The sequence below is a fragment of the Saccharothrix sp. NPDC042600 genome (assembly GCF_040647305.1).
In the GTDB taxonomy this organism is placed as follows: Bacteria; Actinomycetota; Actinomycetes; order Mycobacteriales; family Pseudonocardiaceae; genus Actinosynnema; species Actinosynnema mutabilis.
Window position 1 is genome coordinate 1 of sequence record NZ_JBEZBW010000005.1, and the last position, 56,506, is coordinate 56,506.

The window sequence follows — 56,506 nt, forward strand, 5'->3', positions numbered from 1 at the left end:
GGCTCCAGCCGCAACGCGGCGTCCAGCGGATTGCTCACGCCGGCCCAGAACAGGTCGTCGGACTCCTCAACAACAGGATTGTTGCCCAGCCGGCCCACCGCGCCCAGCCGGCCCACCGCGCCCAGCCTGCCCACCGCGCCCAGCCTGCCCACCGCGCACCGCGCACCGCGCCCGCGTGTTGCCGCTCCTCCGGCCCGGCCCGGCCCGTCCCGGCCCGATCCCGACGATTTCCGCTCCCCGTGCAACGGTTCGCCCCGCTGCCACGTTGAGGGGCGTGATCACGAGTCGGGAGTGTGCCGATGGAGTTCGCTGAGTACGTCGCCCGGCGGCGACCGGCCCTGATGCGGTTCGCCACCGTGCTCACCTGCCAGGCGTGGTTGGCCGAGGACATCGTCAGTGACGTCCTCGGGCGCGCGTTCGAGCGGTGGGAGCGGATTTCGCGGTTGGACGAGCCGCACGCCTACGTCCGGCGGATGGTCGTCAACGAGTACATGTCCTGGCGGCGGCGTCTCGCCCGGACCTCGCCGCGTGCCGAAGTGGCCGACACCGGGCTCGGGGACGGCGCCGACGAGCGCGCCGAGCGGGACGCCATGATCCGGCGGCTCGCCGCCCTGCCGCGCCGGCAGCGGGCCGCCGTCGTCCTGCGCTACTACGCCGGGCTGCCCGACGCCGCGATCGCCGCCGAACTGGGCTGCCGCGTCACCACCGTGCGCAGCCAGATCTCCCGGGCCCTCGCCGGCCTGCGGGTCGAGCTGACCACCAACCCCCACGCCTACCAGGAGACGAGATGAGCGACCTGCGTGCCCTGCACGACGCGTTCGGCGAGTTGGAGCGCCGCGCCGACGCCGTGACCGCCGGCCTGTCCCCGGACGTGCCGCCGCGGGCCAAGTCCCGCCTGGTCCCCGCCGCCGTCGCCGCCGTCGTGGTCGCCGGCCTGGCCACCGCGACCGCACTGCTCGTGCCGGACGACGACCCCGTCGGGCAGCAAGCCGCCGGGTCCACCACGACCGTCCAGACCACGCCCACGTCCACGACCGCCGCCCCCGAGAAAGCCCCCGAGACCCCCGAGGAGCTGATCACGCGCTTCAAGGCGGTCCTCGGCGGCACCGCCACCTTCACCGTCACCGAGAGCGGCCCCGGCGTCTACCGGATGACCATGCCCCCGCTCCCGCCGAACGTGCCCAGGCCGACCGACGTCTCCCAGGGCACGGGCGAACCGGCCGGCGCGGCGCTGGTCGGCCAGTTGACCGCGGACGGCGTCACCGGCGGCTACGACCTCGTCGTCTACCCCGACAACGACCCCGTGCGACAGCCCGCCCAGTGCGACCTGGCCGACACGCCCGACTGCACCACCCGCACCCTGCCCGACGGCTCGACACTGGCCACCGACCGGACCCCGCTCGTGGGTGGGGGCGTCACGCACCTGGCCCGGCTGCACCGCGCCGACGGGCTCTCGATCACCATCCACGTCAGCAACCGGCAGAACCCCAAGGGCATGGGCGGGCTGACCGGCGACCGGCCCCCGCTGACCGTCGACCGGCTGGTCGAGATCGTGACGTCCGACCTGTGGTGACTACGCCGAGGTGAGCGGCAGCTCGTGCAGGCCGCGGATCACGAACTCCGCCCGCCGCCGGGGCACGGCCGCCGCCTCGGCCTTGGGCAGCTTGCGGGTCAGCGCCGACAGGGCCGCCTGCACCTCGATGCGCGCCAGCGGCGCCCCGAGGCAGTAGTGGATGCCCATGCCGAAGCCCAGGTGCGGGTTGCGCTCCCGGCCCACGTCCAGCACGTCCGGGTCCGGGAACACCAGCGGGTCGCGGGCGGCGGCCCCGAGCAGGGCGGCGATCTTCGCGCCGGGTTCCACCGCGAACCCGGCGATCTCGACCGGCTCGGTGGCCGTCCGCTCGAACAACTGGAGCGGGGAGTCGTAGCGGATCAGTTCCTCGACCGCCGTGGAGAGGAGGGACTGATCCGCTACGAGGCGTTCCCACTGCCCCCGGTGGGTCATCAGGGCGTGCACGCCGTTGCCGATGACGTTGACCGTGGCCTCGTGGCCCGCCATCAGCAGCAGGACGGCGGTCGCCACCAGCTCGTCCTCGGTGAGCTTCGCGCCGTCGGTGTCGGTGACGGCGACCAGGTCGGACACCAGGTCGTCGCCGGGCGACCGCCGGCGCAGCGCGACCAGGTCCCGCAGGTAGGCGACGAACTCGCCGGCCGCCCGCTCGGCCGCCGCCCGCTTGTCCTCGGGCAGGGCGTACTCGTACATCTTCACGATCGCGTTCGACCACGGCTGCAACAGCGGCCGGTCCGCGGTCGGCACGCCCAGCAGTTCGGCGATCACCTCGACCGGCAGCGGCGCGGCGACGTGCGCGAGCAGGTCCGCCCGGCCCTCGTCGGCGATCCGCGCGCACAGCTCGTCCACCAGCCGGTCGGCCAGCTCCGCGATCCACGGCCGCAGCCGCTCGACGTGCCCGCGCCCGAACGCCGCCGCGACCAGGCGGCGCAGCCGGCCGTGCGTCGGCGGCTCGTTCTCCAGCAGCGAGTTGCGGTGCAGCAGGTTGAAGTTGGCGAAGCTCTCGACGGGCTTGGCGTCCGACCAGATCCGGCCCAGCGAGCGGTGCTTGAGGACCGCCGAGGACGCCGCGTGCGACACCGCCAGGGCGATGCCCATCTCCTCGTGCCAGTGCACCTCGCCCCGCGCCCGCAGCGCGGCGAAGACGGGGTACGGATCGGCGATGAAAGCCGGATCGTGCTGGTCGAAGGGTGCCACGGTCACGGACGGTAGGTCTTGAGGTCGGCTCGCGTCCATTGGTGTGTGGTTGTTCTTTCAAACATTCAGCGAGCTGTGACATCACGTAGTCGAGTTGACCCGTTCGGTGCTCCACCAGGAGCATTCCCCGTTGTGTCGCCCGAAGTCGTCGCCCACCGCGGGGCCTCCGCCGCCCGTCCCGAGCACACCCTCGCCGCCTACGAGCTGGCGCTCGCGCAGGGCGCGGACGGGGTCGAGTGCGACGTCCGCCTGACCCGGGACGGCCACCTCGTGTGCGTGCACGACCGCACGATCAACCGCACCAGCGGCGGGTCCGGCGTGGTCAGCACGATGACGCTGGAGGAGCTGCGCCGCCACGACTTCGGCACCCGGCTCGGCGGCGAGCCGGCCGAGGTGCTCACCCTGGAGGACCTGCTGGGCCTGGTCGCCGACTCCGGGGTTCGCCTGTTCGTGGAGACGAAACACCCGGTCCGGTACGGCAGCGAGGTGGAACGGCGACTGGTCGAGGTGTTGTCGAGGCACCGGGTGGACGCGGTGATGATGTCGTTCTCGCCGTGGGCGGTGCGGCGGTTCAAGGCCCAGGCCCCGGACGTGCCGACCGTGCTGCTGTTCAACCGGATCTGGCCCCGGCGGCTGCCCGCGTTCGCCGACTACGCGGGACCCGGGGTGCACCTCCTCCGGCGGTACCCCGACCGGGGCGCCGGCAGCTACTGCTGGACGGTGGACGCGCCGGAGGACGTCGCGCTGTGCGTCGAACGCGGTGTGCGGTTCCTCGCGACCAACAACCCGGCGCGGACCCGCGGGATCGTGGGGGATAACTTGACGCCCGACCAGCCCTGAGGAGCTTTGAGGAGGCGGCGGTGGCGAAGCGGACGGCCGTGAAGACCAAGCCGGCGGACGGCGTCAACCCGCGTCAGCCCTGCCCGTGCGGGTCGGGCAAGCGCTACAAGGCGTGCCACGGCGCGGCGGGCGGCGCGGCGGACGTCATCGTGGCCCGGCCGTTCCAGGGGCTCGCGGCCGAGACCGAGCTGATCGCGCTGCGCGAGTTCGTGCCGTCGGCGACGGTGGAGCTGCCGCTCAAGGACGCCGGGCGCGAGGTCGTGCTCGCGTCGGTGCTGCCGATGGCCGCCGCCGCCCTGGTGCGCGCCGACGGCACCGCGTTCGTCGGCCTGCAGGTGCAGACCCGGTCCGGCGACCTCAGCCGCGACCTGGCCCGCGCCGTCCAGTGGGCGCTGACCGCCGAGACCGGCGAGGCGCTGCCCGTGGTCGGCGTGGACGACGGGTCGAACCCCGGCCGGCTGCAGGACCTGCTCGACGTGGACGCCACCATCACGCCCGAGCTGCACAAGGACTTCGCCTGGTGGATGCCGCCGGACCACGAGCCGACCGGTGACGTCGCCCTGTCCCTGGAGCGGGCCAACGCGGCGATCCTGCCCACCGAACGGGTCGACGCGCCCGGCGTGCACGCCGCCTACTGGGTGGACGCGGGCGACAAGGCGCACCTGCGCTGGGTCCGCCCGGAGCCGGAGGAGCAGCTGCTCGCGGCGCTCGCGCGGCTGTCGGTGAAGGGCGAGCTGGACCTGGGCGAGGGCTCGCGGTACGCCGGGTCGTTCCGGGCGCACGGCCTGCTGGTGCCGGTGTGGGACCTCGACCGCGAGCTGCACTCCAGCGAGTGGGCCGGTCCCGCCGAGGCCCTGGGCAAGCGCCTGCTCGACGCCCTGGCGAGCCTGGACGACGAGCCGCTGACCGAGGCCGAGCGCCGGGCGCGGGACGGCCTGCGGGGCCGTCAGATCACGCTGCGCTAAGACGACCCCGGGGAGTTGTCCCCGGAGAGTTGTCCACAGTCGTCCCCACGGTTGTCCACAGGAGGTTGTGGATAGATGCTGTTGCGGATCGCGTCGCGCGAGGAGTGGGCGCGCGCCCGTGAGGACGGCGCCATCCCGCTCGACCCGGACGGATTCGTGCACTGCTCCGACCCCGGGACGGTGCACCTGCCCGCCAACCGGCTCTTCCGCGGGCGCGACGACCTCGTGCTGCTGATGATCGACCCCGAGGGCCTGCCGGTGCTGTGGGAACCGGGCGACGGCGACGAGGACGGGCCGTGGTTCCCGCACGTCTACGGCCCGGTCCCGGCCGACGCCGTGGTCGCGGTGCACGAGTTCAGCCCCGACTCGGACGGCCTGTTCCGCCCGTTGCCCGTTCTGTGACCTTCCGGCGGGCAACCGGCGGGCGCACGACGGCGTGAACCCACCGACGGCGCTCGGGGAGGTCGTCGGGAAGGGGAACGAGGTGACGGCGGTACTGCCTGCCGGGGCCGGCGTCCGGGTCGACTTCGGGGAGTTCGTCCGGGCCGCGCTGCCGGGCCTGCTGCGCTACGGGCACGCGCTGACCGGCAACCCGCACGACGCGGCCGACCTGGTCCAGTCCGTGCTGGAGAAGGTCGGCTCGCGGTGGTCCGCGGTGCTGCGCAAGGACGTCGATCCGCTCGCGTACACGCGGCGGGCGATGGCGAACACGCACATCAGCGTGTGGCGCAGGCTGCGCCGGGAGCGCCTCGTGGCCGACCTCCCCGACGTCGGCGTGGAGTCGGCCGACCGCCTGGAGCACGAGCCGCTGTGGCAGGCCCTGCGCGACCTGCCGCCCCGGCAGCGCGCCGTGGTGGTGCTCCGGTTCTACGAGGGGCTGTCCGAGCAGGAGATCGCCGACTCGCTCGGCATCTCGCCGGGCACGGTGAAGAGCCAGAACAGCAAGGCGATGGCGTCCTTGCGCAGGAAGCTCGGGGAAGGCGGGTGAGCACGGTGGAGCTGGACGAGCGTTTGCGCGAGCTGTTCTCCGACGAACGGCTCGACCTGCCGGCGCCGGACGACGCGGTGCCGCGGATCGTGGGGGGCGCGCGGCGGCGGCGCCGGATCCGGGCGGCGGCCACGGGCGCGCTGGTGGTGGCCGCCGTGGTGGGCGGCGTGGTCGTGACGCAGGGCCTGGCGGCGCGGGTGGCGTCCGAGCCGGGCACACAGGCGACGTCGGTGACGACGGTCCGGCCGCAGGCGCTGGAGCCGCCGGGTTACGGGTCGTTCCGGCTGGGCATGGCCGAGGACGAGGTGTCCCGGCACCACGGCTTCCAGGTGTCGCCCGTCGGGCCGTGCCGGCTCTACGCGGGCAGCGAGACCAGCTTCGACCTGCTGGTGTCGCCGCGGGACGGGGTCACGTCGATCAGGTTGCCGGTCAACACGAAGACCCCGTCCGGGGTCGGCTACGGCAGCACGCTGGAGCAGTTGCGCCGGCCGTACCCCGACCTGGTGGTGACCGGGGACCGCGCCGCGGTGGCGATGGGGTCAGACTGGGGGTACGTGTTCGAGTTCGAGCGCGGCGAGGTGGCGGTCACGCGGATCGAGAAGACCGGCGGCGAGTGCGGACAGGGTGGCTGATGAGGGCGTTGGCGGTGCTCGTGGTCGGGACCCTGCTGCTGGCCGGGTGCACGACCGCGCAACCGTCGCCCAGTTCGACCACGGCCGTGCCGGCGCGCACCGTCGTGGTGGACGACGTGCCGGTGCTCAACCCCGGCGGGCTGGGCAAGGTGCGGCTGGGGATGACGCTGGAGGAGCTGCGCGCGACCGGCGAGGTCGGTGAGCAGCTCGACGACTGGCCGCAGGCGAACTGCCCGGTCTACGAGCTCAAGCGCGCGAGCGGCTGGGTCGGGATCGACGGCGGCGTGGCGGTGGACCTGCGACTGGAGGGCGGGGCGCGCACGCCGGAGGGCCTGCGGTTCGGCGAGTCGAGGCAGCGGCTCGAACAGCTCTACCCGACCGCCGAGCTGACCCCGCACGGGTACGTGCTGCCGGTGGCCGAGTCCCGGTTCTACTACTTCGGGTTCACCAACGCCGGTGACACGGTGAACGTGATGGGCCTGCGCGAGGTCGGCTGCTTCCTCTAGCGCTCGTGCGGGTGGAGTTCGAGCACCGCGTACCCGTCCCGGTCCCCGACGCGGGTCAGCCCGGCGCGTTCGGCGACCCGGATCGCCGCCGCGTTGCCCGGACGGGTCTCGCACCGCACCACCCGGTCCGGCCGGACCTCGCCGGCCGCCGCGACCGCTTCCCGCGCCACCTCCGTGGCGATGCCGAGGCCTTGGAAAGCGGGATCGACGCGGTAGTAGAGGTTCCACGCGTCGCCGTGCGGCTGGACACCGCCGAACCCGACCACGCGCTCGGTCATCCCGACCGCCCAGTAACCGAGTTCGCCCCCGTCCCACACGGCCGCGAACCGGCTGAGGTACCGCGCCGACGCGGCTTCGTCCGCGGTGCGCCCTTCCGGAGCGCGCAAAGCGTTTTCGAGGGCGACGAACGCGGCCAGGTCGGACATCCGCACGCGCCGCAACGTGAGCCGCGCGGTCGTTCTCTCGAAATGCGCCATGTGGTGAAGGTAACTGCGTCGCGACGCGTTGTCGGGGCATTTTCCGCCCCCTGGCACGGCACCGCGCCGCCCCCGGGACCGGGAGCGGCGCGGAGAGGCCCGTGGGTGGTTACAGGCTGCCGCCGGCGGCGCGCGGCGCGGTCGGGTCGGCGTCCTCGCCGACGTGCTCGCGGGCCAGGAAGTTCTCCACGTGGAACAGGTTGCCGTCGGCGCGGTCCACGACGTTGAGCAGCGTGCTCATCGACGCGACCTCCTCGACCTGCTCCTTGAGGAACCACTGGAGGAACTGCTCGCCGAGGTAGTCGCCCTCGTCGCGGGCGGCCTTGGCCAGCGCCACGATCTGGTCGGTGACCGCCTTCTCCTGCTGGAGCGCCAGCTCGACCGGCTCGCGGCCGGTGGCGAAGTCGTTGTGCACCTCGTCCACGCCGGGGATCGTCAGCTTGAGGTCGTTGTCCATCAGGTACTGGACGATCATCATCGCGTGGTTGCGCTCTTCCAGCGCCTGCTTGTAGAAGTGCGCGGCCAGGCGCGGCAGGTCGTTGTTGTCGAACCACACCGCGATGGCCACGTACTGCTGGGACGCGGTGAACTCGTTGCGCACCTGCGCCTGGAGCAGGTCGTGGAACTTGGACGTGCGGGACGGAATCTTCTTGACGTTGAGGGCCATGCCCCGAGATTAACCGAAACGGGTTGTTCCCGCATTCAAGGTAAGGCTCAGGAAACGTTTGGAAAGGGTTGCCTAAATTAGGCAACCCTTTCCGGGAATCACACCAGCGGAGCGCGGTCGATCGGGCACGACATGCACCGGGGACCGCCGCGGCCGGAGCCCAGCTCCGACCCGGAGATCCGCAGCACCTCGATGCCGGAGTCCTCCAGGCGCGCGTTGGTCTCGACATTGCGTTCATACGCCACCACGAGCCCGGGCGCGACCGCGAGCGTGTTGTTGCCGTCGTCCCACTGCTCGCGCTCGGCGGTCACCGCGTCCAGACCGGTGTCGATCACGCGCAGCCGCTCGATGCCCATCGCCTCGGCCGCCGCCTCCAGGAACGGCCGCCGGTCCTCGACCAGCACGCCGCCGTTGCCGTCCGAGCGGACCGGGTAGGCGAACAGGTTGTCCCGCACCGCCGGGTACATGACCACGGCGTCCCGGTCCACCATCGTGCACACGGTGTCCAGGTGCATGGTCGCCCGCTCCTGGGTGATCGGCACCGCCAGCACGGTGTGCGCGAGGCCGTCGGCCAGCGCCGACCGGGCGAACGACTCCGCGCCCGCCGGCGTGGTGCGCTCGCCGACGCCGATCGCCAGCACGCCCGGCGCGAGCAGCAGCACGTCGCCGCCCTCGACCGGCGCGGAGTGCGCCCCGTACGCGCGGCCGGTCTTGCGGAACCGCGGGTGGTAGGCGTAGATCAGGTCGGTCAGCGCGGTCTCGCGGTCGCGCGCGGGCAGCGCCAGGGACGTGATCGCCACCCGGTCGCCCACCCACACCGACGAGTCGCGGGTGAACAGCAGGTTGGGCAGCGGGTCCACGGCGAAGTCGATCGGGTGGTGCATCTTGCGCACCAGCGACGCGCCCTCGGCGGCCGGCAGCTCCTCGAACGTCATGCCGGTCATCAACGCCGTCGCGAGCTGCTCGGGGCCGATGGACGACAGGTGCGACCGCAGCGCGTCGGCCAGGTCGATGCCCAGCCGCCGCTCGTTCACCGCGCTGTGGATGCCCGCGATCCGCGCCCGGTCGTCGTGCAGCGCCGCCACCAGCAGGTCCGCCAGCAGCAGCACCTCGACCCCGCGCGAGCGCAGCACCTCGGCGAACGCGTCGTGCTCCTCCTGCGCCCGGTCCACCCACGGCACGCCGTCGAACAGGAGCTGGTCGTTGTTGCGCGGGGTCAGCCGCTTCAGCTCCAGGCCCGGGCGGTGCAGCAGCACCGTGCGCAGCGGGCCCACCTCGCTGTCCACCCTCGGCGCCGGGGCGGGCGCGGCGTCGACGGACTCCGTCTGAGTGATGTGCGCAGTCACGTAAGCGAGGGTAACCCGACGGCGGCGAAACGTGCAGCTCTGAGTGGCCTAGATCAGCGAAACTCGATCGTATGAACGGCTGAACGCAGCGAATCGTTAAGCAGTTCACGGTCGCAACGATTTGAACGTTGCGTTGTGACGTGGACTGGGGCTGTCCCGATGTCCGGGGTGACTGGGATGATCGACGTCTCAACCGGGGAGGAATCGCGTGTTCCACTTGACGATCGACGCGCCGGGCAGCGCCGCGTCCGCGACGAACCTGCTGCTCGAAGAGCTGGTCCGGGGGGCCCGCGTGGACGCCCGGCACGCGCCGACGCCGCTGCCGGACGGCGCGAAGAGCGGCACCGGCATGGCCATCGCGGAACTGGTGGTCAACGGCGCGCTGCCCGCCGCGGTGGCCGCCGCCGTCGCGTCCGTCATCACGGCCTTCGTCCAGCGCGGCAGCGCCCGCAAGGTCACCATCAAGGTCGGCGAGGACTCGATCACCGTGCAGGGCGGCACCAAGGCCGACCAGAAGGCCCTGGTGCAGGCGTTCCTGGAGAAGCACGGCCCGACGGACGCCTGACGTGGGCCGCTACGCGTTGCTGGTGGCGACGGGGGAGTACGAGGACGCGCGGCTGAGCCGGTTGCGCGCGCCCTCGCAGGACGTGGAGCGGCTCGCCGCGCTGCTGGAGGACCCGGACGTCGGCGGCTTCGCGGGCGTCCGGGTCCTGCGCGACGCGGCCGACGACGAGATCCGCCGGGCCGTCGAGGACGTGCTGGCCTCGCGCACCCCCGACGACCTGGTCCTGCTCTACTTCTCGTGCCACGGGCTGACCACGCCCGCGCGCCGGCTGTACTTCGCCGCCGCCAACACCGTCCAGGACCGGCCCGCCGGCACCGCGATCCCGCGCTCGTTCCTCAACGAGCAGTTGGAGGACTGCCGGGCCGCCGGGCGCATCCTGGTGCTGGACTGCTGCTTCAGCGGCGCGTTCGTGGAGGGCTTCAAGGACGCCTCGGCGACCGTCCTGGACGACACCGCGCAGGGGTACGTGGTGCTGACCGCGTCCAACGCCTACGAGTACGCGTTCGAGCAGGACACCCTGTCGTTGGAAGCGCCGCGGGCGTCGCTGTTCACCGACGTGCTCATCGAGGGCCTGTCGAGCGGCGCGGCCGACCTCGACGGCGACGGGTGGGTGGACGTCAACGAACTGTTCGGCTACGCGCACCGCGAGGTCCGCCGCCGGCGCCCCGACCAGACCCCGCAGTTCTTCGCCCAGGCCGGCGGGCCGCCGCTGCGCGTCGCGCGGGCCGGGCGGTCCGTGCCGACGGTCGTGCGGCGGTCGGCGTCCTACACGTCCGGGCAGTTGCTGGTGGCGCGCGGGTTCCGGGCGGCGGCCGAACCCGTGTGCCGGACCCTGGGGCCGTTGGGGCGGCGGTCGGTGCTGTTCGTGCGCGGTGTGCCGGTCGAGCTGTCCGACGCCGCCGCCATCGCGGGCGCGTTCCAACCGGACGACCCGCGCGACTCGCTCGGCGCCTCCTACGTGCGGGAACTGATCGAGGAGGTGCACCGGGCGGCCGGTGACGGGGCCGCGTCGGCGGTCGCGGTGGCGCAGGGCGCGATCCTGCGGCTGGTCGAGGCCATGCGCGACGGCCACAACCCGGTCCGCCTCATGCACGGCGTCCGCGCGGCCGGGGCCCGAGCGGCGGACCTCGTCGCCGACACCGCCCACCCCCTGGGCGCGGACGACACCGCCCGCCTGGCCACGGCGTCCTCGGGCAGCGCGGAGATCGGCGAGGTCGTGGGCCGGGTCATGGCGGCGACCGGCCGGCGCGGCGCGCTGCTGGTCGAACCGACCCGGCGGTTCGGCCTGAGCTACGAGACCACCCGGGGCCTGCGCTTCGACCGCGGCTACGCCTCGCCGCACTCGGTCACCGACCGGACCCGCCGGGAGGCGGTGCTGGAGTCACCGCACGTCTTCCTCCACGCGGGCCTCCTGACCGCGGTGCCCGACGCGCTCACCCGGATGTCCGCGGCGGTGCTGGTGGTGTGCGAAGAGGTGTCGGACGCGGCGCTGACGCGGCTCGTGGCCGCCGGCAAGGTCGTGGTCGTCGCGGACCTCGACGTGCTGACCCGGCTGGCCGCGGTCGTGGGCAGGCCCGTCCTCGACCGGGACCTGCTGGTCTTCCGGGAGAACCAGGTGGACCTGGGCCAGGTCGCCAAGGCCGTGGTCTCGGCGCACGACACCACGGTCATCGGCCTGCCCGACATCGGCGCGCGGGCCCGCGAGGCCGGCCCGGTGGCCGGCGTCATCCGCGCGCCCGCCGAAGACGTCGGCCGCGTGCGCGCGGCGGTCAGAACGGTGCGCGGCGCGGTCACCGCGGGCGTCCTGCGCGGCGCGGCGGTCGGCCTGCGCGAGGTGGGCGAACTCCTGTCCGGCGAGGCCACCGGCACCCCGGCCGAGGTCGCGGGTTGGCGGGCCCTGGCGGGCGCGCTGGCCGAACCGTCGAGGTGGATCGCCGAGAACGCGGCCGTGGCGGTCGAGGACCTCGACCCGACCCTGCTCGACTCGGCCGCGACCGCCCGCGCGGTCGTGGCGGCGGCCACCGCCACCGCGGCCCGCTTCCTGCTCGTCGCCTGAGGTCAGCTCGTCGCGGGCACGATGGCGGCGACCATCACCACCGACACCGCCGCCTGCACCTCTTCGATCGCCTTGCGGGTCGCCTCGGCCGCCCACTCGCCCTCGGAGATCTCCTCCAGCCGCCGCTTCACGCGGTCGCGCGGCTGGTCGGAGAACACCTTCTTGTCGAACTGGACGGCCCTGATCAGCGCGCACAGCGCCGCCGTCCGCGGGTCCACCGGCCCGTCCGCGCCGACCGCGCGGGCCAGGCGCGCCCGGACCTCGGTCTCCAGCGGCGGCTCGACGCCGCCGGGGGACGGGAAGCGGGTGCGCGGGAAGACCAGCAGCACCTTGTCCTGTTCGCGGCGCAGCACGCCCGCCTCGGCCAGGCCGTCCAGGACCCGGTCGGTCAGGCCCTTGCTCAGCTTCTCCACCCACGCCTTGGGCCTGCGCAGCTTGTCGTCGGCGATCCGGGACAGGGCGTCGTCCAGCACGTCGTGCCCGATGCGCTCGGTGCTCAGCGCCACGACCTTCTTGTCGGCCACCTCGACCCGACCCGCGATCGCCAACTCGACCAGCACCGCGCCGGCGAGGCCGTACCCGAGGGCGGGCTGGCCCAGCCGGCGCGTGCCGTCGTCGTCGTAGGCCAACAGCGCCAGTTCGTCGGCGAGAGTCAACATACGACCACGATAGGCGCTGATCAGACGATGAAGCGGGTGTCGGGGTGGCGCACCGGACCGTGGTCGAACAGCCACCCGTGCCGGCGCTTGAGGTGCAGGTCGAAGAACCCGCCGAAGTACGCCCGCTGCGCGTCCATCGACCGTTCCGCGTCGATGGTGCCGATGACGCCCTTGCGCTTGTCCGGCGCGACCAGGTCACCCAACTGCGCCACCGCGAACTGGAGGTCGGTGAAGCTCAGGTGCGCGGCCCCGTCGAAGTGCAGGTCGCGCTTCCAGCCCCGCTGGTTGGGCCAGAACTGGCCCCACGTCGGGTCGAACTCGGTCTCCAGGTGGGAGTGCGCGACGACCCGGCCGTCGACCTCGAAGTCCGCGCCGACCAGCATGAACGGGCGGTCCAGGCCATGCTTCACGACCTCGCCGACCTCGTTGGAGCGCATGCCGCCGTCAACGTTGATCCCCGCGTCGAACCGCCGGTCGTGGTGCATCGTCTCGCCCGCGGTGAACCCGCCGTACGAGTGCCCGTACACGCCGACGCGGGACAGGTCCAGCGCACCGGCCAGGCCGCGCGGCAGCGGGTCGCCCTCCGCGTCCGGGTTCTCGCCGCGGTCCAGGCGCTCCAACTGGTCGAGCACGAACCGCGCGTCCGCGACCCGCGTGTCGAGCGCCGTCTTCATGCCGGCGAGGTCGGGCTCGGTGACCGACGCGACCACGACCCGCCCGCCCGGGAACTCGACCAGGGCGGCCTCGTGCGTGTGCGAGACGGACACGACGACGTAGCCGCGGCTGGCCAGGTCGTCGGTGAGCGCCGCGTTCAGCTCCCGCATGCTGCCGAAACCGTGCGAGAACACGACGACCGGCCAGTCACCGCGCAGCGCCTTCGCCCCGGTGCGGGTGTGCCGCTTGGTCGCGGTCCACTCCACCGAGCCCGGCGGCACGCCCAGCAGGTCCGGGCTGACCGCGAACTGCTCCATGGCGGCGGCGGTGGTCGGCGTCAGCCACGGGGCGCGGTCCCCGTCGCGGTGCGCCGGGTAGGTGACGGTCACCATCAGCTCGCGCTTCTCGGCCGGGAACCAGGGGTCCGGGCGCGAGTCGATCAGGTGCAGGTCGGTGGTGCCGACCGGGTAGTGGCCGGTCGGCGCCGGCATGGTGATCTTCGCGGGTGCGGCTTCGGTCGACGCCGACGCCGGTGGCGCGAGCAGCGTGGCGGCGATCGCGACCCCCGCGACGAGGGCCGGCACGCGTCTGTTCACTGTGGACAACTTCCCCTCCTTGCCGGATGGCGGCACGGCCCATGCTGGCAGGGGAGGTCGGGGTGACGCGTCTTCCTGGCGGTGGAGATCGGCGTCCTCCCACAGGATGATCTACGGCAGCCAGGAGACGGATCCGCGCAGCGCCGCGTACCCGACGAAAGCGACCACGTCGAGCAACGTGTGCGCGATGACCAGCGCCCACAGGCGGTTCGTGCGCTGCCAGACCTTGCCGAACACCAAGCCCATCACCACGTTGCCGATGAACCCGCCGAACCCCTGGTAGAGGTGGTAGGAGCCGCGCAGCACGGCGCTGACCAGCAGCGCGGTGTTGTCCTTGAGCCCGAGTTGCCTGAGCCGGGTCAGCAGGTAGCCGACGACCAGCACCTCCTCGGCCCACGCGTTGCCCGCGGCGGAGAGGACGAGGACGACGCCGCGCCACCACGACTCGTCCAAAGTGGACGGCAGGACGGCGAGGTTGAGGCCGAGGTTCCACGCGATCAGGTAGAAGACCAGGCCGGGGATGCCGATGACGGCGGCCAGGGCCGTGCCGCCGAGGAAGTCCTTGCCGAGGCGCGTCCGGTCGAGCCCGACGGACCGCAACGCGATCCCGCCGCGCCACAACAGGTACGCGCCGAGCCCGCCCCACGCCGCCAACTGCAGCACGCCGAGCAGTTGCGCGATCAGGTCCAGCAGGTCGAACCGGGCCTGCGGGACGTTGATCGCGACCGATTGCTGGTTGAGCGGCTTGGGCTGGAGCAGGCTGTCCAGCAGCCGCACCAGGCTCCGCAACCCGGACAGGCCGAGCGTGACGGCGAAGACCAGCAGCAGCTCGACCTTGTGGGCGGTGCGTTCCTCCGGGATCACCCGCGCAGGTTAACGGCGTTGCGCCAGGAAGGGGCAGCCCATCAGCCGGCGCAGCTCGACGGCCAGCTCGTTCGACGTCGAGACCGGTCGGGAGAACGCGATCCGCACGTCGTGGTCGGAGTCCGCGGTCTCCACCCGCAGCCGCAACCCGAACCGGTCCAGGCCGAGCGGCCGGACGTGCCCGCCGCGCAGGTCGTCGGGCAGGTGCCGGCCGAGCAGGCCGACGACGTCCCGGTGCGACAGCTCCAGGTGCCGCAGCCAGTGGTCCTCCTGCCGGTGGAACGGGTCCGGGTCCGCCTGCGCGAACAGCTCGGGGCGCAGCGAGGTGGTGCCCTCCGCGTCCGCGACGACCAAGCTCGCCGGGCACAGCCGCAGCACGGCCGCGCCGTGGCCGACGTCCAGCAGGCGCGGGTCGGGGCGTTCCTCGGCGACCTCCAGGCACGCGGCGCGGGCCTCGTGCGGGTCCATCGTGCGCAGCCAGCCGGTCACCCAGAGCAGACCGCGGACCGGCTCGCGCAACGGCACGGCGGCGTGGTCGGCGACCTCCAGCATGGCCGTGATCTCGCCGCCCTCGGCGGCCTTGGTGAGCGGGTGGTCGTCCGGCAGCAGGATCGTCGCGTCACCGCAGGCGTGCACGTGGTGCAGCAGCGGCGTCACGCGGTTCTCCGTGCCGTCCGACGGCAGCAGCGCGGCGCGGCCACCGCGCGCGGCGATCGTCCGCGCACGCTCCGCGGGGTGCGGCGCGGGCGGTCGGCGGTTCTCGGTCACCGTTCACCTCCCCAACTTAGGGCAGCCTAACTTGGAGGTGCGCGTGCGGGGAAGTCCCACGAACGGATGTCCCGCTTCGTGGTCGCCCGCAGACGCGGAGTGGTCGGAGGTCGTAGCCTCGTCGGTCGTGGCCCGCGCGCGTGGCGGAGGTGGCCAGTGGTCGTGCCGAACAAGCCGTCCACCGAGGGGTCGGCGCTCGACGACGAGTGGACCCGGTACTGCCTGGAGATCGCGGGGCGGCGGGCGTTCGGCTGGGTCGTGCTGGCCGTGGTGGCGTTCGTGGGGCAGTTGCTGCTGGTCTTCCTGGCCCCGGTGCCCGACCTGCCGCTGGCGCTCCTGGTCTTCTCGACGGTGGTCCTGCTGACGGCGTTGCGCCGCCGCCGCCCGGCCGCGCCGGTCCTGGCGGGTCGCGAGTGGCGGTACGTGAGGGTGCACTGGCGCAACGGCTTGCTGGTCGTGCACGGCGAGCGGCCGCTGGTCCTGGACATCGCGGCCGGACCGCTGGCGCGGGGCCGCATCAGCCGCCACCGCCGGGCGTGGCTCGTGCCACCGGACCGAGCGGGGAACACGGTGGTCACCTTCAGAGGCATCCCACACCTCTTCCCAGCCCAAGCCCGCCGCCGCTGACTCCACCCCCCGCCCACCCCCCGCCGCGCCGCACCCACACCGCCGCACCCACACCGCCGGGCCGCCTGCCGCCGCGCCGCGCTTCCGTCCCGCCCCCGCGCCGCCGCATTGCCTGCCGCTGCCCGCCGCCCCTCCAGCGGCCCGCCCGCCGTCTCGGTGCCGCCCTCGTTCCGCCGTCGCCGTTGAGAGGTATCTCTCGCGGGTTTCGGTGATCATTTGTTCGGCTATCCCGGCTGGAAGAGGCTATTTCTGGTTGTGTGGGAGCAGTGGTGGGCGAGGAGTGGACGCGGCGGTGTCTGGTTCGGGCGGACCGGCGGGCGGTCGGGTTCGTCGGGCTCGCCGTGCTCTCGTTCGCCGTTCTGTGGCTGGTGTCGGTGTGGATCGGCTCCAACTGGGTCTTCGTGTTGATCCCGCTGTGCATCGAGTTCGCGGTGCCCGGGCTGCGTCATTTCGTGTGCCGGCGCAAGGTCCGGCGGCTCGCCGAGGACTTCGCGTGGCACCCGGTGAGCGTGTCGTTCGTCCCCGGCCGGACGCGGATCGGGCGGCAGGCGTACCTGGAGACCGAAGGCTCCGACCGAACCTTCCTGCGGCTGCCCGAAATGCCCGAACGCGCGCGTGAAGACGTCCGCCGCACCGGCAAGTTGTGGCTCGCCGGCCCCGACGACCGCGGGCGCACGGCCGTGCTGACGCCCGAGACGCCGTTCGTCACCCTCGGTCGCGTTGTGATCCGGTGACCGGGCGGCCCGTCAGCGGCCGACGGGGATCTCGTTGCGCTCCGCCCACGCGGTGACGTCCTCCTTGCGGAGGGCGGTCGCCAGCAGGTCCGGGAAGCGGTCCGGCGTGCACGCGAAGGCCGGCGCGCCCAGTTCCGACAGCTTCGCCGCCAGCTCGTGGTCGTACGCCGGGGTGCCGCTGTCCGACAGCGCCAGCAGCACGACCACCGTCACCCCGCTCTGCACCAGCTCACGCACGCGGCGCTGGAGTTCGCGCGCGACCCCGCCCTCGTACAGGTCGCTGATCAGCACCATCACCGTGTCCGTCGGCCGCCGCACCAGCGACTGCCCGTACGCGACCGCGCGGTTGATGTCCGTGCCGCCGCCGAGTTGCGTCGCGAACAGCAGGTCCACCGGGTCCTTCAGGTCGTCGGTCAGGTCGACGACCTCGGTGTCGAACACGACCAGCTTCGTGTCGACGGCCCGCAGCGACGCGAGCGACGCCCCCATCACCGCCGAGTAGACGACCGATTCCGCCATCGACCCGGACTGGTCGACCAGCAGGATCACGTCCTTGAGCGACGCCGCCCGGCTGCGCCGCGTGTTGCCCTTCAAGTCCTGGACGACGACCGTGCGCTGTTCCGGTTGGTAGTGCTTGAGGTTGGCGCGGATCGTGCGGGCCCAGTCGACGTCGCTCAGGCGCGGGCGGTTGGTGCGCCTGGCGTGGTCGATCGCGCCGTGGACGGCGTCGAGCAGGCGCTCGGCCAGCCGGCGCTCGATGTCCTCGACCACCTTCCGCACGACCGCGCGGGCCGTTTCGCGGGTGCGGGCGGGGATCGCGCCGGACAGGGAGATCAGTGTCCCGACGAGGTTCACGTCGGGCTCGACGCTCTTGAGCAGCTCGGGTTCGAGGAGCAGTTGGCGCAGGCCGAGGCGGTCGACGGCGTCCTTCTGCATGACCTGCACGACGGAGGTCGGGAAGTACGTGCGGATGTCGCCGAGCCACCGGTGCAGGACGGGCGACGAGCCACCCAGCCCGGCACTGCGCTTGCCGCTCCCGTCGGGGGCGTCGGTGGCCGACACGGGCGCGCCGCCGCCGTAGAGGCCGGTGAGGGCGGCGTCCCGACGGCGGTCGTCCTCGCCGAGGTCACCCAGATCACCCGCCGCGCCGCCGAGCAGCAGACGCCACCGCCGCAAGCGCTCCTGATCGGAGCCGGGGGAGGAGGGCGAGCCGGGGGAGGAGGCTGGTGGGGCGGCGGTCGCGTCGGCGGTGGTCGGGGCGGTGGCCGGCGTGCCGGTGGCGGCTGGGCCGGCGGCGGTGGGGCGTGCGTCGGTGGGGGTCGGGTCGGTCATCGGGGGGTGCCGCTCCCTGTCAGAGGCGTGGCCAGTAGGGCCCTGACGTGCGCTGATAGGCGTTCCGCCAAGGGCTCGTCCCAGGTGGGGGCGGCCTGGGGCGTGGCTCTGGTCGAGCCCTTCACCCGTTCGCCCAGCATTCGGCGTTCGGCCGGGCTGAAGTCCGTGATCGATCGGCGGAGCAGGGGGAGGGCCGCGTCGAAGTCCGCGCCGGCCAGGTCGGTCAGCCAGTCGTCCACCACCGCGAACAGCTTCGGGTCCGCGGTGAGCAAGGCCGCCGAGCCGCGGAGGAAGCCGGCTACGAAGGCCGTCGCGCCGGCTGCCCGGGTCGTCGCCCGGTGGAGCCTGGTGGCCACGGCCTCCGAGTCGAGGGTGCCCGACTCCCACAGGAGCCTGGTGGCGCGCCCGGCGGGCAGGCCGTGGGCGTCTTGCATGCCCACCAACGACTTCAGGGCGTGCTGCCACGTCTCCCTGTGGTCGTCGTCGGCTGCCAGGCGCACCGCGTCGTCCGCGCCGTTGACCGCGGCCAGGGCGCGTTCGGCGGTGTCGTCGTCCACGCCTCGGCATGCCAGCGGCAGGCCGACCGCGCCTCGGGTCAGCAGGCCGTGCAGGGCCACGCGGAGGAGTTCCGGGTCGGTGCCGCGGACCGAGCCGTAGCGGACCGTGGTGGCGAGGTCCGGTAGGGCGCCGAGGAGTTCCAGGGCGTCGGTCGCGGCCGCCGCGCAGCGGTCCAGGGCCGTTCGGGCGGCGGTCACCGCGTCCGGGAGTTCGCAGCCGACCGCGCGGCTCAGGGTCTCCGCGGCCGTCACGACCCTGGTCGCGCCGGCGGCCTGGGTGGTGAGGACCTGGTTGGCCGCCGCCTCGACGGTGGTGCCGTGGCGGGCGGCGGTCGCCAGGGCCACGGCGAACTCCGGACGCCAGTGCAGCTGCCACGCCTCGGCGAACGTGCCGATGGTGCGGGTGGTGTCCGGGGTGCCCCACGGGACGTCCAGGACTTCCAGGCGGCGCAGGAGCTTCGAGCGTTCGCGGTCGGTGTCCTTGCGGAGGTCCAGGCGGATCTGCTTCGGCTCCGCGTTCAGGGGCAGGCGCAGGCGCCTGGTCAGGCGGTTGAGGTCGGCGGCGAGCGGGGACGTCGGGACGTTCTCGCCGACCTCGCCCAGCCGCTCGCCGACCACCAGGCGGGTGTGGATCAGCCGCAGCGGTGTGTCGTCGCCGTTGCACAGCACCGCCCGCGCGGACTCCATGACCTCGGACAGACCGGGGGACGGGCGACCGCGCAGTGCGGCGAGGGTGTCGGCCAGGCGGACCGCTTCGACGGCGCTCGCGGTGGACGCCGGGAGGTCTTCGGCGCGCAGCACCGTGCACGCCCGCGCGAACCACCGCGGCACCGCGTCACCGGCCGGCGCGCACTCCCACAGGTGGGCGTACCAGCCGGGCGAGGTGACGCCCGCGCCGTAGCCCGACGCCGTGGCCAGCTTGCCGTGGCTCCACGGGACCCACGTGCCGGAGACCTTGCGCCGGGGCAGGCCCTTGAGCAGGGCGTTGTCGGCGGAGGCGGGCGGCAGGGTGCGCAGGGCCGGCACGTGCCACGCGCCGCAGACCACGGCGATCGGGCCGTCGGTGTCCTTCAGCGCCTGGCGGAGGTTGCGGCGCATCGCGGCCTCGCGGCGCAGGGTGCGGTCGTCCACCTCGTCGGCGAACTCCTCGCGCAGGGCGGTCATCGCCTCCGCCACGGCCTCGGCGAGGTCCGCCGGGTCGGTGTGGTGTTCGACGACGTCCTCCCACCAGCGCTCCGGGTCGTCGAAGCCCGCGGCGGCGGCCAGGGTGCCGAGCGGGTCGAGGGACGCGCGGGGACGGCTCGGATCGGGGTCCGGGGAGGCGGGAAGCGGGATCGGCGGCGGGGTGGAGTCGGCGGGAGAGGCGGAATCGGTGGGGTCGGCGGGCGGGGTGAGGTCGGCGGGCGTGGCCGGGTCGGCGGGCGAGGCGGGGTCGGCGGGAGGGGTGGGGGTTTTCGGCTCGTCTGCGAGGGAGGCGGCGGCGGGGAGGTCGAAGAAGCGGACCGGGACGTTGGTGGTGTTCGCCCACACCATGGCTCGCCATTCCGGGGAGAACTCGGCGAACGGCCAGAACGCGGCGCGTGCCGGGTCGGACTCGTCGTGCAGCAGCAACGCCACCGGTGGCACCAGGTCCGGCACGTGGTGCAGCAGCCCGTCGCCCTCCGGCGGGCCCTCGATGAGGACCAGCGCCGGTTGGACGCGGTCCAGCGCCTCGGCGACCATGCGGGCCGAGCCGGGGCCGTGGTGTCGGATGCCCAGCAGGGTCACCCGGTCCGGGACGTCCATCACCACCCCTGGCACGCCCGGTAGAGGTCGCGCCAGTCGGCGCGTTCCTTCACGACCGCCTCCAGGTACTCCTGCCACGCCGCCGTGTCCGACACGCGGTCCTTCACCACCGCGCCCTGCAGGCCCGACGCCAGTTCGTCGGCGGTGATCGTGCCGTCGCCGAAGTGGCCGGCCAGCGCCATGCCGCTGGTCACCACGGAGATCGCCTCCGCCGTGGACAGGCTGCCGCTGGGCCGCTTCAGCTGCGTGCGACCGTCCACTGTGGACCCGTTGCGCAGCTCGCGGAAGATGCGCACGACCCGGCGCACCTCCTCCAGCGCGGGCGGTTCGGCGGGCAGTTCCAGCGCTCGGCCCAGTTGCGCGGCCCGGGACAGGACGATCTGCACCTCGTCGTCCTCGGTCGCGGGCGGCGGGAGCACGACCGTGTTGAACCGCCGGGCCAGCGCCGACGACATCTGGTTGACGCCCCGGTCGCGGTCGTTGGCCGTGGCGATCACCGTGAACCCCGGCACCGCCTGCACCTGCATCCCCAGCTCCGGCACGGGCAGCGCCTTCTCCGACAGGATCGTGATGAACGAGTCCTGCACCTCCGCCGGCATCCGGGTCAGCTCCTCGACCCGCGCCACCGCCCCGGTCCGCATCGCCGTGAGCACCGGGCTCGGCACCAGCGCCGCCTCGCTCGGCCCCTCCGCGATCAGCCGCGCGTAGTTCCAGCCGTACCGGACCTGCTCCTCGCCGGTGCCCGCGGTGCCCTGCACGACCAGGGTCGAATCGCCGCTCACCGCCGCCGCCAGGTGCTCGGACAGCCACGACTTCGCCGTGCCGGGCACGCCCACCAGCAGCAGCGCCCGGTCGGTCACCAGCGTGCCCACGGCGATCTCCACCAGCCGCCGGTCGCCCACGTACTTCGGGGTGATCACGGTGCCGTCGGGCAGGGTCCCGCCCAGCACGTACCGGACCACGGCCTGCGGCGACAGCCGCCAGCGCGGCGGGCGGGGGCGGTCGTCGGCCTGCGCGAGCGCCGCGAGTTCGGCGGCGTGCTGCCGCTCCGCGGCGGGGCGCAGCACGGTCTCGGTGGTCACGGCAGTGGTCCTTCCGGTCGGGGGGTGAAGGCTTCGCGCAGCTGCACGCGCAGGCGGAGCACGTCCAGGTCCACGGTGTGCTCGGGCCAGCGGGCGGTGATGCGGTCCCAGTTCGCGCCCAGCACGCCGGCGTCGCCGCGGGCCAGCAGCACCGCCGGCGGCCGGCCCGCCCGCCACCGCGGGTCCCGCATCTGCGCGTAGCGGTCGAGCAGGGCGGTGGTGGCCTCGGGTGTCCACGGCGCGGGCAGCTGCGAGCACGCGTGGTCGAGCAGGTCGTAGTTCCAGTTCCGGGACACCTCGGCCACGGTGCGCGCCCCGAGGTCCGGCGGCAGGGTGGCCAGCATCTCCAGCTGCTCCATGCCGGTGAGCGACCGCGTGGCCGCCACCGCCCACGGCCCGGCGTCGGCCGCCAGCCGCAACCGCTGCGCCACGCCCCGCAGCAACGACGCCGCCCACGGGCTGCGCTCCAGCTCGCGCGCCGCGCCCAGGTCGTCGGTGCCCAGCCGCCGGGTCCAGTGGCTCGGCGGCACGCTCGCCGCCGCACCCCGGATGCGGCCCGCGACACCCGCCTCCGACCCGTCGCGCAGCAGGTCGCGGGCCTCCTCGGGCTCGGGTTCGGGCGCCGCCCACAGCTCGTCGCTCTGCACGTCGAAGCCGTCCGCGGTCAGCCACAGCCCGCGGTGGAGGCGTTCGGCGGCGCGCTGCGACAGCCGTGACGACGGCAGCGCCCGCAGCAGCTGCACGGCCTCGTCGTGGACGCCGATCGCCCGGTCGTCCAGCGCCTCCTCCAGCAGCGGCTCGTCCTCCTCGGACAGCGCCGCCCCCAGCGCGGCGACCAGCACCTGCCGGTCGGTCGCCCGCCGCTGCACGGCCAACTGCTCCGCGATGAACGCCCGCGTGCCCGCCGGATCGGCCCGCCGCGCCCGCCGCAGGGCGGTGAGCCGGCTCTGGCCGGGCAGGTCCAGCACGTCGGCCAGGTCCACGTCGGCGGGTGTCGCGTCGGTCGCCCACGACCACCCCGGGCGCAGCCCCGCGAGCCACCGCCCGCGCGCCCCCAGCACGGTGGACACGGCCTGCCGCAGCCCGGGGTGGCCGGTGGCCAGCGCGAGCAACGCGGGCAGCTGCTTCGGCTCGGCGACGAACCCGGCCGCCGCCGCCAGCCCGCACCACTCGGTGAGCAGCACCTGGTCGTCCAGCGCCACGACCTGCGCCAGCACGCCCCGCGCCGCCGGACCCGGCACGCGGTCGGCCGACGACGGCGCCGGGGCCAGCACCGGCGCGTCGATCACCGGCGGCAGTTGAGCGCCGTGCGCGGCCACGCCCAGCGCGGCGCAGCGGTCCAGCAGCTCCGCGGGGCTGGTGTGGGCGCGGTGGGCGCCGATCAGCAGCGCCTGCACGGTCTCGTCCCACTCGGCTCGCGTGCTCATCCCAGCACCTCCGGCACCCCGCCGGGCGACGCCACCGCGCCCACCCGGAAGTCACGGCCGTTCCACAGGCCCCAAGCGTCGAACGGCTCCCCGCCGGTCACCGCCGCCGCCTGCTCCACCGCCAGGTCGGCGCGCACCGGCAGGCCGCACCCCGACGCGTCCACGACGTGCCCCAGGTCGGCCGTCAGCCGCACGCCGCCGCACCCGACGGGGTGCAGGCGCAGCCACGGGTCGCCCAGCAGCTGCGGCTCCAGCCCGGCCAACGCCTCCCGCCACGACCCGGGCACCGGCACCGGCGCGGCCTCGCACGGCTCGACCTCGCCCACCGACACCCGGTGCGGCGGAGAACCCGGGTAGGGGTGCACCACCCCGCGCACCTCGACGCCGTGCGGCAGCGCCGGAACGGGCCGCGCGCCGCCGGCCGCGTGCCGGACGGCGACCACCCAGCCGTGCTCCCGCCCCCACAGCCACTGCCGGACCGTGCGCACCAGCCCGTCGTCGGACTCCAGCCGCAGCAGCGGCAGCCACCGGTCCGTCCAGGCCGCGCCTGCCCGGACCTCCTCCTCCGCCACCGAGAACCCCAGCCGGCGGCGCACGACCTCCGACGGCGTGTCCGCCAGCCGCGCCAGCAGGTGCAGCCCGCCCAACCGGTCCGCCGCGTCGTGCGCCCACGACGGCCCGCCGGCCGCCACCACGGACCGCAGGTCGTCCAACGCCGACGCCAGGCCCTTGGCCTGCGCGTCGACCATCCGCGCCCCGATCGCGTGCCACCACGCCGCGTCGCGCGCGGGCAGCCCGGCGATGCCCGCCCCGGCCACGTCGGCCAGCCAGTCGGTCAGCCCCGCGACACCCGCCCGCACCGCCTCGGCCCGGTTGCGGGCCGTCTTCTCCCTCGCCCGCGCCCGCCGCTCGACGGCCTCGGGCGAGGAGTCCACCTCCCGGGTGGACTTCTCCCGCCGCGCCAGCCACTCGCTCACCCAGTCGGGTGGATCACCGGCCGGCAGCGGCTCCCGCGCGTCGCGCAGTTGCAGCGCCAGCGCGTGCTTGCACGGGAACTTCCGCGACGGGCACGAGCACTTCGACGCGCGGTCGCCCAGGTCGACGCACACCCGGTACGGGTTCTTGCCGCTGCCCGCGCACAGGCCCCACAGCGCCTCCGCGCTGCGGCCGGTGCCCCGCCAGCCGGACGACCCGGCCAGCCGGGTGGCGCTGCTCGCCACCTGGCCGTCCGGGGCCAGTCCCAGAACCGCCTGTGCGTCCATGCCCAGGACGCTAGCGGCGTGCACCGACAAAAAGACGATCAACCCGGCGGAGGAGTTGTCGCGCGAACCGTCAGTCCAGGTCGGGACCCCGCTTGGCCCACGACCACGCGTACTTGCGGTCCTCGGACGCCAGCGCCGCCTCGCCCAGGTCCAGCGGCCGGAACGTGTCCACCATGACCGCGGTCTCGTCGAAGTACTCCGCGCCCAGCGACGCCTCCACCGCGCCCGGCTGCGGCCCGTGCGTGCACCCCGACGGGTGCAGCGACAGCGACCCGATGCCGATGCCCGAGCCCTTGCGGGCCTCGTAGTTGCCGCCCACGTAGAACATCAGCTCGTCCGAGTCGACGTTGGCGTGGTTGTAGGGCACCGGGACCGCCAACGGGTGGTAGTCGACCTTGCGCGGCATGAACGAGCACACCACGAAGTTCGGGCCCTCGAACGTCTGGTGCACGGGCGGCGGCTGGTGCACGCGGCCGGTGATCGGCTCGAAGTCGCGGATGTTGAACACCCACGGGTACAGGCAGCCGTCCCACCCGACGACGTCGAACGGGTGGTTGGCGTAGGTGAACCGGGTGAGGCCGGCGCGGTGGCGCACCAGGACCTCGACGTCCTCGCCGTCCACCAGCAGCGGCTCGACCGGGCCGCGGATGTCCCGCTCGCAGTACGGCGAGTGCTCCAGGAACTGGCCCTTGGCCGACAGGTACCGGCGCGGCGGCCCGATGTGCCCCTTGGCCTCCAGCACCAGGATATTCATGGGCTGGGACGGCACGACCCGGTAGGTGCAGGACGTCGGCAGCACCACGTAGTCGCCCTCGGCGACCGGCAGCGCGCCGTAGATCGTCTCCACGACGCCCTGACCGGTCTGCACGTACAGCAGCTCGTCGCCCGCCGCGTTGCGGTACAGGGGGCTCGGGGTGGTGGCGCGGACGAACCCGATCGTCACGTCCTGGTTGCCGAACAACCGCCGCCGCCCGGTGACCGCGTCCACGTCGTCGGACCAGGTCAGGTCCTGCGTCTTGAAGGCGCGGGGCTTGAGCGGGAGGTTCGGCTCCAGCGCGCCCCGGTCGTCGGCGACGGTCTCCGCGTTCACGATCGCGGTCGGCAGGTGGCGGTGGTAGAGCAGGGCGGAGTCGGCCGAAAAGCCCTCGACCCCCATGAGCTCTTCCGCGTACAGGCCGCCGTCCGGTGTGCGGAACTGCGTGTGGCGCTTTCGGGGGATCTCCCCGACTTGGCGGTAGTACGCCATCGTTCTCTCCGGGCGTTCGATAAACGGACATCTTTGTTCATTGACCGGTACGCCACTAGCGTGTCAGCCGTGTCAAGCGCCTTCGAACTCCGTGCGCCCGGTCCACGCGGCACTCCGCCCCTGCTCGCGCGGCTGGTGGACGACGCCGCGCTCTTCCCGCCGGGCAACGCGACCATGCCCGACGCGGTCCGCGGCCACCTCGACGCGAGGGCCGGCGACTGGGCCGGCGCGGTGGGGCTCTTCCTGTGTCCCGCGTCACGTCTGGCCGAGCTGATCACCGAGTTGATCAAGGTCAAGCCGGCCAAGCCGATCGCCCTGTCCCTCGTGATCGACACCGGTCTGGGCGGCGTGCCCAAGGCGGTCTCGATCGTGGAGTCGCGCAGCGAGCTGCTCGCGCTGCGCATGGTCGAGATGCCCGCGCCGTCCGACGTGGACGAGGTGTGGCTGGAACGCGTCTCGGAGTTCGTCCCCGAGGACGTGATCCGGGTCGTCGAGCCGCGCCGCGGCGGCCCCGAGTGGCTCGACGGCGTGCGCCGCGTCATCGAGCACGGCAGCTGGCCCAAGCTGCGCTGCGGCGGCCTGAGCAAGGAGAACTTCCCCAGCGTGGACGAGGTCGCCGACTTCCTGTCGGTGGTCTCCTCCGGCGGGGTCGCGTTCAAGGCGACCGCGGGCCTGCACCACGCCGTCCGCTACACCGACAGCGAGACCGGGTTCACCCACCACGGGTTCCTCAACCTGCTGGTGGCCACCGCCCGCGCGCTGTCCGGCGGCGACGTGCGGGCCGCGCTGTCCTCCTCCGACGGCGAGGCGCTGGCCAAGGAGGCGGGGGAGCTGTCCGACCAGGCCGCCCACGCCGTGCGCGGCGTGTTCGCCTCCTACGGCTCGTGCTCCCTGGACGAGCCCGTCACCGACCTGGAAGAGCTGGGCCTGCTGTGAGCTGGATCGACGACCCGGCGTTCACGCCGGACGCGCCCTTCGGGCCGCAGACCCTGCCCTACGGCGTCGTGCCCGGCGGAATCGCCGTGCGCGTCGGCGACCGGGCGCTGCTGCTGCGACCCCTCGCCGACCACTTCGGGGAGCGCCTGGCGCCCCTGGTGACGGCCCCGACGCTCAACCCCCTGCTGGCCGCCGGCCGGCCGGTCTGGAGCGAGCTGAGGGCCAAGCTGGTCGAGCTGGTCACCGCCACCTCCGCGCCGCGCGGCGCGGAACTGGTCGGGCTGGACGGCGCGGTGCTGCCGTTCGAGGTCGCCGACTACGTGGACTTCTACTCGTCGCGCCACCACGCGGAGAACGTCGGCCGGATGTTCCGCCCCGACGGCGACCCGCTGCTGCCCAACTGGACCCACATCCCCATCGGCTACCACGGCCGCGCGGGCACGGTGGTCGTGTCCGGGACGCCGGTCGTGCGGCCGGAGGGCCAGCGCCGGTCGTCGGACGGGCCGGTGTTCGGCCCCAGCCGCCGGTTGGACATCGAGGCCGAGGTGGGCTTCGTGTGCGGCGGTCCGGTGGCGTCCCGGCTGTCCCCGGCCAAGGCCGTGGACCACGTCTTCGGCGTGACCCTGGTCAACGACTGGAGCGCGCGGGACATCCAGGCGTGGGAGTACCAGCCGCTGGGCCCGTTCCTGGGCAAGTCCTTCGCCACCTCGGTGGGCGCGTGGATCACGCCGCTGGAGGCGTTCTCGGCGGCCCGCGTGACCCCGCCCCCGCTGGGCAACGACGTGCTGCCGTACCTGGTCGAGGACCGGCCGTGGGGCCTGGACATCCGCATCGAGGTCGAGTGGAACGGCGTGCTGGTGTCGCGCCCGCCGTTCCGGACGATGTCGTGGACGTTCGCGCAGCAACTCGCGCACCTTTCGTCCAACGGCGCTACCGTCAGGCCGGGTGACCTGATCGCGTCGGGCACCGTGTCCGGCCCGGAGCGCGACGAGCGCGGCTCGTTCCTGGAGCTGAGCTGGGGCGGGCAGGAGCCGGTCGCGGTCGGGGACGCCGAGCGCACGTTCCTGGAGGACGGCGACACGGTGCGGATCACCGCGACGGCCCCCGGCGGCAACGGGTCGGTCGTGGGCCTGTCCGAGGTGGTCGGCACCATCGCGCCCGCGGTCTCGGAAGGGTAGGGACGCCTGGTGGCCAGACCTGACCCGCGCGGCAAGCTGCCGCTGCCCGCCGGGTCCAAGGAGAGCTCGCTGACCCTGGAGCGGGGCCTGGCCCTGCTCCAGGCGGTGGCCGACGCCGAGTCGGAGGCGCCGTCGATCAGCGAGCTGGCCGCCGCCATCGGCGCCTCCCGGGCGGCGGTGTACCGGCTGCTGGTGCCGCTGCAGTCGCGCGGGCTGGTGCGTCGGGAGGGGTCCAAGGTCCGGCTGGGCCTGGGCGTGCTGCGGCTGGCGTCCAACGTCCTGCCGCAGCTGCGCCTGGCCGCCCAGCCCGCCCTGCGGACCCTGGCCGAGCAGGTGGGCGCCACCGCGCACCTGACCGTGGCGGACGGGTCGGAGGCGCAGGCCGTGGCCGTGGTGGAACCGTCCTGGACGGCCTACCACGTGGCGTACCGGGTGGGGTCGCGCCACCCGGTGCACCGGGGCGCGGCGGGCAAGGCGATCGGCCTGTCCCCGGAGGGCCGGCAGTGGGTGCACTCGACGGGCGAGTTGCAGCCGGGCGCGTTCGGCGTGGCGGCGCCCGTGCGGGGCGTGCCGGGCCTGCGGGCCAGCGTCGGCGTGGTGGCCCTGGAGAAGCTGGACGGCGACGTGGTGGGCCCGCAGGTGGTCCGCGCGGCCCAGGAGGTCGCCGACGCCCTGCGCTAGGCGAGCGCCTGCCACAGGGCCAGCGCGGCGAACACCGCGAAGATCGTGCCGCTCACCCGTTGGACCAGGTGCGTCGGGATGCGCGTCGCGATCTTCCGGCCGACCAGGACCGCGATGCCGGCCACCGTCACCAGGGCCAGGAAGGCGCCCAGGCCCACGAACACCGGGGTGCCGTAGCGGGCGGCGAGGGCGGCGGTGCCGAGTTGGGACGCGTCGCCCCACTCCGCCGCGAACAGGACGCCGAAGGACGTCAGGGCCGCGCGGCCGAAGGGGACGGCGTTCGGCGACCCCGCGCCGTCGGTGGCGTCGTCGTCCTTGGCGAAGCTCTCCTTGAGCAGGAGGAACGCGCCCACGCCGAACAGCACCGCCACCACGCCCGCCACCAGGCGGTCCGGGAGGAGGGTCAGGACGCCGCCGAAGGTCGCCGCCACCACGCATTGGATCGCGAACGCCGCCGTGACGCCCACGAACACCGGCAACGCCCGGTAGCGGGTGGTGAGGACAAGGGTCGCGACCATGGTCTTGTCCGGCAGTTCGGCCAGGAAGATGATGCCGAACGCCGTTGCCAGCGCGATGAGTTCCGGTGCCACGAGTACCTCCACGTCCGTAAAACCCGGACGGAGGCAGCACGACCCCGACCGGGCGTGTTGCGCTGCCCGGCCGGAGGTCTCGTTCGCCCGTTCACGAGAACGGGTGAGGGACCGGATCCGCTCGAAGGCGGGATCAGTGTGTCGATCACCTCGCCGTGACCGCAGAACCACACGGTCGCGGGAACTACTCCCCTCTGGCGGAACCTACTTTAGGTGACGCATACCCGCAGGTCGACGTGACGCCGGACGCACCCGGGAGGGAGGACCTTGGTCCCGGGCCGGACGGGACCGTCGTACCTGAGCGGGACCACCCCGCCGGACTTACCGTCGTCGCCGTGGACGTACTCGACCTGGCGCGGTGGCAGTTCGGCATCACCACCGTCTACCACTTCCTGATGGTGCCGCTGACGATCGGCCTGTCGCTGCTGGTCGCCGGCATGCAGACGGCGTGGGTCCGCACGGGGGACCGCAAGTACTACAAGATGACGAAGTTCTGGGGCAAGCTCCTGCTGATCAACTTCGCCATGGGCGTGGTGACCGGCATCGTGCAGGAGTTCCAGTTCGGCATGACCTGGAGCGCCTACTCGCGGTTCGTCGGCGACGTGTTCGGCGCGCCGCTCGCGATGGAGGGCCTGGTCGCGTTCTTCGTCGAGTCCACGTTCCTCGGCCTGTGGATCTTCGGCTGGGACCGCCTGCCGCGCAAGGTCCACCTGGCCTGCGCCTGGGCGTTCTCGCTGGCCACGATGGCCTCGGCGTACTTCATCCTGGCCGCCAACTCGTGGATGCAGCACCCGGTGGGCGTCGAGCTGGTCGACGGCCGGCCCCGGCTGACCTCGATCTGGGAGGTCCTGGGCAACAACACCGTGCTCGCCGCGTTCCCGCACACGATCTTCGGCGCGTTCGCCGTGGCCGCCTCGTTCCTGGTCGGCATCGCCGCCTGGCACCTGTGGAAGCGGTCGGCCGAGGAGCCGGTGTGGCGGTCGTCGGTCAAGCTCGGCACGTGGGTCGGCGTCGTCGCGTTCGCCGGGCTGGCGATCAGCGGCGACCTCCAGGGCAAGCTGATGTTCGAGCAGCAACCGATGAAGATGGCCGCCGCGGAGGCGTTGTGCCACACCGAGCGGCCGGCCGCGTTCTCGGTGTTCGCCATCGGTGACGTGTCGCGCCCGGACTGCGAGAACGTCAAGAGCGTCACCGTGCCGGCGCTGCTGTCTTTCCTGGCGCACAACGACTTCTCGTCCGAGGTCAAGGGCATCGAGGAACTGGTCCCGATGTACCAGGCCAAGTACGGCGCGAACTACCCGGTGGACGAGCGGCTGGGCGAGCTGTCGGGCAAGCCCATCGACTACGTGCCGCTGCTGCCGGTGACCTACTGGGGCTTCCGCCTGATGATCGGCTTCGGCGCGATCGCGGTCGGCGCGGGCCTGCTGGTCCTGTGGCTGACGCGGGGCGGGCGGGTGCCGACCGGGCGGTGGTTCCGGCTGCTGGCGCTGGGCAGCATCGCGACGCCGTTCCTGGCCAACAGCTTCGGCTGGATCTTCACCGAGATGGGGCGGCAGCCCTTCGTCGTGGTCCCGAACCCGAGCGGCGTGGACGGGGTGTGGATGTTCACCGCGCGCGCCGTGTCGAACTCGACGCCCGGCGAGGTGCTGACGTCGTTGATCGCCTTGACGCTCGTCTACGGGGTGCTCGCGTGCGTCGAGGTGTTCCTGGTCCGGCGGTACGTCCGCGGCGGTGTCGCGGGCGTGCTGCCGGACCACGGGCCGGACTCGGACGAGCCGGACCAGCGCATAGACGACGACGTCCTGTCGTTCGCGTACTGAGGGGTTGTCGTGGAGACGTTCTGGTTCTGCGTGATCGCGCTGCTGTGGCTGGGCTACCTGTTCCTGGAGGGCTTCGACTTCGGGGTCGGCATGCTGCTGCCGGTGCTCGGGCGCGACGAGACCAAGCGGCGCGTGCTGATCAACACGATCGGGCCGGTGTGGGACGGCAACGAGGTGTGGCTGCTGGTGGCGGGCGGTGCGACGTTCGCGGCGTTCCCCGGCTGGTACGCCTCGCTGTTCAGCTCGGCCTACCTGCCGCTGGTGCTGTTCCTGCTGGCCCTGATCGGGCGCGGGGTGGCGTTCGAGTACCGCGGCAAGGTGGACTCGGTGCGCTGGCGGCGGGTGTGGGACACGGTCATCTTCGTGGGCTCGTGGGTGGCGACGCTCGGGGTCGGGCTGGTGCTGACGGCCAACGTGTTCGGGCTGCCGTTGGACGCCAACGGTGACCGCGTGGGCTCGCCGTTCGCCGCGGTGACGCTGGAGTCGTTGTTGGGCGCGTTGGCGATCGCCGGGTACGCGTTGGTGCACGGCGCGGTGTTCCTGTCGTTGAAGACCGAGGGCGAGGTGCGGGAACGTGCCCGTGCGGTGGCGTTGCGGGTCGCACCGGTCGCGTTGCTGCCTCTTGTCGTGCTGCTGCTGTTGGTGCAGCTGCGATTCGGGACGGTGTGGACGTACGCGGCGGCGATCGGTGTCGCGCTGGCGGCTTTCGGCGCTCTGGCGCGGTTGGCGCTGCGGCGCGAGGGGCAGGCGTTCGCGCTGATGGGCGTCGCGGTCGCGTGCGCGGTGGCGGCGTTGTTCGGTGCGCTGTACCCGAACGTGCTGCCGTCCACTTTGGACCCGGCGTTCTCGTTGACGGTGGAGAACGCGGCGTCGAGCCCGTACACGTTGACGGTGATGACGTGGGTGGCGGCGTTCGGGACGCCGGCGGTGCTGGTGTACCAGGGGTGGACGTACTGGGTGTTCCGCAAGCGCATCGGGACGCGGCACATCCCGAAGGTGCACGTGCCGCAGTAAGGGTCAGTAGTCCAGTTCGAAGTCGCGGTGGTCGTCGGGGTCGACCACCGCGTCGAGCTTGTTCCCGGCCCGCAGGCGGGGGTGGTACGGGGCGTCGTGCTCGATCAGGAACTCGGGCACGTCCGGGCCCTTGATCAGGAGCTGGACGCGGACCGTGGCGTCCTCGCCGATCGGCTCGTAGGTCAGGACGTGGGCGGTCGCGGGCAGGCCCACCTCGTCCAGGCGCAGCAGCCGCCGCTTGGCCCGTCCGGTCCCGCGCCACACGCCGATGCCCAGCGGCAACAGGAGCGCGGTGAGCACGATGCCGACGGTGCCGCCGTCGGTGGCCCAGTAGACGATCGGTCCGGTGACCATCAACGCCACGGCGAACGAGTGCAGGAAGACGTTGTGGCCCCGGTTGGCCCCGTGTACCTCGACGAACCCGCTCTCCCCCATTCCCGCACCTTAAGCGTGTTCCGCGGTGCCGCGGACGGGTTGGCGCGAGGTGCGGCCGGACGGAGGACGCCGGCGGGGGACCTAGGTCCTGCCACCGGGGGGACCCTCGTACCTGAGCGGGATGCCGTCCGGGCACCTACGGTCGTGGTGTGGACGTCCCCGGAACCCCTTCCGCCAAGAAGCCGGGGAGGGGTCCGCTCGGCGCGCTACCCGCCCTTTCGCCTTCGGCGCGCCGAGCGTTGGCCCTCTGCGGCGTGCTGGCCGCGCTGACTTCGGGAGCCCTGGTCTTCCAGGCCGTGACGCTCGCGTCCGCGCTGGTGGCCGGTGGCTCGTTGTGGCTGTTGGCGGGCGCGGTGGTGGCGCGGGCGGTGCTGGCGTGGGCCACCGAGACGGTCGCGGCGCGGGCGGCGGCGGGCGCCAAGGAGGAGCTGCGGGCCGCCGTGCTGGACCGGGCGCTGGGGCTGGGGCCGGCGTGGATCGTGTCCCGGGGGCCGGCGGAGCTGGCGGTGCTGGCGACCAAGGGCCTGGACGCGCTGGACGCGTACTTCACCAAGTACCTGCCGGCGCTGGTGACGACGGCGGTCGTGCCGGTGCTGGTCGGGGCGTGGATCCTGTGGACGGACCCGACGTCGGCGGTGCTGATCGCGGTGACGCTGCCGTTGATCCCGGTGTTCGCCATCCTGATCGGCAAGTTCACCTCGGCGCGGGTGGCCGCGGCGGCGACGGCGCTGGAGCGGCTGTCGGGGCGGTTGGCGGAGCTGGTGCGGGCGCTGCCGGTGCTGACGGCGTTCGGGCGGGCCTCGGCGCAGGCGCGGGCGGTCGCGGAGGTGGGCGAGCGGTACCGGAAGGCGACGATGGGGACGCTGCGGGTGGCGTTCCTGTCGGCGCTGGTGCTGGAGGTGGCGGCGTCGCTGTCGGTGGCGCTGATCGCGGTGGGGATCGGGCTGCGGCTGGTGTCGGGGGAGCTGACCCTGCTGACCGGCCTGGTGGTGCTGATCCTGGCGCCGGAGTGCTACCTGCCGCTGCGGGCGGCGGGGGCGGCGCACCACGCCTCGGAGGACGGGGTGGAGGCGGTGCGCCGGGTGGCGGAGATCCCGGAGGTGCGGCGCTCGCGGGGGTCGCGGGGGGACGGCCGGCGCGTGCGAGCCAGGGGTGGTCGGGCGGTCGCGGCGGTTCGGGATCAGGCGGTCGATGGGCGGCCGGTCGGGGTCCAGGTGCGGAACCTCCGGGTGCGGCGGCGGGGGCGGTTCGCGCCGGACGGGATCAGCCTCGTCGTGTGGCCCGGCGAGGTGCACCGGCTCGACGCGCCCAGTGGCGCGGGCAAGTCCACCCTGTTCGACGTCCTCCTCGGCTACGTAGAGCCCGACGGCGGCGAGGTCGTCCTCGACCGGGACGCCATCGCCTGGGTCCCCCAGCGGCCCGCCTTCGCCGGTCGCACCGTCGCCGACGAGCTCGAACTGACCACCGGCCGCGTCGACCGCGACGTCCTCGCCTCGATCGCCGCCGACCACCTGGTGGATCGTCGGATCGTTGAACTGTCGACAGGCGAACGCCAACGCGTCGCCATCGCCCGTGCGCTGACCCGCGTGAAGGATGGTTCAACAATCCTCTTGTTGGACGAGCCCACCGCTCACCTCGACCCCGCCACGGCCGCGAAGGTCATGACCGCGGTTCAAGGGGCAGCGGATGGCGGGGCCGCTGTTCTCTTGTCCACTCATAGGATTGTTGAACAAGGGGACAATCATCTGCCGGTGACGGCTGTGGAGCACGAGGTCGGTCGCGCGTCGAAACCCAAGACGCCGCGGCCGACCGGTCGGGTGCTGGCCGGGGCGGCGTTGGGGATCGCCGCCTCGGCCAGCGGTGTCGCGCTGACCGCCGTCGCCGCCCACCTGATCGCCAAGGCCGCGACGCAGCCGCCGATCCTGACCCTGTCCGTGCTGGTCGTGGGCGTGCGAACGTTTGCGCTCTCGAAGGGCGTCCTGCGCTACCTGGAACGCCTGGTGTCGCACGACGCCGCCTTCCGCTTCGCCGAAGACCTCCGCGTCCGCCTCTGGAACGCCCTGCGCCCGGGTCGCGCCGAGCTGACCCGCCTGGTGGACGACGTGGACACCGTCCGCGACCTGGTCCCGCGCGTGCTCCAACCACCGCTGGTCGCCGCCGGGGTCGGCCTGGCCACCACCGTCTTGTTCGCCCTGGTCCACCCGTGGGCGGGCGTCGCGGTCGGGCTTGCGGTCCTGCTCGGCGGCACGCTCGCGCCGCTGGTCGCCGTGGTCGCCGAGCGCCGGGCGAGCACCGTCCTGGCCCGCGGTCGGCGGCAGGTGTCCGAGGAGGTGCTCACCCTGCTGACCGCCGCACCCGACCTGATCGCCTTCGGCGCGGACCGGGAGGTCCGGGCGCGCCTGGCCGCGCACGACGCCGAGCTGGCCCGGATGGCCCGTCGGCAGGCGTGGGGCGCGGGCGCCGCGACCGGCCTCGTCCACCTCCTGCTCGGCGGCGCGATCGTGGCGTGTTCGGCGATCGCGGCCGGTGTCGATCCGCTGCTGGCGCCCCTGCTGGGACTCGTGCCCCTGGCGCTGGCCGAGGTGTTGGGCGCGTTGCCGGCGGCGGCTCAGCACCGGCAGGCGTTGCGCGAGGCGTACGGGAGGATTGTTGAGCAATCCGACGATTCAGCCAAGGTGATCGTTGAACAATCCGACGATGTGGTGTTGGAGGGTGTGACGGCCCGCTGGCCCGGGGCGACACGGCCGGTCCTGGAGCGGGTGAGCCTCAGGGCACCCGCCGGTACCAAGGTGGCCGTGGTGGGACCGTCGGGCGTGGGCAAGTCGACGCTGTTCGCGGTGCTCCTCGGCTTCGTGCGGCCGACCGAGGGGACGGTGCGCCGCCCGGCGCGGGTCGCCTGGTGCCCGCAGGAGCCGATGCTGGTGTCCACGACCCTGCGCGAGAACCTCCGCATCGGCGACCCGGCCGCCGCCGACGACCGCATGCGGGAGGCCCTCGCGCACGTGGGCCTCGACCTCGACCTGGACACGGTCGTCGGCCCGACCCTGCTCTCCGGCGGCGAGGCGCAACGCGTCGCCCTCGCCCGCGCCCTGCTGCACGACGCCGACGTCCTGCTCCTCGACGAACCCACCGCGCACCTGGACGAGTTGTCGGCCCGCCGCCTGCTCGACCTGGTCGACCGCCTGGACCGGACCGTCGTGCACATCACCCACCGGCCCGACGAGGCCCGGCGGGCGGACGTGGTGTGGGAGGTGTCCCGGGGACGAGTCGGGGTCGGGGCCTACCGTTGACGGCCGTGGACCCCGCCCTGGTGCTCGCCGCGTCGACCGAGATCACCTCCGCCGCCCTCGCCGGCGACGACCCGGACGCCGTGCTGCCCCTCGTCGTCCGCCGCGCCGCCGAGCTGGCCGAGGCGGACCTGGGCCTCGCGATGGCCACCGGCGACGACGGGACGCTCACCGTCGAGGCGTCCTCCGGCGACGTCGACCCGGTCGGCATCGTCCTGTCCCACCGCTCGTCCGCCGCCCGCGCCGCGCGGACCGGGGTCGCCGTGGTCGCCGACGACTTCACCACCGACCCGCGCACCGCCCCGTTCGTGCCGCAGTCGTTGCGCGGGTACGGCCCGTTCGCCGTCGCCCCGTTCGGCACGCGCGAGCGCAGGATCGGGGCGCTGGCCGTGTACCGGCGCAAGGGCGCGCCGCCGTTCAGCCCGGACACCGTCGAGGTGCTCACCGCGTTCGCCGCGCAGGCGGGCCTCGCGGTCGTGCTCGCGGAGGGTTCGACCGCGCGCCAGCGGATAGCGGTCTACCAGGAGCGCGAGCGGATCGCCCGCGACCTGCACGACGTGATCATCCAGCGGCTCTACGCGACCGGCGTCCAGCTCGAACTGCTCAACCGAAGGCTCAAGCTCGACGGCCGCGAGGCGAAGCGGCTCGCGGACTGCGTGGACCAGCTCGACCAGACCATGGCCGAGGTGCGCGCCACCGTCCGGGCGTTGCGCAGCGCCGACCCCGGCCGGCCCGCCGACGCCGACCTGCGCGCGTCCGTGCTGGCCGAGGCGCGCACCGCGGGCGACCTGCTCGGCTTCGAACCGGAGGTGCGGGTGGACGGCGACCTGGCCGACGTCCCCGCCGACCTGGCCGACCACGCGCGGGCGGCGCTGCGCGAGGCCCTGTCCAACGTGGTCCGGCACTCGGGCGCGGGCCGCGTGGAGATCGCCGTGACCCGCGACCCGGCCCGCCTGGAGCTGCGCGTGGCCGACGACGGCTGCGGCATCCCGCGCGGCGTGGGCCGGCGCGGCCTGCGGCACCTGGAGGAACGGGCGCTGGCCGCGGGCGGCGGGTGCGAGGTCACGTCGTCGCCGCGCACCGGCACGACGATCACCTGGCACGTGCCGCTGGGCTGACCGGGTCAGCGCGCGCGGCGGGCCACCCAGGCCGCCGCCTGAGTGCGGCGTTCCATGCCGAGCTTCTGCAGGACCGACGTCACGTAGTTCTTGACCGTCTTCTCCGCCAGGAACAGCCGCTCGGCGATCTGCCGGTTCGTCATCCCCTCGCCGATCAGGTCCAGCACGCGCCGCTCCTGCTCGGTCAACGCGTCCAGCACGTCCACCTCCGGCGGGCGGCGCATGCGGTCCAGGACCCGGGCCGTGGTCTGCGGGTCCAGCAGCGACCGGCCGGCCGCCACCTCGCGCACCGCGTTCACCAGGTCCTGCCCGCGGACCTGCTTGAGCAGGTAGCCCGACGCGCCCGCCATGATCGCGCCGACCAGGGCCTCCTCGTCGTCGAACGCCGTCAGGACCAGGCAGCGGACGTCCAGCCCGCGCAGCCGCCGGCACAGGTCCACGCCCGTCCCGTCGGGCAGGCGCACGTCCACCATCGCCACGTCCGGCCGCGTCGAGGTCGCGAGCACCACGGCCTCGTCCACCCCGCCGGCCTCGGCCACGACGGTGATGTCGTCCTCGTCGTCGAGCAGCTCGCGCAGCCCCCTGCGGACGATCTCGTGGTCGTCGACCAGCAACACGCGCACCGGCACGCAACAACCATAGGTCGAATGCCGGTACCGGTTGCGCGCGGACCTCAAGACAGTGCAGTACATGCTGGTACGCGCGATCGAGGAAGCCGACCGGATCGTCGTCGGCCGACTGGTGCTGGAGCTGTGGGGCGCGCACACCGCCGTCGCCCACGGCCAGGTGTTCTTCCCGGCCAGTCTGCCCGGGTTCCTGGTCGAGCAGCAGGACCAGGTGGTCGGCCTGCTCACCTACTCCGCCACCGACGGGTTCCTGGAGATCGTCACGATCGACGCCCTGCGAAGAGGCCGGGGCGTGGGGAGCTCGCTGGTCGAGGCCGCGGTGCAGCGCGCCCGGCAGCTCGGCTGCTCCCGCGTCCGGCTCACCACCACCAACGACAACCTCGACGCCCTGCGCTTCTACCAGCGGCGCGGGTTCCGGCTCACCGCGCTGCGGCCCGACGCCGTCCGCGAGTCACGCCGGCTCAAACCGGAGATCCCCTCGGTGGGGGACTACGGCATCCCCATCACCGACGAGCTGGACCTGGAGCGATGGGTCGCACCCCGGTAGTTGTCCACAGGCTCCACGCGGGTTGTCCACAGAGTTGTGCACAGGTCGTCAACGCCGGGGGAGCGAGCTGAACACCTCGTCCCAGGCGGCGGCGACCTGGCGCGCGCACGTCTCCGGCGCCACCCCGCCGACCCCGGTGCCCAGGCCCGGCATCGCGATCGTCCGCACCGCCGCGCGCACCGGCCGGCCGTCGTCCAACCGGCCGTCGCGCCACAGCCGCAGCACGGCCCGCGCCGCCAGGTACGGGTGCACGGTGTCCGCCGGCAGGTGCTCGCCCGCCGTGCGCAGGGTCGGCGCGCTGATCAGCCACTCCGGCTGCGGCTCGCCGGTCGGCACCACCAGCGCCTCGCCCACCGGCAGCTCACCGCCGTGCAGCGCCAGCACCGCGCTGCGCACGTGCGCCTCGACGTGGGGGAAGGCCCGGGCGTACACGGCGTCCATGCCGGTGCGCATCCAGCCCGAGGAGTTCGCGGGGCTCACCACGGCCTCGGCCACGATGTCGAGCACCGAACCCCGGTGCACCTCGACACCGCTGCGGCCGTCGGCGACACCCAGCCACGCCGTCGCGAGGGGCTCGTCGACGGCGCACAGCACCAGACGGGGAACAGCTACCGGAGCGTTGATCTCACCCTCCGTATCGGCGGACACAGCCGCAAGCATTCCAGGACACAGGGGTCCGGCGGAACGGGGCCGGGCCTCCGCCGGCCGGGTGATCCTCGCCTCAGCGGCGGCCACCCGCCGTGGTGCTCGTATGGTTGCGGCGTGCTCGCCTACTTCGGACCACAAGGGACGTTCACCGAGCAGGCCGCCCTCGGCCTCGGTGCGTCCCCCGCCGACCTGGTCCCGTTCGACACCGTGCCCGCGGCGCTGGCCGCGACCCGCCGGGGCGAGGCCGAGGCCGCCTGCGTGCCGGTGGAGAACTCCGTCGAGGGCGCGGTCCCGGCCACCATGGACGCCCTGACCGAGGGCGAACCGCTCGTCGCCGTCGCCGAGACGGTGCTGGACGTCCGGTTCAGCGTGCTGGTGCGGCCGGGCGGCGGCGAGGTGAAGACCGTCGCGAGCCACCCGCACGCCCTCGCCCAGGTCCGGCACTGGCTGGCCGAGCACCTGCCGAACGCCGACGTCGTCGCCACCACCTCCACCGCCGCCGCCGCGCGGGCCGTGCTGGCGGGCGAGTTCGACGCGGCCGTGAGCGCGCCCGTCGCCGTGCGGCACTACCCGCTGGAGGTCCTGGCCACCGACGTGGCCGACGTCCGCGACGCCAAGACCCGCTTCCTGCTCCTGCGCCGCCCCGGCGCGCTGCCCGCCCCCACCGGCCACGACCGCACGTCGGTCGTGATCACCGCGACCGACCGGGTCGGCGCGCTGTCCGACCTGCTCGCCGAGCTGGCGCTGCGCGGCATCAACCTGACCCGCATCGAGTCCCGGCCCACCAAGGGCCGCCTCGGCGAGTACCGGTTCTACATCGACTTCGACGGGCACGTGGCCCAGCCGCGCGTCGGCGACGCCCTCGCCGCGCTGCGCCGGCACTGCCCGGACACCCGGTTCCTCGGCTCCTACCCGAAGGCGGAGGCCGGCGGTCCGACGCCGGGCGACGAGGAGTTCGTGGCGGCGGCCGAGTGGCTGGCCGCGGTGCGGGAAGGGCGGGGCGCGTGAAGCTGATCCTGGTGCGGCACGGCGAGACGGCGTCGAACCTCAAGATGGCGCTGGACTCGCTGCCACCCGGCCCGCCGCTGACCGACGCCGGGCTGGCGCAGGCGGCGGCCCTGGGCGAGGCGCTGGCGGACGTGCCGGTGAGCGCGGTCTACGCCAGCGCGGCCGTGCGGGCGCAGCAGACGGCGGCCCCGGTGGCGGCGGCGCACGGCCTGGCCGTCGAGGTGCTGGACGGGGTGCAGGAGATCTTCTGCGGCGACCTGGAGGGCCGGCACGACCGGGAGGCGTTCGACCTGTTCCTGGCCGCCGCGCACCGGTGGGCGGCGGGCGACCTGGACGCGCCGATCCCCGGCGGCGAGACCGGCCGGCAGGTGATCGAGCGGTTCGTGGCCGCGGTGGACGACGTGTCCGCCCGGCACGCGCCGGACGACACGTTCGTGCTGGTCAGCCACGGCGGCGCGATCCGGTTGGCGGCGCTGGCGATGGCGAAGAACGTCCAGCCGGCGTTGCTGGAGGCGGGGTTGCTGCCCAACACGGGCCAGGTCGTGCTGGAGCACGACGGCGCGGGCTGGGTGTGCACGTCGTGGACCGGGGTGGACCGGATCCACTAGCGCTTGCGCAGGTCGTGCTGGCTGCGGGTCTCGGTGACCTCGCGGCCGTGGGCCCGGTGCGTGACCGACGCCCACCACAGGCCGTCGGGGCGGGCCCTCGGCTCCCACACCAGCGTGCCGGGCACCCACGCGTCGCCGACCCGCACCAGGCACGGCTTGCCCGCCGGCGCGCGGTCGTGGCGGCGCAGCCACTCCGGGGTGCAGCAGTGCTCGCACGGCTGCAGCTCGCCCGGGTCCACCTCCGCCCACCGCACCGGCACGGCGTCGTGCACGTCGTTGCCCCGGCGCTCGGCGTAGCGGTGGCCCTTGCGCAGGAAGTCGCACTCGCGGTCGTTGTGGTAGGCGCGCCCGCCCTTGGTGCGCCAGCCCTGCTTCAGCACGCCCGGCGGCGGCGCCTTGCACAGGTGGCACATGCCGGCCGGCAGCTCGTGGACGCACTCGTCGGCGCTCATCCCCACCCGAGCTCGTGCAGCTTGTCGTCGTCGATGCCGAAGTGGTGGGCGATCTCGTGGATCACGGTGATCGCCACCTCCTCCACGACGTCGTCCTCGGTGTCACAGACGTCGAGGATCGCCTCGCGGTAGATGGTGACCCGGTCCGGCAGGACGCCGCCGTAGTCGGTGGTGCGCCGGGTCAGCGCGATCCCGGTGTAGAGGCCGAGCAGGGACGGCTCCTCCGGGTTGCGGTCCTCGACCAGCACGACCACGTTGTTCATCGCCGCCGCGAACTCCGGCGGCAGGAGGTCCAGGGCGTCGGCCACCAGCTCCTCGAACCGCTGCCGGGTCATCTCCGCGGGCACGGCGTCACCTCGTGGGTTTCGGCTCGGACGAGCCGGTCGACGTGGGGGTCGCCGACGCCGAGGACGTCGCCGACGCCGCGCTGCTGTTGGACTGCGAGTGCAGCGGCGCGCCGGTCGGCTCGTCCTGCTGCACGGCCGTGGTCTGCGGCGGGTTCGACGTGGTCAGCGGTGGCGCGTTGGGGTTGCGGATCGAGCCTTCCCACGGGTTCAGGCCGGTGCCGTCGGTGGCCGCGCCGACCTTGCAGTTCGCGCGGTGCGAGCCGGCCGCCCAGCTCTCCGCCGCCCGCGTGTCCCAGGTGACGACCAGGCCGCGCGCCCTGAAGTCCAGACCGCCGGAGTACTCGGCGGCGATCCGCGCGCACTCGCCGGACAGCACCTCGTCCTGCCGCTCCACCGACGGGAAGTCGCCCGCGGGCAGCGTCACCACGCCGACGATCTCGAACGCGTGCGGCTTGACGCACTCGACCGGGTCGCCCACGCCACGCGCCTCGGTGATGCCCAGGCACACGCCCGGGTCGTAGACGTCGGACTGGTCCTGCGTCTTGGCCGTGCCGTACGCGGGCAGCAACCCGCCGGCCGGTCCCGCGACCTGCAACCCGCAGCGCACCGTCCGCTGCCCCTCCGCCCACAGCCGCTCGCCGGGGTTGAGCGGGCCGACGGTGTACTTGCCGAACGGGTCGAACCGGCCGCCCAGGTAGTCCAGGGAGGTCTTGGTGCAGTACTCCTCGCTGATCTTCTGCCACTGCTCGTCGGTCGGGAACGGCGCCTGCGGCCCGTACCCGGGCCCGATGTCGGCCACGCCGGTGACCTCGAACATGTGCTGCGCCGAGCAGTCGACCTTGGCGACGTCGGACAGGTTCGCCCGGGTCCAGTTCAGGCAGTCGCCCGCCTGCGAGGTGTAGACCGGGTTCACGGCCTCGGTGGCCCCGCCGCCGACCGGTCCGCCGGCCACCGGCCACGACGTGAAGGTGCTCAGCGCGAGCAGGCCGAGCGCACCGACGAACGCGCCGAGCATGACCAAGTGGTCACCTCGACGAAACCAGCGAGCGCTCATGGACATCTACTCCATGATGCCTGTGCCGACCGCGCTGCCAACCGGGCGGGTGGACTGTGTTGCTATTGGGACACTCGTCACCCATTCGGCGGCCGATCTCTGTACCGTCCCCGCCGGGAGTGGCTGATGACTGAGAACGACCGTAACGACGACACGACGCCGCAGGCCGGCGGGCCCGCGAGCCCGCCGCCGTACGTGCCGCCACCCGGTCCGCCCGGCGGACCGGGGCAGCAGCCTGCGCCGGGACAGCCGGGGTTCGCGCCCAGCGGGCCGCAGCCGACGCAGCCGTTGCCCGGCCAGGGCGCGCCGGGTCAGGGTGCGCCGGGTCAGGGTGCGCCGGGTCAGGGTGCGCCGGGCCAGCCGGGTTTCGCGCAGAGCGCGCCGCAGCCGGGCCAGGGCGGACCCGGGGGTCCGGGTGGGCCGCAGGGTCCCGGTGGGCCGCAGGGCGGCAAGCCGGCCAAGCGCGGCGCGGTCCGGCAGCAGCAACCGGGCGTGACCAAGCCCCGGCCGCCGTCGGTGGCCGAGCAGCGCGCCCGCCAGCAGGCCGCCAAGCAGCAGCGCGAGGCCGCCGAAGCCGCCGCGGCCGAGGAGGCCCGCCGCCGCAAGCGGCGCAAGCGGCTGCTCATCGGCGGCGGCGTGACCGTGGGCGTGGTCGGCGTCGTGGCCGTCTGGTACGCCGTGGCCAGCCCGGACGAGGTCCAGGCCCAGTGCGTCAAGGACGACGTGGTGGTCGAGGACAAGTACTGCGACGAGAGCTACGCCCGCTCGCACGGCGGCTACCACAGCAACGGCTTCATCTACATCGGCGGCAGCTCGTACCGCTACTACTACGGCGGTTCGAGCGTCCCGGTCGGCCAGAAGGTCAGCGGCGGCAGCTACACGATCCCCAAGGGCGCGAACGTCACGACCAAGTCGGGCACGACGATCCAGCGCGGCGGGTTCGGCATCTCCGGCAGCGGCAAGAGCGGGGGCAGCTGAGTGCGCCGGGAGACCTCCGCGCCCCGGCCGGACTGGCAGCGCACCGTGTCCGACCAGGGCCTGGTGTTCGGCGCGCCCGCCCGCGCGGCCGACGGCAGCCCGCGGCCCTACTGGGACGAGTCGGCGCACTACGTGTTCGACATGAGCGACATCCTGTCCCTTGAGGCGGACGTCGAGCTGTTGCACAGCATGTGCCTCGAAGCCGTGGACAACGTCGTGCTGACCGAGCGGTTCCGGGACTTCGGCATCTCCGAGTGGGTCTGGCCCGCGATCGCCGAGTCGTGGAAGCGCCGCGACCCGCACGTCTACGGCCGGTTCGACCTGCGCTACGACGGCCGCGGCCCGGCCAAGCTGCTGGAGTACAACGCCGACACGCCCACGTCGCTGCTGGAGGCGTCGGTCGTCCAGTGGAACTGGAAGACCGACGTCCACCCCGACGACGACCAGTGGAACTCCATCCACGAGAAGCTGGTCGAGCGGTGGGCGGAGATCGGCGCGGCGCTGCCGTCCAACGAGGTGCACTTCACCTGGTCCGGGGCCGACCCGTCCGGTGAGGACCACGTGACGGTGGCCTACCTGCAGGAGACCGCCGCCGAGGCGGGCATGAACACCGTCGGCCTCGCCATCGAGGAGATCGGCTGGGACTCGCTGCTCAACCGGTTCGTCGACCTCGAAGAGGCCCCGATGGGCACGGTCGTGAAGCTGTACCCCTGGGAGTGGGTGGTCGACGAGCAGTTCGGCCGCTTCGCGGTGGAGAGCCTGCCGGGCACCCTGTGGATCGAGCCGCTGTGGAAGATGCTGCTCTCCAACAAGGCGCTGCTCGCGGTGCTGTGGGAGATGTACCCGGGCCACCCGAACCTGCTCCCCGCGTTCCTCGACGAACCGAGCGTCCTCACCGAGTACGTGCGCAAACCGCGCCTGGGCCGGGAGGGCGCGAACATCCAGATCGTGGCGCCGGGCTACGAGACCATGACCGGCGGCGTGTACGGCAAGGAAGGGTTCGTCTACCAGGCGTTCGACCCGCTGCCCGAGTTCGACGGCTACCGCCCCGCGCTGGGCGCGTGGGTCGTCGGCGACGCGGCGGCCGGCCTCGGCATCCGCGAGACGGTCGGCCTGGTGACCGACGATGGCGCGGCGTTCGTCCCGCATCGGATTGTCGAATGAATGGAGTGGCAGTGATCAGCGAACTCGCGTTGGACCCGGGCTTCGGCTCCGCGATCGGCCGGGGCATCGGCGCGATCGCCCTGTACGCGGTCGTCGGCCTCGGGCTGATGGTCTTCGGCTTCTACGCCATCGACTGGACGACGCCCGGCAAGCTCTCGACCCTGGTGCGCACGGGTGCGCCGAACGCGGTCATCGTGACGGCGGCGGGCCTGCTCAGCATGGCGCTGATCGTCGTGGTGGCGATCTACAGCTCCGAGGGCAAGCTGGACGAGGGCCTGCTGTCGGCCCTGATCTACGGCCTGGTGGGGATCGTGGTGCAGGTGCTCGCGGTGCGCCTGCTGGAGTGGGTGACGCGGCTGGACATCGGCTCGCTGATCGAGTCGGAGCGCTTCGCGCCGGCCAGCGTGGTCGTGGCGAGCGCCCACTTCGCCCTGGGCCTGGTGGTGGCGGTCGCCATCTCCTGATCACCGGGACCGCGGGCCGGCTCCGGCCCGCGGGACGCGACGCCGGGCGGCCTCCGAACCTCGGAGCGCTGCCCGGCTGGCTTTCGCCCGGCCCCGGTTCCGGCCGCCCGGCCTGGCCCGGTTCCGGCCGCCCTGGCCCGGTTCCGGCCGCCCGCCCCGGCCCGCCCGCCCACACTCCGCCCGGCCTGGCCCGGCGTGGTTTCGGCCGGCGGTCCGGCGGGTGGAAGTCGGCGCGGTTCGACATCTGGCGCGGCCCAGCTTGTGTGGCGCGGCTCGTGTGCCCCGGCCTGGCCTGGAGCGGCGCGCCCGAGAACCGGCTGGGCCTGGTCGCCCTCGCGTGCTCCGGCGTGGCCTCCGGCCCCCGGTTCGATCATCGCACGCGGCACCGACGAAGGCGGTCGTCGGCTCGGGCGCGACAGTAGCGCCCAGGTCGTTTCCCCCGTCCGGGTATGGTGGGCGCGCCGGAGGGCGACGGCGTCCCCGGCGGCTCGCGCTTGGCAGCGCAACACCTGCCTCTCCGCACCGGACCAGGGAAGATAGGGGGGTCACCGCGATGACCGAGGTCGCGGACACCAGTCGACACGCTCTGCTCGAAGACGTCCACCGGATGATCGCCGACCGGTCGTGCGAGGTTCTCTCGCTGGACATCTTCGACACCGTGCTCTGGCGTCGGGTACCCCGTCCGGCCGACGTGTTCGGCATCCTCGGGGCCCGGCTGCGTGCCGCCGGCCTGTGCCCGGACTGGGTCACCGACGCCACGTTCCGGCGCATGCGGCACACCGCCGAGGAGAAGTCCCGGCACGGCCGCGACGCGCTGGGCACCGAGGTGTCCCTGTTCGACATCTGGCGCGCCATGCCGTCGGACGTGTTCGACAAGGCGCTGCTGGAGGAGCTCGTCCAGGCCGAGATCGAGGTCGAGCGCGAGTTCACCGTCGTGGACCTCGACATCGCGGGCGTCATCGCCCAGGCGCGCAAGCACGACGTGCCGATCATCCTGGTGTCGGACACCTACTTCACCGCCGAGCACCTGTCCTACCTGCTCGACCGCCCCGAGCTGGACGGCCTCAAGGACGCCCAGGTCTTCCGGTCCCACCAGCACGGCCTGGACAAGGCCAACGGCCTGTTCGAGATCGTCCTCAAGCAGCTCAACCTCAGCCCCGAGCAGGTCCTGCACGTGGGCGACAACGAGGTGGCCGACTACGAGGTGCCCACCGAGCTGGGCCTGCGCACCGTGCACTTCCGCCGCCTCGACGAGCCGTACGCGGTCGTCCTGGAGCGGGAGGGCGAGTCGCTGCACCCGTTCGGCCCGTACGCCGAGAACCTGGACACCACCTGGGGCGACTACGGCATCACGAGCCTGCGCGCCAAGACCCTCGCGACGGCGGCGGCCGACAGCGGCTCCGGGCGCGACACCGCGTTCCGGTTCGGCGCGGCCGTCCTCGGCCCGGTGCTGACCGGGTTCGCCGAGTGGGTGGCGTGGCGGGCGCACCAGACCGGCACGCGCGTGCTCTGGTGCCCGATGCGCGAGGGCGAACTGCTGTCCAAGCTGGTCAACAACGCCGCCCAGGTGCGCGGCTGGGACGTCGAGGCCAAGCCGATCTGGCTGTCCCGCCACGTCACGTCTCTCGCGGCGCTGGAGCACTTCGACACCGACTCGGTGCACGAGTTCATCCGCCGCAGCTACCACCTGTCGGTCCGGCAGCTCCTGTCGGTGCTGACGCTGCGCTCCGGCGAGGTCCCCAGCCTGGCCAACGACCTGGACACGATCGTCGACAACGGTGGCATCGCCGAGCGCGTCGCGATCGCCCTCACCGAGACCCCGCACATCCAGAACCGCCTCAAGGCCACCTTCACCGCGGCCCGCGAGCGGCTCATCCGCTACCTGCGCACCACCGGCGCGCTCGACGGAACCGACCTCACCCTGGTCGACCTGGGCTGGGGCGGCACCATCCAGCTCCAGCTCGCCAAGGCGCTGCGCATCGCCGAGATCGACCTGCGCCCGGCGGGCCTCTACCTGGCCACCGACGACCGGTCCGTGCGCACCTACCTCGCGGGCCTGCGCGCCGAGGGCTACCTGGCGCAGGCGGGTCACCCGGTGGAGGTCTCCTCGACCATCGTGCGCAGCCCCGAGGTCCTGGAGCAGTGCGTCAACGCGCTGTGCGGCTCGCTGATCGGCTTCACCGAGGACAGCAAGCCGATCCTCGGCCGGGTCTCGGAGTCGCAGACCCAGAACACCGAGCGCCTGGCCGCGCAGGAGGGCATCCTCGCCTTCCAGCGCCAGTGGAACCGCTACGTGCGCACCAACCCGGGCTGGCCGGAGCTGGCCACCGCGGAGCCCGCGAAGAACCGGCTGGCCAACATCCTGGTGTCCGCGCTCAGGGCGCCGACGGCCGAGGAGGCCGCGGTGTTCGGCAACTGGGCGCACGAGGACAACTTCGGCTCCTCCGTGGTCACGATGATGGTCCCCGAGGACCTGAAGGCGGCGATCCCGTACCTGTCGCCGAACGACCTGCTCGACCTGAACATGCGGGACAGCTTCTGGCCGGCGCTGCTCGCGGCGTCCGACACGAACCTGGCCGCCGCCGGCCGCGCCCTCGCCGACGGCCTCGACCCGTCGGTCTTCGAGGCCTCGGGCGAGCCGTTCGAGACGCGGCTGCGCTACCGGACCGTGGACGACCGCTGGCGCGACGCCGGTCGCCGCCGCGTCCGGATCAACCACAACGGCCTGTCGTTCGCGCGGATCGGCTTCGAGCACCACGACACCGTGGACGTCTCGCTGGCCATCCCCGGCCGGCCCGCCGTCGTGCGCGTGGACTGGATCGAGGCGACCGTCATCGCCAACGGCCGCAAGGCCGAACCGCTGCGCTGGGAGACGCCCGAGGACTTCGCGGGCCTCACCTACGCCGAGTGCCGGTGGCTGGGCGGCAACATGGTCGAGTTCGACTCGCCGCACGCCGCGATCTGGTTGCCGCTGGCCCAGCGGGCGGGCGGCCTGGTGTCCTCCGGCACGGTCACCGTGGCCTTCGCGATGTTGCCCCAGTCGTGGGTGAACGTGTCGCAGAAGTTGCCGCCGGCACGCCGTATCGCGCGTATTACGGGGCGCTTGCGGGAGGAGTACCGTGCGCACGGCGCCACGGGCGTGGCGGCCGGCGCTGCGCGCGTCGCCATCCGCAAGCTGGGAGGCAGTTGATGGGTCTGCTCGTGGACATGGTCGGCAGTCGGGAGGACCCGCACGCCCAGGCGCGCGCGGCGCGCCAACAGCCGTTGCTGTTGCACTCGATGTCGGCGTTCCGCGAGATGTTCGCCATCCTGTTCGCGCACCGCGACATCAAGACGGTGGTGGAGGTCGGCGTCGAGTCCGGCCAGGTCAGCTCCCTCTACACCGACCTGGGCGCCTCGAAGGTCTACTGCGTCGACCCCTTCCCGTCCGACGCCCTGCGCGCGACGCTGGCCCCCAACCCGGGGCTGGAGCTGGTCGAGGAGTTCTCGCCGGAGGTGCTCGCGAAGCTGCCCCCGGCGGAGCTCTACGTGCTGGACGGCGACCACAACTACGCCGTGCTGCACGGTGAGCTGACCTGGCTGCTCAAGAACACCCCGGACGCGGTCATCGCGCTGCACGACGTGCTGTGGCCGTGGTCGCGGCGCGACCTGTACTACGAGCCGTCCCGGCTCACCGGCGACGACAAGCACCCGACGTCGGAGGACGGCCCGACGATCTCGCACGACGACCTGACGCCCGCGGGGTTCGTGGGGCTCGGCTCGTTCACCGTCGCGGTCGAGGCGGGCGGTGAGCGCAACGGCGTGCTCACCGCGATCGAGGACGCGGTCGCCGAGGCGGCCGACGAGTGGCAGTTCGTGATCGTCCCGGCGGTCTTCGGGATGGGCGTGCTGGTCCGCAAGGGCGCCCCGGGCGCGAAGAAGGTGCTCGACGCCCTCAAGCCGTACACGTCGTCGGAGCTGCTGGCGATGCTGGAGAACAACCGGGTCGCGCTCTACACGCGGGTCCTGGAGCTCCAGTACGAGGCGGTGGCGCACGCCAACGACGCCGACCGGTTGGCCGAGTCGGTCGCGTCGCAGCGCCACGAGATCGCCCGGCTGCGCGCCGAGGTGGACAAGCTGCGCGCCGAGGCGGACGGCCTGCGGGACGCCAACCAGCGGCTGGAGCAGGAGCTGCGCGACCCGCTGTCGGTGCGCGAGCCGAGCATCGGGGCGGCGATCAACCACCTGGGCCGGGCCACCTCGGCCCGCCTGCGCAAAGCCAAGCGCTGACACCCGCCGGCGCCGGCACCCACCGGCGCCGGGCACCCGCCAGAGCCGGGCACCCGCCAGAGCCGGACACCCGCCAGAACGGACCGAGGGCCGCCGACCATCACGGTCGGCGGCCCTCAGCGCGTCACGGGTGCGGTCACGCGGTGCCGGAGGTGACGGGCACCTTCTCCACCGTCTCGGTGCTCTCCGGCTGCTCCGGCCCCTCGTCGGCCACGGCCGGGACGGACGGCAGCCGCGACGCCCACCAGTACATGACGCCCAGCACGAGCACGCCCAGCAACGCCGACGCCAGCGGCACGACGTGGCCGTACGGCGGCACCCAGCTGCCCTTGAACGGGTTCATGATCGCGAAGCCGGACTGCCAGCGGATCATCGTCCACGGCACGCACACCAGGTGGATCGGCAGCAGGAGCAGCGCGAAGATCCGCGTGGCCGACCGGAAGTGCTCGGCGGTCAGCGCGTTCTTGGCCAGGACGTGCGCCGCCAGCACCGGGATGGTGATCGCGCCGGGCAGGAAGTAGCGGCCCTGGCTGAACCAGCCGATCTGGTCGAGGAAGAACAGCTCCGCCCCCAGCAGCGGCACGAACGTGCCCAGGAACAGCAGCACCACGCGCCACCGGTCCACCCGCGTGCCGACGATCAGCGCGCCGATGACCAGCGCGCCGAACGCGGCGAACCACACCGGGTAGATCAGGCGCGGCTGGAGCGTCTCGGCCCAACCCATGACGCCGATCATCTGGTTGACGACGTTGGGCCACATGTCCTGGAGGGCGAACTTGACGACCTCCTTGACCGGGTAGTTCCGGTCGGGGCCGAGGATGCTGGCCGTCTTGGCGAAGTAGGTCCAGGCCAGCGACGCGATCCCGGCCAGCGCGACCGCGACCAGCCCGATCCGCACCGACCGCGCCCGGACCAGCGTCTTCACCCGCTGCCACTTCGCCGGCAGCAGCATCGCCGCGCCGATGACGAACAGCCACAGGACGCCGCTGAACCGCGGCATGACGATCACCGTCGCGGACACCGCCGCCAGCGCCACGGCGGCCCGGTTGACCTCCTCGGCGTCCTTCCGCTCGTGCAGCAGCGCGATCAGCGAGACCGCCAGGCACAGGCCGGCGGTGATCTCCAGGCCGTTGGGGTTGATCGACCCGCCCAGGTGCGCGGTCATCGGGGTGACCGCGACGACGATGCCCGCGAGCAGCGCCCGGTGCCGGCTCCAGCGGACCGCGGCGACCACCGCGCACGCCAGCATGGCCGCCATCAAAGCGCCATTCATCAAACGCGCGCCGACGATGCCGCGCCATTCCGGCCAAATCTTGAGTGGCCAGCCAATGGCGAAGTAGTAAACGGGGTTGAACCGGGCCTGGGTGACGTAACGGTCCACCAGCGTTTGATCGCCGCCGGGTTCTTCGGCGCAGCTGGCCGGGACGTTCACCTTCATCGGGAAGCACACCCGGTGGACCAGGACGCCGTTCTCCACGGCGTTGTTAGTGTCCAGGCTGCTCGGCACGGTCTGCGAACGCGTCTCGTCGGCGATGACGCTGCCGTTGTAGACGCCGGCCGCACGCAATGCGTGCATTTCCTCGTCCGGCGGCCCGTCGTAGGGCGCGGCAAAGGCCCAGGCCGCGTGCAGGAGGGTGAATCCGATGAACGCGATCAACCAGAGCCGCACACCCGAAGGCCGGTTCGTCATGGGCGCGTAGTCTATGCGACGCTACGGCGGTCTCCCGGTCCAGCCCCGGGGGGCGGGGGACGCCCGGTAGCACCCGGTCGCAGCGCAAGATCGAGCAAATCGTAGATCCCACCATAGGGGAGCACGCGCGGTATGACTCTGTCGAACCAGTCCGTGGAGACGCCATCCGGGACGCCCACGGAAGTCGTCGAGCTGTCGATCGTCCTGCCGTGCCTGAACGAGGCCGAGACGCTCGAAGTTTGCGTCCGCAAGGCCAAGCGCTCGTTGGAGGAGCTGGGTGTGGTCGGCGAGGTCATCGTCGCCGACAACGGCTCCACCGACGGCTCCCAGGACATCGCCCGCGCCAACGGGGCGCGCGTGGTGGACGTGCCGCGCCGCGGCTACGGCGCCGCGCTGATGGCGGGCATCGAGGCGGCCGAGGGCACCTACGTGCTGATGGCCGACGCCGACGACAGCTACGCGCTGGACGACATCGGCGGGTTCCTCGAAGGCCTGCGCGCCGGCAACGACCTGGTCATGGGCAACCGGTTCAAGGGCGGCATCGCGCCGGGCGCCATGCCGTTCCTGCACAAGTACCTGGGCAACCCGGTCCTGTCGCTGCTGGGCCGGCTGTTCTTCCGCATCCCGGTGGGCGACTTCCACTGCGGCATCCGCGCGTTCCGCCGCGACCGCATGCTCGAACTGGGCCTGCGCACCTCCGGCATGGAGTTCGCCAGCGAGATGGTGGTCCGGGCCTCGCTCAACCACCGCAGGATCGCCGAGGTGCCCACCACCCTGCGCCCGGACGGCCGCAGCCGCGCCCCGCACCTGCGCACCTGGCGCGACGGGTGGCGCCACCTGCGGTTCCTGCTCGCGTTCAGCCCGCGCTGGCTGCTGTACTACCCGTCGCTGCTGCTGCTGGGCGTCGGCGGCCTGGGCCTGCTGTGGCTGTCGTTCGGCCCGCAGGAGGTCGGCGGCGTCGGGTTCGGCCTGCAGAGCATGCTCGGCTTCGCGACGATGCTGTTCGTCGGCCTCCAGGGCGTGGGCCTCGCGGTCATCGCCCGCTCCTACGCCGCCCACCTGGGCCTGCTGCCGCCGCCGTCCGGGCGGCTCATCGGCCGGGTCGCGCGGGCGTCGCTGGAGCGCGGCCTGTGGATCGGCGGCCTGCTCATCCTGGTCGGCATCGGGTGCTTCATCGCCGCCGTGGCGACCTGGGGCGCGGCCGGGTTCGGCGCGCTGGACGTGGTCGAGACGGTGCGCGTGCCGATCCTGGGCATGGTGGCCATCGTGACCGGCTTCCAGATGATCAGCGTCAGCTTCACCCTCAGCCTCACCAAGATCGGCGAGGACTGACCCACCAAGCGGGAGGGCGGGTCACGAGCCGGTGCGCTCGGGCACGCCCTTCCGGCTGTTCAGGACCATGCGGACGACACCGCCGCGGGACCCGGCCTCGATGACGAGCAGCGCGGCGGCCACCGCGATCCCGGACGCCAGCACGATGTGCCACGGCGAGTCGTGCAGCACCGCGAGCAGGCCCCAGTGGGCCACCGCGACCACGACCAGGCCCGCGATCCACCGGCCGCTGCGCCGCGCGATGGCGAACGTCAGGTGCACCCACAGCACGGCCGCACCGGTCATGACCAGGGCGATCGCCGGCATCAGCGCCTTGGACCCCTCGTAGCCGGGCCCGAACGTCAGCGTGATCAACGACGTCGGCATGACCCACAGCGCCGCCGCCACCGCCGCGCCCGCCGCGAAGGTCAGGGCCAGGGTGTTGAGCACCGACCGGTCCACCGCCTCGCCGCGCTCCAGCGCCGCCGTCACCCGCGGCAGCAGCACCAGCGCCAGGGCCTGCGGCGCGAACAGGGCGATCTTGCCCAGCAGCACCGCGCCCGCGTACTGCACGCGGTGCGCCTCGTCCAGCGCGGCCTGCCCGACCAGCACGTCCACGTTGGTCAGCGACGAGAACGCGAGCAGCCCCACCATCGTGACCAGCGTGCTCGGCACGGCCGGCGCGGTCGTCGGCGCGACCTTCACGGCCCGCACGATCGGCGGCATCATCACGGCCAGCCCGATGACGGTGGCCAGGATCATCGCCCACATGCTGCCCGCCATCCCGGCGGCCAGGACGCACAGCGGCAGCAGCAGCGTCCGCAGCGCGCCCAGCGGCCCGGCGTAGGCGAAGGCCAGGTAGCCGAACCGCTCCATGCCCTGGACCATGCCGGTCACGACGATCAGCATCGACGTCGAGCCGACCCACACGGCGGCCAGGACCAGCGGGTGCGCCGAGGCGAAGTGCAGGCGGTCGGCCAGCAGCGGGCTCAGGCCCGCGATCACCGCGGCGATGCCCAGGCACACCAGCACCATGCGCCGGCCGGTCTGCCGCAGGTACGCCGACAGCTCCCCGCCGGTGGCCGACGTGCCCAGCGCCGCCACGTTGCGGGCGATGGCCATCTGGATGCCGTTGATCGGCATCCACGTGATGGTGCCCAGCGAGATCAGCGCGGAGATCGCCGCGAACTCGACCGGCGAGACCATCCGCGCGGCCACGACGTAGTAGAGGTAGTTGCCCGCGTGCCCGACGAAGCTCGCGAGCAGGACGAGCAGCCCGGCCCGCCTGGCGTCGGCGCTCATCGGCTGCCCAGATGTGCCACGCCGGCCATCGTAGGGCGGTGACCCCGCGTCACCGCGCCATGCCCACCAGGCGGTCCAGGATCTGCCGGGCCGTGATCTGCACGGTGTTGGTCCTGCTGACCCGCTCGTACCACTGGTGCGTGGACTTGCGCAGCGGCGCGCCGGCCGTCACGACGTCCACGATCGCCCCGCCGAGGTCCGCCGGGGACGTGGACGCGGCGATGCGGCCGTTCACGCCGTCCTCGACCAGCTCGACGGAGGCGTTGTCGTCGCCGTCGACCAGCACGACCGGCGTCCCCGCGGCGGCCGACTCCACCACGACCAGGCCGTAGCCCTCCCGCGCGGACGGGTTGACCAGCACGGACGCGGTGCGGATGCCGTTGTCCAGCTCCTCCTGGGAGACGAACCCCGGGGTGCGGACGACGTCGCCGAGCCCGAGCCGGTCGATCTCGGCGAGCACGGCCTCCCGCGACGGGCCGTCGCCGAAGATCGTGGCGGTCAGGTCGGGGACGGTCGTGCGGGCGTGCGCGATGGCGGCGGGCAGCGACTCGACCCGCTTGTCCGGGATGTGCCGGCCGACGTAGACCACGTGCGGCGGCGTCGGGGCCTCCAACGACGGCTCGACCTCGCCCGCCGGGTCGATCAGCCCGGGGCTGACCAGGGCCTGCGTCTTCAACCCGCCCGCGTGCAGGCGGCGCGCGGTGAGCTGCGAGTGGCACGTCGAGAACGGGCTCAGGCGCGCGGCGATCCACTGGAGGGTGCTCGCGACCCGGCCGACCACCGGCCCGGAGTACTGGCGCCACTGGTCGGGCCGCCACACCTCCAGCCAGTCCACGCCGACCGGCGTGCGGGAGCCGACCAGCGCGGCCCGCACGGCCAGGAGGTTGGTCGAGGGCAGCGCGGACACGAACACCGCGTCGTACGCCTTGCGGTTGCGCAGCAAGTGCGTGAACAGGCCCTTCGCGTACTTGATGGCCGGGCCGAGGGTGCGCGCGCCGTTGGCGTCGTAGATCTCCCGGTCGGTGCTGACCACCTTCACCGTGATGCCGTCCAGGGTCGGCGGCTCGCCGTCCCACTGCCGCCGGGTCAGGTAGGTGATCTCGTGGCCCGCCGCCGCCCACTCCTCGGCGAACGTGCGGTAGAGCCGCTCCCCGCCGCCTTTCGACCACGGGAACAGACAGTCATAGGCAACGGCGATGCGCACTTTGTGGTCCTCCACCGATCGACCGCGCGGGAATGCCGGCGATGCTATCGGGCGGGCGCGCACGGCTTCGCACCCGTGCACGGGGCCGGCTCGCATGGGTGTAAGCGGGCTGTCATGGGTGGACGGCTACCCTTTCACCTCGTGATTGACCTCAAGGCCCTGCGCGAGAACCCGGAAGCCGTCCGCGCGTCGCAGCGAGCGCGTGGCGAGGACGAGGCCGTGGTCGACGCGCTGCTGTCCGCCGACGAGCGGCGGCGGGCGGCCATCGCCCGCGCCGACGCGTTGCGCGGCGAGCAGAAGGCGTTCGGCAAGCAGGTCGGCAAGGCGCGCGGCGAGGAGCGCGAGGCGCTGCTGGCCAAGGGCAAGGAGTTGGCCGCCGAGGTCAAGGCCGCCGAGGCCGAGCAGTCCCAGGCCGAGGCGGAGCTGGCGGAGCTGCACCGGTCCGTCCCCAACCTGGTCCACCCGGACGCCCCGCACGGCGGCGAGGACGACTACGTCGTGCTCAAGCACGTCGGCGAGCCGCGCGCGTTCGACTTCGAGCCGCTGGACCACCTGGACCTGGGCACCCGGCTGGGCGGCATCGACATGGAGCGCGGCGCGAAGGTGTCGGGCTCCCGGTTCTACTTCCTCACCGGCGCGCTGGCACAGCTGGAGCTGGCGCTGCTGAACATGGCCGTCGCCCAGGCCACCCGCGCGGGCTTCACGCTGGCCATCACGCCCACCCTGGTCCGCCCGGAGATCATGGCCGGCACCGGCTTCCTGGGCGCGCACGCCAGCGAGGTCTACCGGCTGCGCGACGACGACCTGTACCTGGTCGGCACGTCCGAGGTGCCGCTCGCGGGCTACCACGCCGACGAGATCCTCGACGGCGAGAAGCGGTACGCGGGCTGGTCGTCGTGCTACCGCCGCGAGGCCGGGTCGTACGGCAAGGACACCCGCGGCATCATCCGCGTGCACCAGTTCAACAAGGTCGAGATGTTCTCCTACGTCCGCCCCGAGGACGCCGAGGCCGAGCACGCCAGGCTGCTCGCCTGGGAGGAGGAGATGCTGGCCAAGATCGAGGTCCCCTACCGGGTCATCGACACGGCCGCCGGCGACCTGGGCACCTCCGCCGCCCGCAAGTTCGACTGCGAGGCGTGGATCCCCACCCAGCGGGCCTACCGCGAACTCACCTCGACCTCCAACTGCACCACCTTCCAGGCCCGCCGCCTCAACGTCCGCTACCGCGACGAGAACGGCAAGCCCCAGGTAGCGGCCACCCTGAACGGCACCCTGGCGACCACCCGCTGGATCGTGGCGATCCTGGAGAACCACCAGAACGCCGACGGCTCGGTGACGGTCCCGCAGGCCCTGCGCCCGTTCGTCGGCCTCGACGTGCTGACGCCCCGCTGAGGACCCCTCCGGTACAGTGGTGCACCGGCCCCCGCCCGGCGTAACCGCTGGTGACGTGGGTGACATCCGACATCCACGGGGCAGGGAAACCAGGTGGCGAACCGCATTCACCCGACCGCGATCATCGGCGCGGAGGTCCAGCTCGGCGACGACAACGTCATCGGGCCCTACACGGTGATCGCCGGCCCGGCCCGGATCGGTGACGGCAACTTCATCGGCCCGCACGTGAGCATCGGCGGCCCGGCCGAGTACCTGGGCGCGGACCACCTGGCGGGCTGGGACGGCGAGGTCTCCGGCCCCGGCGTGGTGATCGGCGACCGCAACCGCATCCGCGAGTTCGTCACGGTCAACCAGGGCGTCACCGAGGCCACCGCCATCGGCGACGACTGCTACCTGATGGGCCGCGCCCACATCGCGCACGACGTGCGGCTGGACGACGGCGTGATCGTCACCAGCGCGGTGCAGATCGCGGGCCACTGCCACGTGTGGTCGGGCGCGAACCTGGGGCTGGGCACGGTCGTGCACCAGCGGACCGCCATCGGCCCCGGCGCGATGGTCGGCATGGGCTCGGCCGTGCGCAAGGAGGTCGGCGCGTTCACCATCACCGTCGGCAACCCGGCCCGCACCACCGGCGTCAACACCATCGGCCTCCAGCGGCGCGGCTGCGACGAGGAGTCGATCGCCGCCCTCACCGGTTTCCTCACGGGGAAGACCACCGACCTCCCGGCCGACCTGCCCGCCGAGCTGTCCGCCCTGCTCAAGGCGTGGTCGGACCGCGAGCCCGGGCACTGACCAGACGAGTGATTGAGAGCAGCATGTCGATCGAGAACCGCCTGCGGACCGTGTTCGTCGAAGCCCTCCAGCTCGACGACGACGTGGACGTGGAGAACCTGAAGTACCGCGACATCGACGCGTGGGACTCGGTGGGCCACATGGCGCTGGTCGCGGCGATCGAGGACGAGTTCGACGTCCAGTTCGAGAC

At 73.2% G+C, this 56,506-nt stretch carries 55 protein-coding genes (1 of these 55 cut by a window edge); 31 read left to right on the top strand and 24 right to left on the bottom strand.

What is annotated here, in order from left to right; translation table 11 throughout:
* Positions 1-293 precede the first annotated feature (293 nt).
* Together AB0A74_RS05540 and AB0A74_RS05545 are read left to right on the top strand one after the other, a co-directional pair.
* On the top strand, positions 294-791 hold the full coding sequence (locus AB0A74_RS05540) for a SigE family RNA polymerase sigma factor (protein WP_358247685.1): 498 nt from the start codon (positions 294-296) through the stop codon (positions 789-791).
* The gene (locus AB0A74_RS05545; RefSeq protein ID WP_358247686.1) at positions 788-1,573 is read left to right on the top strand and encodes a hypothetical protein; all 786 of its coding nucleotides are present in this window, start codon (positions 788-790) and stop codon (positions 1,571-1,573) included. Before AB0A74_RS05540 ends, AB0A74_RS05545 begins: the two co-directional genes overlap by 4 nt.
* On the opposite strand, the gene AB0A74_RS05550 is transcribed toward AB0A74_RS05545, so the two are convergent.
* The gene (locus tag AB0A74_RS05550; RefSeq protein WP_358247687.1) at positions 1,574-2,806 is read right to left on the bottom strand and encodes a cytochrome P450; all 1,233 of its coding nucleotides are present in this window, start codon (positions 2,804-2,806) and stop codon (positions 1,574-1,576) included.
* A 93-nt stretch (positions 2,807-2,899) separates the two neighbouring features.
* On the opposite strand from AB0A74_RS05550, the gene AB0A74_RS05555 reads away from it, so the two are divergent.
* The 6 genes from AB0A74_RS05555 to AB0A74_RS05580 all read left to right on the top strand — a co-directional run bounded on the left by AB0A74_RS05555 (position 2,900) and on the right by AB0A74_RS05580 (position 6,698).
* A complete protein-coding gene (locus tag AB0A74_RS05555) occupies positions 2,900-3,607 on the top strand; it encodes a glycerophosphodiester phosphodiesterase family protein (protein WP_358247688.1) in 708 nt (235 codons plus the stop codon).
* A gap of 20 nt (positions 3,608-3,627) precedes the next feature.
* Positions 3,628-4,572, top strand: a complete 945-nt coding sequence (locus tag AB0A74_RS05560; protein ID WP_358247689.1) for a DUF5926 family protein — start codon at positions 3,628-3,630, stop codon at positions 4,570-4,572.
* 75 nt (positions 4,573-4,647) lie between these two features.
* Positions 4,648-4,974 carry a DUF952 domain-containing protein gene (locus AB0A74_RS05565; protein WP_358247691.1) on the top strand — a complete coding sequence of 109 codons (327 nt, stop codon included), beginning with the start codon at positions 4,648-4,650 and terminating at the stop codon, positions 4,972-4,974.
* Positions 4,975-5,056: 82 nt separating this feature from the next.
* The gene (locus AB0A74_RS05570) at positions 5,057-5,560 is read left to right on the top strand and encodes a SigE family RNA polymerase sigma factor (protein WP_358247692.1); all 504 of its coding nucleotides are present in this window, start codon (positions 5,057-5,059) and stop codon (positions 5,558-5,560) included.
* Complete coding sequence (locus AB0A74_RS05575) at positions 5,557-6,192, top strand: hypothetical protein (RefSeq protein WP_358247693.1); 636 nt, start codon at positions 5,557-5,559, stop codon at positions 6,190-6,192. The genes AB0A74_RS05570 and AB0A74_RS05575 overlap by 4 nt, the downstream gene beginning before the upstream one ends.
* A complete protein-coding gene (locus AB0A74_RS05580; protein WP_358247694.1) occupies positions 6,192-6,698 on the top strand; it encodes a hypothetical protein in 507 nt (168 codons plus the stop codon). Before AB0A74_RS05575 ends, AB0A74_RS05580 begins: the two co-directional genes overlap by 1 nt.
* On the opposite strand, the gene AB0A74_RS05585 is transcribed toward AB0A74_RS05580, so the two are convergent.
* The 3 genes from AB0A74_RS05585 to AB0A74_RS05595 all read right to left on the bottom strand — a co-directional run bounded on the left by AB0A74_RS05585 (position 6,695) and on the right by AB0A74_RS05595 (position 9,187).
* Entirely contained in the window at positions 6,695-7,174 is a 480-nt protein-coding gene (locus AB0A74_RS05585; RefSeq protein ID WP_358247695.1) for a GNAT family protein, read from the bottom strand. The genes AB0A74_RS05580 and AB0A74_RS05585 overlap by 4 nt on opposite strands.
* A 109-nt stretch (positions 7,175-7,283) precedes the next feature.
* Positions 7,284-7,841: a ferritin gene (locus tag AB0A74_RS05590; RefSeq protein ID WP_358247696.1), complete on the bottom strand. Its 558-nt coding sequence runs from the start codon at positions 7,839-7,841 to the stop codon at positions 7,284-7,286.
* A gap of 98 nt (positions 7,842-7,939) precedes the next feature.
* Positions 7,940-9,187 carry an arginine deiminase gene (locus AB0A74_RS05595; protein ID WP_358247697.1) on the bottom strand — a complete coding sequence of 416 codons (1,248 nt, stop codon included), beginning with the start codon at positions 9,185-9,187 and terminating at the stop codon, positions 7,940-7,942.
* 208 nt (positions 9,188-9,395) lie between these two features.
* Between AB0A74_RS05595 and AB0A74_RS05600 the strand changes: the two genes are divergently transcribed.
* Positions 9,396-9,752: a hypothetical protein gene (locus tag AB0A74_RS05600; protein WP_358247698.1), complete on the top strand. Its 357-nt coding sequence runs from the start codon at positions 9,396-9,398 to the stop codon at positions 9,750-9,752.
* Position 9,753: 1 nt separating this feature from the next.
* Entirely contained in the window at positions 9,754-11,808 is a 2,055-nt protein-coding gene (locus AB0A74_RS05605; protein WP_358247699.1) for a caspase family protein, read from the top strand.
* Between the two features lie 2 nt (positions 11,809-11,810).
* On the opposite strand, the gene AB0A74_RS05610 is transcribed toward AB0A74_RS05605, so the two are convergent.
* From AB0A74_RS05610 to AB0A74_RS05625, 4 genes are all read right to left on the bottom strand, one after another.
* On the bottom strand, positions 11,811-12,467 hold the full coding sequence (locus AB0A74_RS05610) for a GPP34 family phosphoprotein (RefSeq protein WP_358247700.1): 657 nt from the start codon (positions 12,465-12,467) through the stop codon (positions 11,811-11,813).
* 20 nt (positions 12,468-12,487) lie between these two features.
* Positions 12,488-13,717, bottom strand: coding sequence for a prolyl oligopeptidase family serine peptidase (locus AB0A74_RS05615; protein ID WP_358247862.1), 1,230 nt, complete (start codon positions 13,715-13,717; stop codon positions 12,488-12,490).
* A gap of 111 nt (positions 13,718-13,828) precedes the next feature.
* Entirely contained in the window at positions 13,829-14,581 is a 753-nt protein-coding gene (locus AB0A74_RS05620; protein ID WP_358247701.1) for a CPBP family intramembrane glutamic endopeptidase, read from the bottom strand.
* Positions 14,582-14,590: 9 nt separating this feature from the next.
* Positions 14,591-15,349 (bottom strand): DUF2470 domain-containing protein, encoded by a 759-nt coding sequence (locus AB0A74_RS05625; RefSeq protein WP_358247702.1) that lies wholly within the window; start codon positions 15,347-15,349, stop codon positions 14,591-14,593.
* A 162-nt stretch (positions 15,350-15,511) separates the two neighbouring features.
* Between AB0A74_RS05625 and AB0A74_RS05630 the strand changes: the two genes are divergently transcribed.
* Together AB0A74_RS05630 and AB0A74_RS05635 are read left to right on the top strand one after the other, a co-directional pair.
* Positions 15,512-15,976, top strand: a complete 465-nt coding sequence (locus AB0A74_RS05630; RefSeq protein WP_358247703.1) for a hypothetical protein — start codon at positions 15,512-15,514, stop codon at positions 15,974-15,976.
* A 269-nt stretch (positions 15,977-16,245) separates the two neighbouring features.
* The gene (locus AB0A74_RS05635) at positions 16,246-16,710 is read left to right on the top strand and encodes a hypothetical protein (protein ID WP_358247704.1); all 465 of its coding nucleotides are present in this window, start codon (positions 16,246-16,248) and stop codon (positions 16,708-16,710) included.
* Between the two features lie 12 nt (positions 16,711-16,722).
* Here AB0A74_RS05635 and AB0A74_RS05640 read toward each other — a convergent pair whose 3' ends face one another.
* The 6 genes from AB0A74_RS05640 to AB0A74_RS05665 all read right to left on the bottom strand — a co-directional run bounded on the left by AB0A74_RS05640 (position 16,723) and on the right by AB0A74_RS05665 (position 25,401).
* On the bottom strand, positions 16,723-18,042 hold the full coding sequence (locus AB0A74_RS05640; protein ID WP_358247705.1) for a VWA domain-containing protein: 1,320 nt from the start codon (positions 18,040-18,042) through the stop codon (positions 16,723-16,725).
* Positions 18,039-20,384, bottom strand: coding sequence for a DUF5682 family protein (locus AB0A74_RS05645; RefSeq protein WP_358247706.1), 2,346 nt, complete (start codon positions 20,382-20,384; stop codon positions 18,039-18,041). Before AB0A74_RS05645 ends, AB0A74_RS05640 begins: the two co-directional genes overlap by 4 nt.
* A complete protein-coding gene (locus tag AB0A74_RS05650) occupies positions 20,384-21,466 on the bottom strand; it encodes an AAA family ATPase (protein ID WP_358247707.1) in 1,083 nt (360 codons plus the stop codon). Before AB0A74_RS05650 ends, AB0A74_RS05645 begins: the two co-directional genes overlap by 1 nt.
* On the bottom strand, positions 21,463-22,893 hold the full coding sequence (locus AB0A74_RS05655; protein ID WP_358247708.1) for a DUF5691 domain-containing protein: 1,431 nt from the start codon (positions 22,891-22,893) through the stop codon (positions 21,463-21,465). Before AB0A74_RS05655 ends, AB0A74_RS05650 begins: the two co-directional genes overlap by 4 nt.
* Positions 22,890-24,155 (bottom strand): SWIM zinc finger family protein, encoded by a 1,266-nt coding sequence (locus tag AB0A74_RS05660; protein ID WP_358247709.1) that lies wholly within the window; start codon positions 24,153-24,155, stop codon positions 22,890-22,892. The genes AB0A74_RS05655 and AB0A74_RS05660 overlap by 4 nt, the downstream gene beginning before the upstream one ends.
* A 70-nt stretch (positions 24,156-24,225) precedes the next feature.
* Complete coding sequence (locus AB0A74_RS05665; RefSeq protein WP_358247710.1) at positions 24,226-25,401, bottom strand: homogentisate 1,2-dioxygenase; 1,176 nt, start codon at positions 25,399-25,401, stop codon at positions 24,226-24,228.
* A 69-nt stretch (positions 25,402-25,470) separates the two neighbouring features.
* On the opposite strand from AB0A74_RS05665, the gene AB0A74_RS05670 reads away from it, so the two are divergent.
* Genes AB0A74_RS05670 through AB0A74_RS05680 form a run of 3 tightly spaced genes read left to right on the top strand, consistent with a single transcriptional unit; the run spans position 25,471 to position 28,196 of the window.
* Positions 25,471-26,337, top strand: coding sequence for a hypothetical protein (locus AB0A74_RS05670; RefSeq protein ID WP_358247711.1), 867 nt, complete (start codon positions 25,471-25,473; stop codon positions 26,335-26,337).
* Positions 26,334-27,515 (top strand): fumarylacetoacetate hydrolase family protein, encoded by a 1,182-nt coding sequence (locus AB0A74_RS05675; RefSeq protein ID WP_358247712.1) that lies wholly within the window; start codon positions 26,334-26,336, stop codon positions 27,513-27,515. The genes AB0A74_RS05670 and AB0A74_RS05675 overlap by 4 nt, the downstream gene beginning before the upstream one ends.
* A gap of 9 nt (positions 27,516-27,524) precedes the next feature.
* Positions 27,525-28,196 (top strand): helix-turn-helix domain-containing protein, encoded by a 672-nt coding sequence (locus AB0A74_RS05680; RefSeq protein ID WP_343933668.1) that lies wholly within the window; start codon positions 27,525-27,527, stop codon positions 28,194-28,196.
* On the opposite strand, the gene AB0A74_RS05685 is transcribed toward AB0A74_RS05680, so the two are convergent.
* Positions 28,193-28,786 carry a TMEM165/GDT1 family protein gene (locus AB0A74_RS05685; protein ID WP_358247713.1) on the bottom strand — a complete coding sequence of 198 codons (594 nt, stop codon included), beginning with the start codon at positions 28,784-28,786 and terminating at the stop codon, positions 28,193-28,195. The genes AB0A74_RS05680 and AB0A74_RS05685 overlap by 4 nt on opposite strands.
* Before the next feature lie 335 nt (positions 28,787-29,121).
* Between AB0A74_RS05685 and AB0A74_RS05690 the strand changes: the two genes are divergently transcribed.
* Together AB0A74_RS05690 and cydB are read left to right on the top strand one after the other, a co-directional pair.
* On the top strand, positions 29,122-30,606 hold the full coding sequence (locus tag AB0A74_RS05690) for a cytochrome ubiquinol oxidase subunit I (protein ID WP_358247714.1): 1,485 nt from the start codon (positions 29,122-29,124) through the stop codon (positions 30,604-30,606).
* Positions 30,607-30,615: 9 nt separating this feature from the next.
* Complete coding sequence (cydB, locus tag AB0A74_RS05695) at positions 30,616-31,620, top strand: cytochrome d ubiquinol oxidase subunit II (RefSeq protein WP_358247715.1); 1,005 nt, start codon at positions 30,616-30,618, stop codon at positions 31,618-31,620.
* 3 nt (positions 31,621-31,623) lie between these two features.
* Here cydB and AB0A74_RS05700 read toward each other — a convergent pair whose 3' ends face one another.
* Positions 31,624-32,055, bottom strand: a complete 432-nt coding sequence (locus AB0A74_RS05700; RefSeq protein WP_358247716.1) for a hypothetical protein — start codon at positions 32,053-32,055, stop codon at positions 31,624-31,626.
* Positions 32,056-32,204: 149 nt separating this feature from the next.
* Here AB0A74_RS05700 and cydD point away from each other — a divergent pair, with 149 nt between their 5' ends.
* Positions 32,205-35,345: a thiol reductant ABC exporter subunit CydD gene (cydD, locus tag AB0A74_RS05705; RefSeq protein ID WP_358247717.1), complete on the top strand. Its 3,141-nt coding sequence runs from the start codon at positions 32,205-32,207 to the stop codon at positions 35,343-35,345.
* Positions 35,342-36,460 carry a GAF domain-containing sensor histidine kinase gene (locus AB0A74_RS05710; protein WP_358247718.1) on the top strand — a complete coding sequence of 373 codons (1,119 nt, stop codon included), beginning with the start codon at positions 35,342-35,344 and terminating at the stop codon, positions 36,458-36,460. The genes cydD and AB0A74_RS05710 overlap by 4 nt, the downstream gene beginning before the upstream one ends.
* Before the next feature lie 5 nt (positions 36,461-36,465).
* Here AB0A74_RS05710 and AB0A74_RS05715 read toward each other — a convergent pair whose 3' ends face one another.
* On the bottom strand, positions 36,466-37,089 hold the full coding sequence (locus AB0A74_RS05715; RefSeq protein WP_358247719.1) for a response regulator transcription factor: 624 nt from the start codon (positions 37,087-37,089) through the stop codon (positions 36,466-36,468).
* 61 nt (positions 37,090-37,150) lie between these two features.
* Here AB0A74_RS05715 and AB0A74_RS05720 point away from each other — a divergent pair, with 61 nt between their 5' ends.
* The gene (locus AB0A74_RS05720; protein WP_358247720.1) at positions 37,151-37,633 is read left to right on the top strand and encodes a GNAT family N-acetyltransferase; all 483 of its coding nucleotides are present in this window, start codon (positions 37,151-37,153) and stop codon (positions 37,631-37,633) included.
* A gap of 48 nt (positions 37,634-37,681) precedes the next feature.
* On the opposite strand, the gene AB0A74_RS05725 is transcribed toward AB0A74_RS05720, so the two are convergent.
* The gene (locus AB0A74_RS05725; protein ID WP_358247721.1) at positions 37,682-38,293 is read right to left on the bottom strand and encodes a macro domain-containing protein; all 612 of its coding nucleotides are present in this window, start codon (positions 38,291-38,293) and stop codon (positions 37,682-37,684) included.
* 102 nt (positions 38,294-38,395) lie between these two features.
* Here AB0A74_RS05725 and pheA point away from each other — a divergent pair, with 102 nt between their 5' ends.
* Positions 38,396-39,289: a prephenate dehydratase gene (gene pheA, locus AB0A74_RS05730; protein WP_358247722.1), complete on the top strand. Its 894-nt coding sequence runs from the start codon at positions 38,396-38,398 to the stop codon at positions 39,287-39,289.
* Positions 39,286-39,897, top strand: coding sequence for a histidine phosphatase family protein (locus tag AB0A74_RS05735; protein WP_358247723.1), 612 nt, complete (start codon positions 39,286-39,288; stop codon positions 39,895-39,897). Before pheA ends, AB0A74_RS05735 begins: the two co-directional genes overlap by 4 nt.
* Here the strand turns inward: AB0A74_RS05735 and AB0A74_RS05740 are convergent.
* The 3 genes from AB0A74_RS05740 to AB0A74_RS05750 are packed head-to-tail and all read right to left on the bottom strand — an operon-like array spanning position 39,894 to position 41,750.
* A complete protein-coding gene (locus tag AB0A74_RS05740; RefSeq protein WP_358247724.1) occupies positions 39,894-40,349 on the bottom strand; it encodes a hypothetical protein in 456 nt (151 codons plus the stop codon). The two genes, AB0A74_RS05735 and AB0A74_RS05740, sit on opposite strands and share 4 nt — an antisense overlap.
* Positions 40,346-40,696, bottom strand: a complete 351-nt coding sequence (locus AB0A74_RS05745) for a metallopeptidase family protein (protein ID WP_358247725.1) — start codon at positions 40,694-40,696, stop codon at positions 40,346-40,348. Before AB0A74_RS05745 ends, AB0A74_RS05740 begins: the two co-directional genes overlap by 4 nt.
* Positions 40,697-40,700: 4 nt before the next feature.
* Positions 40,701-41,750, bottom strand: coding sequence for a septum formation family protein (locus AB0A74_RS05750; RefSeq protein ID WP_358247726.1), 1,050 nt, complete (start codon positions 41,748-41,750; stop codon positions 40,701-40,703).
* Between the two features lie 126 nt (positions 41,751-41,876).
* On the opposite strand from AB0A74_RS05750, the gene AB0A74_RS05755 reads away from it, so the two are divergent.
* From AB0A74_RS05755 to AB0A74_RS05775, 5 genes are all read left to right on the top strand, one after another.
* Entirely contained in the window at positions 41,877-42,728 is an 852-nt protein-coding gene (locus tag AB0A74_RS05755; protein WP_358247727.1) for a hypothetical protein, read from the top strand.
* The gene (locus tag AB0A74_RS05760) at positions 42,729-43,892 is read left to right on the top strand and encodes a glutathionylspermidine synthase family protein (protein WP_358247728.1); all 1,164 of its coding nucleotides are present in this window, start codon (positions 42,729-42,731) and stop codon (positions 43,890-43,892) included.
* Between the two features lie 11 nt (positions 43,893-43,903).
* Positions 43,904-44,356, top strand: a complete 453-nt coding sequence (locus AB0A74_RS05765; RefSeq protein WP_358247729.1) for a DUF350 domain-containing protein — start codon at positions 43,904-43,906, stop codon at positions 44,354-44,356.
* A 553-nt stretch (positions 44,357-44,909) separates the two neighbouring features.
* A complete protein-coding gene (locus tag AB0A74_RS05770) occupies positions 44,910-47,546 on the top strand; it encodes an HAD family hydrolase (protein WP_358247730.1) in 2,637 nt (878 codons plus the stop codon).
* A complete protein-coding gene (locus tag AB0A74_RS05775) occupies positions 47,546-48,625 on the top strand; it encodes a class I SAM-dependent methyltransferase (protein WP_358247731.1) in 1,080 nt (359 codons plus the stop codon). The genes AB0A74_RS05770 and AB0A74_RS05775 overlap by 1 nt, the downstream gene beginning before the upstream one ends.
* Positions 48,626-48,761: 136 nt before the next feature.
* On the opposite strand, the gene AB0A74_RS05780 is transcribed toward AB0A74_RS05775, so the two are convergent.
* The gene (locus tag AB0A74_RS05780; protein WP_358247732.1) at positions 48,762-50,315 is read right to left on the bottom strand and encodes a DUF2142 domain-containing protein; all 1,554 of its coding nucleotides are present in this window, start codon (positions 50,313-50,315) and stop codon (positions 48,762-48,764) included.
* Between the two features lie 132 nt (positions 50,316-50,447).
* Here AB0A74_RS05780 and AB0A74_RS05785 point away from each other — a divergent pair, with 132 nt between their 5' ends.
* Positions 50,448-51,647, top strand: a complete 1,200-nt coding sequence (locus tag AB0A74_RS05785; protein WP_358247733.1) for a glycosyltransferase family 2 protein — start codon at positions 50,448-50,450, stop codon at positions 51,645-51,647.
* A 21-nt stretch (positions 51,648-51,668) separates the two neighbouring features.
* Here AB0A74_RS05785 and AB0A74_RS05790 read toward each other — a convergent pair whose 3' ends face one another.
* Entirely contained in the window at positions 51,669-52,928 is a 1,260-nt protein-coding gene (locus tag AB0A74_RS05790) for a hypothetical protein (protein ID WP_358247734.1), read from the bottom strand.
* Between the two features lie 49 nt (positions 52,929-52,977).
* On the bottom strand, positions 52,978-54,132 hold the full coding sequence (locus AB0A74_RS05795; protein ID WP_358247735.1) for a glycosyltransferase: 1,155 nt from the start codon (positions 54,130-54,132) through the stop codon (positions 52,978-52,980).
* 141 nt (positions 54,133-54,273) lie between these two features.
* On the opposite strand from AB0A74_RS05795, the gene serS reads away from it, so the two are divergent.
* The 3 genes from serS to AB0A74_RS05810 all read left to right on the top strand — a co-directional run.
* Positions 54,274-55,524: a serine--tRNA ligase gene (gene serS, locus AB0A74_RS05800; RefSeq protein ID WP_358247736.1), complete on the top strand. Its 1,251-nt coding sequence runs from the start codon at positions 54,274-54,276 to the stop codon at positions 55,522-55,524.
* 93 nt (positions 55,525-55,617) lie between these two features.
* Complete coding sequence (locus AB0A74_RS05805) at positions 55,618-56,316, top strand: UDP-N-acetylglucosamine acyltransferase (RefSeq protein WP_358247737.1); 699 nt, start codon at positions 55,618-55,620, stop codon at positions 56,314-56,316.
* A gap of 23 nt (positions 56,317-56,339) precedes the next feature.
* Positions 56,340-56,506, top strand: the 5' portion of a protein-coding gene (locus AB0A74_RS05810; protein WP_309110159.1) for an acyl carrier protein. It continues 73 nt past the right edge of the window; 167 of the gene's 240 nt are visible here — the first part of the coding sequence; it begins with the start codon at positions 56,340-56,342; the stop codon falls past the right edge of the window.

What these genes read in the sequence shown, in the direction of transcription:
- AB0A74_RS05545 (WP_358247686.1), top strand. Translation starts at nt 788, where the DNA reads ATGAGCGACCTGCGTGCCCTGCACGACGCGTTCGGCGAGTTGGAGCGC.
- AB0A74_RS05550 (WP_358247687.1), bottom strand. Translation starts at nt 2,806, where the DNA reads ATGGACGCGAGCCGACCTCAAGACCTACCGTCCGTGACCGTGGCACCC.
- AB0A74_RS05565 (WP_358247691.1), top strand. Translation starts at nt 4,648, where the DNA reads ATGCTGTTGCGGATCGCGTCGCGCGAGGAGTGGGCGCGCGCCCGTGAG.
- AB0A74_RS05580 (WP_358247694.1), top strand. Translation starts at nt 6,192, where the DNA reads ATGAGGGCGTTGGCGGTGCTCGTGGTCGGGACCCTGCTGCTGGCCGGG.
- AB0A74_RS05585 (WP_358247695.1), bottom strand. Translation starts at nt 7,174, where the DNA reads ATGGCGCATTTCGAGAGAACGACCGCGCGGCTCACGTTGCGGCGCGTG.
- AB0A74_RS05590 (WP_358247696.1), bottom strand. Translation starts at nt 7,841, where the DNA reads ATGGCCCTCAACGTCAAGAAGATTCCGTCCCGCACGTCCAAGTTCCAC.
- AB0A74_RS05610 (WP_358247700.1), bottom strand. Translation starts at nt 12,467, where the DNA reads ATGTTGACTCTCGCCGACGAACTGGCGCTGTTGGCCTACGACGACGAC.
- AB0A74_RS05640 (WP_358247705.1), bottom strand. Translation starts at nt 18,042, where the DNA reads ATGACCGACCCGACCCCCACCGACGCACGCCCCACCGCCGCCGGCCCA.
- AB0A74_RS05645 (WP_358247706.1), bottom strand. Translation starts at nt 20,384, where the DNA reads ATGGACGTCCCGGACCGGGTGACCCTGCTGGGCATCCGACACCACGGC.
- AB0A74_RS05655 (WP_358247708.1), bottom strand. Translation starts at nt 22,893, where the DNA reads ATGAGCACGCGAGCCGAGTGGGACGAGACCGTGCAGGCGCTGCTGATC.
- AB0A74_RS05660 (WP_358247709.1), bottom strand. Translation starts at nt 24,155, where the DNA reads ATGGACGCACAGGCGGTTCTGGGACTGGCCCCGGACGGCCAGGTGGCG.
- AB0A74_RS05665 (WP_358247710.1), bottom strand. Translation starts at nt 25,401, where the DNA reads ATGGCGTACTACCGCCAAGTCGGGGAGATCCCCCGAAAGCGCCACACG.
- AB0A74_RS05700 (WP_358247716.1), bottom strand. Translation starts at nt 32,055, where the DNA reads ATGGGGGAGAGCGGGTTCGTCGAGGTACACGGGGCCAACCGGGGCCAC.
- AB0A74_RS05720 (WP_358247720.1), top strand. Translation starts at nt 37,151, where the DNA reads ATGCTGGTACGCGCGATCGAGGAAGCCGACCGGATCGTCGTCGGCCGA.
- AB0A74_RS05725 (WP_358247721.1), bottom strand. Translation starts at nt 38,293, where the DNA reads ATGCTTGCGGCTGTGTCCGCCGATACGGAGGGTGAGATCAACGCTCCG.
- AB0A74_RS05740 (WP_358247724.1), bottom strand. Translation starts at nt 40,349, where the DNA reads ATGAGCGCCGACGAGTGCGTCCACGAGCTGCCGGCCGGCATGTGCCAC.
- AB0A74_RS05750 (WP_358247726.1), bottom strand. Translation starts at nt 41,750, where the DNA reads ATGAGCGCTCGCTGGTTTCGTCGAGGTGACCACTTGGTCATGCTCGGC.
- AB0A74_RS05755 (WP_358247727.1), top strand. Translation starts at nt 41,877, where the DNA reads ATGACTGAGAACGACCGTAACGACGACACGACGCCGCAGGCCGGCGGG.
- AB0A74_RS05770 (WP_358247730.1), top strand. Translation starts at nt 44,910, where the DNA reads ATGACCGAGGTCGCGGACACCAGTCGACACGCTCTGCTCGAAGACGTC.
- AB0A74_RS05775 (WP_358247731.1), top strand. Translation starts at nt 47,546, where the DNA reads ATGGGTCTGCTCGTGGACATGGTCGGCAGTCGGGAGGACCCGCACGCC.
- AB0A74_RS05780 (WP_358247732.1), bottom strand. Translation starts at nt 50,315, where the DNA reads ATGACGAACCGGCCTTCGGGTGTGCGGCTCTGGTTGATCGCGTTCATC.
- AB0A74_RS05785 (WP_358247733.1), top strand. Translation starts at nt 50,448, where the DNA reads ATGACTCTGTCGAACCAGTCCGTGGAGACGCCATCCGGGACGCCCACG.
- AB0A74_RS05790 (WP_358247734.1), bottom strand. Translation starts at nt 52,928, where the DNA reads ATGAGCGCCGACGCCAGGCGGGCCGGGCTGCTCGTCCTGCTCGCGAGC.